This window comes from Amycolatopsis pithecellobii, assembly GCF_009707865.1.
GTDB lineage: Bacteria > Actinomycetota > Actinomycetes > Mycobacteriales > Pseudonocardiaceae > Amycolatopsis_E > Amycolatopsis_E pithecellobii.
Map to the genome: position 1 here is coordinate 114,286 of NZ_WMBA01000007.1, position 55,267 is coordinate 169,552.

The 55,267-nt window shown below is 68.5% G+C and carries 59 protein-coding genes and 1 pseudogene (1 of these 60 cut by a window edge); 41 read left to right on the forward strand and 19 right to left on the reverse strand.

Annotated elements, in window-relative coordinates; genetic code table 11:
* Positions 1–52: 52 nt before the first annotated feature.
* A complete protein-coding gene (locus tag GKO32_RS07125) occupies positions 53–343 on the forward strand; it encodes a hypothetical protein (protein WP_154755983.1) in 291 nt (96 codons plus the stop codon).
* Positions 344–408: 65 nt separating this feature from the next.
* Here the strand turns inward: GKO32_RS07125 and GKO32_RS07130 are convergent, their stop codons facing one another.
* A complete protein-coding gene (locus GKO32_RS07130; RefSeq protein WP_154755984.1) occupies positions 409–807 on the reverse strand; it encodes a TetR/AcrR family transcriptional regulator in 399 nt (132 codons plus the stop codon).
* A gap of 147 nt (positions 808–954) precedes the next feature.
* On the opposite strand from GKO32_RS07130, the gene GKO32_RS07135 reads away from it, so the two are divergent.
* Complete coding sequence (locus tag GKO32_RS07135; protein WP_154755985.1) at positions 955–1,914, forward strand: alpha/beta hydrolase family protein; 960 nt, start codon at positions 955–957, stop codon at positions 1,912–1,914.
* A 29-nt stretch (positions 1,915–1,943) separates the two neighbouring features.
* Here GKO32_RS07135 and GKO32_RS07140 read toward each other — a convergent pair whose 3' ends face one another.
* Both GKO32_RS07140 and GKO32_RS07145 read right to left on the reverse strand, forming a co-directional pair.
* Positions 1,944–2,093 carry a hypothetical protein gene (locus GKO32_RS07140; protein WP_154755986.1) on the reverse strand — a complete coding sequence of 50 codons (150 nt, stop codon included), beginning with the start codon at positions 2,091–2,093 and terminating at the stop codon, positions 1,944–1,946.
* 81 nt (positions 2,094–2,174) lie between these two features.
* Entirely contained in the window at positions 2,175–2,822 is a 648-nt protein-coding gene (locus GKO32_RS07145; protein WP_154755987.1) for a TetR/AcrR family transcriptional regulator, read from the reverse strand.
* Between the two features lie 99 nt (positions 2,823–2,921).
* On the opposite strand from GKO32_RS07145, the gene GKO32_RS07150 reads away from it, so the two are divergent.
* From GKO32_RS07150 to GKO32_RS07175, 6 genes are all read left to right on the forward strand, one after another.
* Positions 2,922–3,407, forward strand: coding sequence for a 2Fe-2S iron-sulfur cluster-binding protein (locus tag GKO32_RS07150; protein WP_312867614.1), 486 nt, complete (start codon positions 2,922–2,924; stop codon positions 3,405–3,407).
* On the forward strand, positions 3,404–4,402 hold the full coding sequence (locus GKO32_RS07155; protein WP_312867615.1) for an FAD binding domain-containing protein: 999 nt from the start codon (positions 3,404–3,406) through the stop codon (positions 4,400–4,402). Before GKO32_RS07150 ends, GKO32_RS07155 begins: the two co-directional genes overlap by 4 nt.
* Entirely contained in the window at positions 4,399–6,603 is a 2,205-nt protein-coding gene (locus GKO32_RS07160) for a xanthine dehydrogenase family protein molybdopterin-binding subunit (protein WP_154755988.1), read from the forward strand. Before GKO32_RS07155 ends, GKO32_RS07160 begins: the two co-directional genes overlap by 4 nt.
* Before the next feature lie 288 nt (positions 6,604–6,891).
* Positions 6,892–7,602, forward strand: coding sequence for a DUF1453 domain-containing protein (locus GKO32_RS07165; RefSeq protein ID WP_154755989.1), 711 nt, complete (start codon positions 6,892–6,894; stop codon positions 7,600–7,602).
* Between the two features lie 32 nt (positions 7,603–7,634).
* Complete coding sequence (locus tag GKO32_RS07170) at positions 7,635–8,819, forward strand: sensor histidine kinase (RefSeq protein ID WP_154755990.1); 1,185 nt, start codon at positions 7,635–7,637, stop codon at positions 8,817–8,819.
* Complete coding sequence (locus GKO32_RS07175) at positions 8,816–9,481, forward strand: response regulator (protein ID WP_154755991.1); 666 nt, start codon at positions 8,816–8,818, stop codon at positions 9,479–9,481. The genes GKO32_RS07170 and GKO32_RS07175 overlap by 4 nt, the downstream gene beginning before the upstream one ends.
* 42 nt (positions 9,482–9,523) lie before the next feature.
* Here the strand turns inward: GKO32_RS07175 and GKO32_RS07180 are convergent, their stop codons facing one another.
* A complete protein-coding gene (locus GKO32_RS07180; RefSeq protein WP_154755992.1) occupies positions 9,524–10,747 on the reverse strand; it encodes a cytochrome P450 in 1,224 nt (407 codons plus the stop codon).
* 248 nt (positions 10,748–10,995) lie between these two features.
* Between GKO32_RS07180 and GKO32_RS07185 the strand changes: the two genes are divergently transcribed.
* The gene (locus tag GKO32_RS07185; protein WP_154755993.1) at positions 10,996–11,601 is read left to right on the forward strand and encodes a hypothetical protein; all 606 of its coding nucleotides are present in this window, start codon (positions 10,996–10,998) and stop codon (positions 11,599–11,601) included.
* A 205-nt stretch (positions 11,602–11,806) separates the two neighbouring features.
* On the opposite strand, the gene GKO32_RS07190 is transcribed toward GKO32_RS07185, so the two are convergent.
* Together GKO32_RS07190 and GKO32_RS07195 are read right to left on the reverse strand one after the other, a co-directional pair.
* A complete protein-coding gene (locus GKO32_RS07190) occupies positions 11,807–12,262 on the reverse strand; it encodes a VOC family protein (protein ID WP_154755994.1) in 456 nt (151 codons plus the stop codon).
* A 306-nt stretch (positions 12,263–12,568) separates the two neighbouring features.
* Positions 12,569–13,177 carry a class I SAM-dependent methyltransferase gene (locus tag GKO32_RS07195; protein ID WP_154755995.1) on the reverse strand — a complete coding sequence of 203 codons (609 nt, stop codon included), beginning with the start codon at positions 13,175–13,177 and terminating at the stop codon, positions 12,569–12,571.
* A 277-nt stretch (positions 13,178–13,454) separates the two neighbouring features.
* Here GKO32_RS07195 and GKO32_RS07200 point away from each other — a divergent pair, with 277 nt between their 5' ends.
* The 5 genes from GKO32_RS07200 (at position 13,455) to GKO32_RS07220 (ending at position 19,112) form a co-directional block, all read left to right on the forward strand.
* A complete protein-coding gene (locus tag GKO32_RS07200; protein ID WP_312867616.1) occupies positions 13,455–14,591 on the forward strand; it encodes an acyl-CoA dehydrogenase family protein in 1,137 nt (378 codons plus the stop codon).
* 63 nt (positions 14,592–14,654) lie between these two features.
* Complete coding sequence (locus tag GKO32_RS07205; RefSeq protein WP_154755996.1) at positions 14,655–15,686, forward strand: SDR family oxidoreductase; 1,032 nt, start codon at positions 14,655–14,657, stop codon at positions 15,684–15,686.
* Positions 15,683–16,942: an aspartate aminotransferase family protein gene (locus GKO32_RS07210; protein WP_154755997.1), complete on the forward strand. Its 1,260-nt coding sequence runs from the start codon at positions 15,683–15,685 to the stop codon at positions 16,940–16,942. Before GKO32_RS07205 ends, GKO32_RS07210 begins: the two co-directional genes overlap by 4 nt.
* A complete protein-coding gene (locus GKO32_RS07215) occupies positions 16,939–17,412 on the forward strand; it encodes a type II toxin-antitoxin system RatA family toxin (protein WP_154755998.1) in 474 nt (157 codons plus the stop codon). The genes GKO32_RS07210 and GKO32_RS07215 overlap by 4 nt, the downstream gene beginning before the upstream one ends.
* Positions 17,409–19,112: an AMP-binding protein gene (locus tag GKO32_RS07220; protein ID WP_208024298.1), complete on the forward strand. Its 1,704-nt coding sequence runs from the start codon at positions 17,409–17,411 to the stop codon at positions 19,110–19,112. The genes GKO32_RS07215 and GKO32_RS07220 overlap by 4 nt, the downstream gene beginning before the upstream one ends.
* A gap of 184 nt (positions 19,113–19,296) precedes the next feature.
* On the opposite strand, the gene GKO32_RS07225 is transcribed toward GKO32_RS07220, so the two are convergent.
* Positions 19,297–19,581, reverse strand: a complete 285-nt coding sequence (locus GKO32_RS07225; RefSeq protein ID WP_154755999.1) for a hypothetical protein — start codon at positions 19,579–19,581, stop codon at positions 19,297–19,299.
* Positions 19,582–19,624: 43 nt separating this feature from the next.
* On the opposite strand from GKO32_RS07225, the gene GKO32_RS37925 reads away from it, so the two are divergent.
* The 5 genes and pseudogenes from GKO32_RS37925 to GKO32_RS07245 all read left to right on the forward strand — a co-directional run bounded on the left by GKO32_RS37925 (position 19,625) and on the right by GKO32_RS07245 (position 22,295).
* Positions 19,625–20,002, forward strand: coding sequence for an MmyB family transcriptional regulator (locus GKO32_RS37925; protein WP_246243291.1), 378 nt, complete (start codon positions 19,625–19,627; stop codon positions 20,000–20,002).
* The gene (locus GKO32_RS07230) at positions 19,969–20,802 is read left to right on the forward strand and encodes an SDR family oxidoreductase (RefSeq protein WP_154756000.1); all 834 of its coding nucleotides are present in this window, start codon (positions 19,969–19,971) and stop codon (positions 20,800–20,802) included. Before GKO32_RS37925 ends, GKO32_RS07230 begins: the two co-directional genes overlap by 34 nt.
* A 56-nt stretch (positions 20,803–20,858) precedes the next feature.
* Positions 20,859–20,951, forward strand: a pseudogene (locus GKO32_RS07235) (transposase); the annotation flags it as partial.
* A 106-nt stretch (positions 20,952–21,057) separates the two neighbouring features.
* Positions 21,058–21,948 carry a helix-turn-helix transcriptional regulator gene (locus GKO32_RS07240; protein WP_312867617.1) on the forward strand — a complete coding sequence of 297 codons (891 nt, stop codon included), beginning with the start codon at positions 21,058–21,060 and terminating at the stop codon, positions 21,946–21,948.
* 203 nt (positions 21,949–22,151) lie between these two features.
* Positions 22,152–22,295 (forward strand): VOC family protein, encoded by a 144-nt coding sequence (locus tag GKO32_RS07245; RefSeq protein ID WP_154756002.1) that lies wholly within the window; start codon positions 22,152–22,154, stop codon positions 22,293–22,295.
* A gap of 8 nt (positions 22,296–22,303) precedes the next feature.
* On the opposite strand, the gene GKO32_RS07250 is transcribed toward GKO32_RS07245, so the two are convergent.
* Positions 22,304–23,488, reverse strand: a complete 1,185-nt coding sequence (locus GKO32_RS07250; protein ID WP_154756003.1) for a CoA transferase — start codon at positions 23,486–23,488, stop codon at positions 22,304–22,306.
* 9 nt (positions 23,489–23,497) lie between these two features.
* On the opposite strand from GKO32_RS07250, the gene GKO32_RS07255 reads away from it, so the two are divergent.
* From GKO32_RS07255 to GKO32_RS07285, 7 genes are all read left to right on the forward strand, one after another.
* Positions 23,498–24,463: an enoyl-CoA hydratase/isomerase family protein gene (locus GKO32_RS07255; RefSeq protein ID WP_312867618.1), complete on the forward strand. Its 966-nt coding sequence runs from the start codon at positions 23,498–23,500 to the stop codon at positions 24,461–24,463.
* Entirely contained in the window at positions 24,450–25,709 is a 1,260-nt protein-coding gene (locus tag GKO32_RS07260; protein WP_154756004.1) for an amidohydrolase family protein, read from the forward strand. Before GKO32_RS07255 ends, GKO32_RS07260 begins: the two co-directional genes overlap by 14 nt.
* Positions 25,710–25,825: 116 nt before the next feature.
* Positions 25,826–26,572 carry an alpha/beta fold hydrolase gene (locus tag GKO32_RS07265; protein WP_208024299.1) on the forward strand — a complete coding sequence of 249 codons (747 nt, stop codon included), beginning with the start codon at positions 25,826–25,828 and terminating at the stop codon, positions 26,570–26,572.
* 7 nt (positions 26,573–26,579) lie between these two features.
* Positions 26,580–28,067, forward strand: coding sequence for a class I adenylate-forming enzyme family protein (locus GKO32_RS07270; protein WP_154756005.1), 1,488 nt, complete (start codon positions 26,580–26,582; stop codon positions 28,065–28,067).
* A gap of 107 nt (positions 28,068–28,174) precedes the next feature.
* Positions 28,175–29,350 (forward strand): acyl-CoA dehydrogenase family protein, encoded by a 1,176-nt coding sequence (locus GKO32_RS07275; protein ID WP_154756006.1) that lies wholly within the window; start codon positions 28,175–28,177, stop codon positions 29,348–29,350.
* 563 nt (positions 29,351–29,913) lie between these two features.
* Complete coding sequence (locus GKO32_RS07280; RefSeq protein ID WP_246243268.1) at positions 29,914–31,527, forward strand: long-chain-fatty-acid--CoA ligase; 1,614 nt, start codon at positions 29,914–29,916, stop codon at positions 31,525–31,527.
* Between the two features lie 33 nt (positions 31,528–31,560).
* Positions 31,561–32,391, forward strand: coding sequence for an SDR family oxidoreductase (locus tag GKO32_RS07285; RefSeq protein WP_154756008.1), 831 nt, complete (start codon positions 31,561–31,563; stop codon positions 32,389–32,391).
* Here the strand turns inward: GKO32_RS07285 and GKO32_RS07290 are convergent.
* On the reverse strand, positions 32,372–33,316 hold the full coding sequence (locus GKO32_RS07290) for a LysR family transcriptional regulator (RefSeq protein ID WP_246243269.1): 945 nt from the start codon (positions 33,314–33,316) through the stop codon (positions 32,372–32,374). The two genes, GKO32_RS07285 and GKO32_RS07290, sit on opposite strands and share 20 nt — an antisense overlap.
* An 85-nt stretch (positions 33,317–33,401) precedes the next feature.
* On the opposite strand from GKO32_RS07290, the gene GKO32_RS07295 reads away from it, so the two are divergent.
* Together GKO32_RS07295 and GKO32_RS07300 are read left to right on the forward strand one after the other, a co-directional pair.
* Positions 33,402–34,151: an SDR family NAD(P)-dependent oxidoreductase gene (locus tag GKO32_RS07295; RefSeq protein WP_154756009.1), complete on the forward strand. Its 750-nt coding sequence runs from the start codon at positions 33,402–33,404 to the stop codon at positions 34,149–34,151.
* A 34-nt stretch (positions 34,152–34,185) separates the two neighbouring features.
* Complete coding sequence (locus tag GKO32_RS07300) at positions 34,186–35,157, forward strand: NADPH:quinone oxidoreductase family protein (protein ID WP_154756010.1); 972 nt, start codon at positions 34,186–34,188, stop codon at positions 35,155–35,157.
* A 58-nt stretch (positions 35,158–35,215) separates the two neighbouring features.
* Here GKO32_RS07300 and GKO32_RS07305 read toward each other — a convergent pair whose 3' ends face one another.
* The 4 genes from GKO32_RS07305 to GKO32_RS07320 form a co-directional block, all read right to left on the reverse strand.
* Positions 35,216–35,983 (reverse strand): SDR family NAD(P)-dependent oxidoreductase, encoded by a 768-nt coding sequence (locus GKO32_RS07305; RefSeq protein WP_154756011.1) that lies wholly within the window; start codon positions 35,981–35,983, stop codon positions 35,216–35,218.
* Positions 35,984–36,109: 126 nt separating this feature from the next.
* A complete protein-coding gene (locus GKO32_RS07310) occupies positions 36,110–36,871 on the reverse strand; it encodes an SDR family oxidoreductase (RefSeq protein ID WP_208024300.1) in 762 nt (253 codons plus the stop codon).
* A 34-nt stretch (positions 36,872–36,905) separates the two neighbouring features.
* Positions 36,906–37,916 carry an alpha/beta hydrolase gene (locus GKO32_RS07315; RefSeq protein ID WP_166459420.1) on the reverse strand — a complete coding sequence of 337 codons (1,011 nt, stop codon included), beginning with the start codon at positions 37,914–37,916 and terminating at the stop codon, positions 36,906–36,908.
* Positions 37,917–37,945: 29 nt separating this feature from the next.
* Entirely contained in the window at positions 37,946–38,746 is an 801-nt protein-coding gene (locus GKO32_RS07320; protein ID WP_154756013.1) for an SDR family NAD(P)-dependent oxidoreductase, read from the reverse strand.
* 177 nt (positions 38,747–38,923) lie between these two features.
* On the opposite strand from GKO32_RS07320, the gene GKO32_RS07325 reads away from it, so the two are divergent.
* The 3 genes from GKO32_RS07325 (at position 38,924) to GKO32_RS07335 (ending at position 41,097) form a co-directional block, all read left to right on the forward strand.
* Complete coding sequence (locus GKO32_RS07325; protein ID WP_166459421.1) at positions 38,924–39,463, forward strand: nuclear transport factor 2 family protein; 540 nt, start codon at positions 38,924–38,926, stop codon at positions 39,461–39,463.
* Positions 39,460–40,425: a TIGR03619 family F420-dependent LLM class oxidoreductase gene (locus tag GKO32_RS07330; RefSeq protein ID WP_154756015.1), complete on the forward strand. Its 966-nt coding sequence runs from the start codon at positions 39,460–39,462 to the stop codon at positions 40,423–40,425. The genes GKO32_RS07325 and GKO32_RS07330 overlap by 4 nt, the downstream gene beginning before the upstream one ends.
* 522 nt (positions 40,426–40,947) lie before the next feature.
* Positions 40,948–41,097: a type 2 periplasmic-binding domain-containing protein gene (locus tag GKO32_RS07335; RefSeq protein ID WP_154756016.1), complete on the forward strand. Its 150-nt coding sequence runs from the start codon at positions 40,948–40,950 to the stop codon at positions 41,095–41,097.
* A gap of 341 nt (positions 41,098–41,438) precedes the next feature.
* On the opposite strand, the gene GKO32_RS07340 is transcribed toward GKO32_RS07335, so the two are convergent.
* On the reverse strand, positions 41,439–42,020 hold the full coding sequence (locus GKO32_RS07340; protein WP_246243271.1) for a TetR/AcrR family transcriptional regulator: 582 nt from the start codon (positions 42,018–42,020) through the stop codon (positions 41,439–41,441).
* 94 nt (positions 42,021–42,114) lie between these two features.
* Between GKO32_RS07340 and GKO32_RS07345 the strand changes: the two genes are divergently transcribed.
* Complete coding sequence (locus tag GKO32_RS07345) at positions 42,115–42,984, forward strand: SDR family oxidoreductase (RefSeq protein ID WP_154756018.1); 870 nt, start codon at positions 42,115–42,117, stop codon at positions 42,982–42,984.
* A 19-nt stretch (positions 42,985–43,003) separates the two neighbouring features.
* Here the strand turns inward: GKO32_RS07345 and GKO32_RS39680 are convergent, their stop codons facing one another.
* Positions 43,004–43,126, reverse strand: coding sequence for a hypothetical protein (locus GKO32_RS39680; RefSeq protein ID WP_281353771.1), 123 nt, complete (start codon positions 43,124–43,126; stop codon positions 43,004–43,006).
* A 168-nt stretch (positions 43,127–43,294) separates the two neighbouring features.
* Here GKO32_RS39680 and GKO32_RS07350 point away from each other — a divergent pair, with 168 nt between their 5' ends.
* From GKO32_RS07350 to GKO32_RS07380, 7 genes are all read left to right on the forward strand, one after another.
* Entirely contained in the window at positions 43,295–44,032 is a 738-nt protein-coding gene (locus tag GKO32_RS07350) for an SDR family NAD(P)-dependent oxidoreductase (RefSeq protein WP_166459422.1), read from the forward strand.
* A gap of 109 nt (positions 44,033–44,141) precedes the next feature.
* Positions 44,142–44,759, forward strand: a complete 618-nt coding sequence (locus tag GKO32_RS07355) for an isochorismatase family protein (protein WP_208024301.1) — start codon at positions 44,142–44,144, stop codon at positions 44,757–44,759.
* Positions 44,760–44,780: 21 nt separating this feature from the next.
* On the forward strand, positions 44,781–45,650 hold the full coding sequence (locus tag GKO32_RS07360) for a helix-turn-helix domain-containing protein (protein WP_154756020.1): 870 nt from the start codon (positions 44,781–44,783) through the stop codon (positions 45,648–45,650).
* A 32-nt stretch (positions 45,651–45,682) separates the two neighbouring features.
* A complete protein-coding gene (locus tag GKO32_RS07365; RefSeq protein ID WP_312867619.1) occupies positions 45,683–47,698 on the forward strand; it encodes an ATP-binding protein in 2,016 nt (671 codons plus the stop codon).
* A gap of 409 nt (positions 47,699–48,107) precedes the next feature.
* Positions 48,108–49,052 carry an NADP-dependent oxidoreductase gene (locus tag GKO32_RS07370; RefSeq protein ID WP_154756022.1) on the forward strand — a complete coding sequence of 315 codons (945 nt, stop codon included), beginning with the start codon at positions 48,108–48,110 and terminating at the stop codon, positions 49,050–49,052.
* Between the two features lie 29 nt (positions 49,053–49,081).
* A complete protein-coding gene (locus GKO32_RS07375) occupies positions 49,082–50,032 on the forward strand; it encodes an alpha/beta hydrolase (RefSeq protein ID WP_154756023.1) in 951 nt (316 codons plus the stop codon).
* 111 nt (positions 50,033–50,143) lie between these two features.
* The gene (locus tag GKO32_RS07380; protein ID WP_154756024.1) at positions 50,144–51,208 is read left to right on the forward strand and encodes an alkene reductase; all 1,065 of its coding nucleotides are present in this window, start codon (positions 50,144–50,146) and stop codon (positions 51,206–51,208) included.
* Positions 51,209–51,253: 45 nt separating this feature from the next.
* Here the strand turns inward: GKO32_RS07380 and GKO32_RS07385 are convergent, their stop codons facing one another.
* On the reverse strand, positions 51,254–52,303 hold the full coding sequence (locus tag GKO32_RS07385) for an SDR family oxidoreductase (protein WP_154756025.1): 1,050 nt from the start codon (positions 52,301–52,303) through the stop codon (positions 51,254–51,256).
* Positions 52,304–52,330: 27 nt separating this feature from the next.
* Positions 52,331–53,080, reverse strand: coding sequence for an SDR family NAD(P)-dependent oxidoreductase (locus GKO32_RS07390; RefSeq protein WP_154756026.1), 750 nt, complete (start codon positions 53,078–53,080; stop codon positions 52,331–52,333).
* A gap of 90 nt (positions 53,081–53,170) precedes the next feature.
* On the opposite strand from GKO32_RS07390, the gene GKO32_RS39685 reads away from it, so the two are divergent.
* Positions 53,171–53,779 (forward strand): TetR/AcrR family transcriptional regulator, encoded by a 609-nt coding sequence (locus tag GKO32_RS39685; RefSeq protein WP_312867620.1) that lies wholly within the window; start codon positions 53,171–53,173, stop codon positions 53,777–53,779.
* On the opposite strand, the gene GKO32_RS07400 is transcribed toward GKO32_RS39685, so the two are convergent.
* Both GKO32_RS07400 and GKO32_RS07405 read right to left on the reverse strand, forming a co-directional pair.
* Positions 53,780–54,364, reverse strand: coding sequence for a VOC family protein (locus tag GKO32_RS07400; RefSeq protein WP_246243272.1), 585 nt, complete (start codon positions 54,362–54,364; stop codon positions 53,780–53,782).
* Positions 54,365–54,463: 99 nt separating this feature from the next.
* Positions 54,464–54,952: a MarR family winged helix-turn-helix transcriptional regulator gene (locus GKO32_RS07405; RefSeq protein ID WP_312867621.1), complete on the reverse strand. Its 489-nt coding sequence runs from the start codon at positions 54,950–54,952 to the stop codon at positions 54,464–54,466.
* Between the two features lie 88 nt (positions 54,953–55,040).
* Between GKO32_RS07405 and GKO32_RS07410 the strand changes: the two genes are divergently transcribed.
* Positions 55,041–55,267, forward strand: partial view of a DoxX family protein gene (locus GKO32_RS07410; RefSeq protein WP_154756028.1) — the 5' portion only. The gene runs 145 nt beyond the window's last position; only the first 227 of its 372 coding nucleotides appear in the window; its start codon is at positions 55,041–55,043; its stop codon lies beyond the right edge, outside the window.

Genomic DNA, 55,267 nt, shown 5'->3' on the forward strand with positions numbered 1-55,267 from the left:
TTGTGAGCCAGCACGCCCGCGGTGTCGCAGAGCCCGGCTCGACCGGCTCGGCTTGCTGGGCGACCTCGAAGACATCGCCGGCGCGGGCCATCAGGGCTGCGGCCCCGTGCGCGAGTCGGTCGAGGCGTTCGGCGAGGGTGGCGGCGCTCAGCGCCTGCTGATACCAGTCGCGGCTGTGCAGGTCGATCGGCTGGGAGTCGCCGACGATCGCGACGTCGACGACCCGCTTGAGCAGGTCGGCCTTGGTGCCGAAGCGGACGTAGATGGTGCGGTGCCCGACGGTAACTGGGCTGCTGCCGCTCAGTTCGCTGCTTCCGCGATTACCGGCGGTGTGGCTCGCTGAGTTGGACGAGCTGTCACCGCGGTGAAGGGGGCACTAGCCAATTCGGCGACCCGCTGTCGATCTTGCTACGGCAAAGGGTCCGTTTGTGAGAGGTCGTAGCGCGGGTCGGTGTCGCGTCCGATGTACAGGTTGCCGATGCCGCGCATCAGCTCGTAGGGCCTCGTGCCGGTCCTGATGTCGCCGGCGCCGACAAGCTGCGCGCACACGGGCTCCAGGCGGTCGAGGAAGTAGCTGAGCAGCGCGGCGAAGCCGTGGGGACGGTAGACCGCGGTGACGAGATCGGCCCGGGTCGGAAAGTGGCGGTAGATCGTCCCCAGCCCGACACCCGCTTTGGCCGCGATCTGGCGTATCGGCGCGTCGACGCCGGAGGTGACGACGACCTCGGCGGCGGCGAGCAGCGTCTGCCGGTTGCGTACCGCGTCGGCCCGCTTGGTTCGGGGCGGCGCCTTCCCGGCGGACACCATGCTTCCTTCCAACGCGCCTTGACAAGCGGAACATCGTTCCGAATAATAAGTGGAACCATGTTCCGTCTCACGTTAGCTGAGGCCGGACGGGTTTGACCACTCACCTGCGCCGCCGGTAGCGGCACGGGCTCCAGAAGGGAACCTCCTATGAGTGCATCCACCGACACCGCCGCCTTCGGCTCGCCCGCTCCCGTCCTGTCGTACAGCCCGGTGGTTCTGTCCGTGCCCGGACGGCCCGTGGACCTCCAGGTCCGCGTCTCGGCGCCCGCGACCGGGGCCGGCCTGCCCGTCATCCTGTTCTCTCACGGCCACGGCGGCTCCAACAACCTCTCCTCGCTGAACGGGTACGCGCCCATCGCCAATCTCTGGGCGGCAGCCGGGTTCGTCGTCATCCAGCCCACCCACCTCAGCTCCAGCACACTGAGCCGTCAGCTCGCCGGCACCCCCGGAGCCCCCTTCTTCTGGCGCTCGCGTGCCGAGGACATGAGCGACATACTCGACCGGCTCGACGAGATCGAGAAGACTGTGCCGCAGCTGGCCGGGCGCATCGACCACAACAAGATCGCGGTGGCCGGGCACTCCCTCGGCGGCCACACCGCCGGCCTCCTGCTGGGCGCCCGCAGCGCCGACCCCGACACCGGGGAGGAAGTGAACCTGATCGAGCCCCGGATCAAGGCGGGCGTGCTGCTGGCCGCACCGGGCAGGGGCGGCGACATCCTCACCGGACCGATGGCCGAGGCCGTGCCGTTCTTCCACACCACCGACTTCTCCACAATGACCACCCCCACCCTGGTCGTCGCCGGCGACAAGGACGACTCGAAGCACTTCACCGACGTCGGCCCCGACTGGCACGCCGACCCCTACCACCTCGCCCCCGCACCCAAGACCCTGCTCACCTTGTTCGGCGCCGAGCACCTACTCGGCGGCATCTCCGGGTACGACGCCGAGGAGACCACCGACGAGAACTCCGAGCGGGTCGCCGCCGTCGCCCGCCTCACCTCGGCCTACCTGCGCACCCAGCTACAGCCCGGCGACCACGCCTGGCAGGCGGCGTGCCAGGCGCTGATGACCGGGGCCGACCCGGCCGGACGAGTCGAATCCAAATAGGCCGCCGCAGCGAAAGGCCACAGCAGTGTTCAGATCCTCCTGCCACGGAGGAAGATCCTGGCCCTTCCCGGCTTGCGGTACGGGGTGATCACCTCCGGGTTGAGGTCAGCACGGCGAAGGCTGTCGTCGCCGACGTCGGGTTCACCGCGGAACACCGGCTGGAGCGCTACCTCCGTCACGCCACGGCGGCCGCACTGACCTACGGCGATGCCGACTTCCACCTCGACCGGCTCGCCAGCCGGCTGGGGCTGTAGAAAGGGTCAGTCCCGCGTGGCGTGCAGGCCGGCGAGCAGGATCCGCAGGATGCGCTTGAGGGTCGGCAGGAATGGCAGGCAGGCAAAGGCGAGTTCCGGGTGCTGGGCGTAGACCTCGGCCATGGTCGGTGACGGCTTGGACGCCGGGTAGAACGTGCCCGCGAACGCCATCGCCGCGCCGACCAGTTCGAAACTCTCGTCGTCGGTCAGCGTCGGGTCGGCTGCGGCGACGGCCTTGCCCAGTTCGGTGAGCGCGTCCAGCGCGGTGCGCTTGAAGTCGCTTGCCGCGGGCACGGCCACGTTGTGCTCCAGGTTGATCTGCATCTGGCTGAGCAGATCGCACAGCAGCGTGCGCGCGGCGAGCGTCTCGGCGAGCGCGTCCACGACGCCGTCGCCCGCGGCCAAGCGCCGCAGCACCTCGGCCGCCCACTCCCGCCAGCACTCGGCGGTAAGCGCGAGGTAGATCTCCTCGCGGGTGCCGAAATAGCGCACCACATTGGACTTCGCCAGCCCGACGGCATCGGCGATGGCGCCGAGGGTCACGTTGCGAACCCCGGACGCGGTGGCCAGGTCGCGCGCCGCCGACAGGATGGCGTCGCGGCGCTCCTGTTTGTGTTCCGGGCTCCTGGCCCGCAGAAACTTTGCCTGGGACATCTCCTCGACATCATAGGGGCGAACTTAAAAGACTGCCGTTCTCTTGTTAAGAGGATGCTGTTCTGTTAGCTTGGGCGACATGATGACGGGAGGACGGACGTGACCGAGATCCGCCTGTGGGTGAACGGGTCCGCCGAGGCGCTGGACGTGGAGCCGCGGGTCAGCCTGCTGGACGCGCTGCGCGAACACCTCGGCCTGACCGGTACGAAGAAGGGATGCGACCAGGGCGCGTGCGGCGCATGCACCGTGCTGGCTGACGGGGTGCGGATCAACTCGTGCCTGGCGCTCGCCGTGCAGTACGCCGATCGCGAGATCACCACGATCGAGGGCGTCGACCATCCGCTGCAGGAGGCGTTCGTGAAGCACGACGGCTTCCAGTGCGGCTACTGCACATGCGGCCAGATCTGCTCCGCGGTGGGCATGCTGGCCGAGCACAAGGAGGGCATGCCCAGCGCGGTCACCGAGGATCCGGACGGACCGGGGGAGCTGTCCGAGGACGAGATCCGGGAACGCATGAGCGGCAACCTGTGCCGCTGCGGCGCCTACAACGGGATCGTCGGCGCGATCCAGGAGGTGGCCGGGTGAGATCGTTCGCCTACGTGGTCGCGCCGGACATGCCCACGGCGTTGCGGGTGATCGCCGATGAGCCGAACGCGAAGTTCCTCGGCGGCGGCACGAACCTCGTCGACCTGATGCGCCGCGACATCGAGCGCCCGGACACCGTCGTCGACATCACCCGCCTGCCGTTGACCGAGATCGACGAACTCCCGGACGGCTCCGTCCGGGTCGGCGCGCTCGTGCGCAACAGCACGCTGGCGGCGCATCCGCTCGTGCGCGCCCGGTATCCCGTGCTGTCCCAGGCGATCCTGCACGGAGCGTCCGCGCAGCTGCGGAACATGGCCACGGTCGGCGGAAACCTGGTGCAGCGCACCCGATGCCCGTACTTCGAGGACCTGGCGTCACCGTGCAACCGGCGGGAGCCGGGCAGCGGCTGCGGCGCGCTCGGCGGGTTGACCCGTGACCACGCGATCCTCGGCGTGAGCGAACACTGCATCGCCACGCATCCCTCGGACATGGCCGTCGCGCTCGTCGCGCTGGACGCCGTGGTGGAGTTGGAGAGCGCGCGTGGCGTGCGACGGGTCCCGGTGACCGAATTCCACCGGCTGCCCGGCGACCAGCCGCATCTCGAAACGGTCCTGGCCGCCGACGAACTGATCACCGCGATCGAACTCCCCGCGCTGCCGGTGGCGGCGACCTCGCGCTACCGCAAGATCCGCGACCGCGCCTCCTACGCCTTCGCCCTCGTCTCCGTCGCCGGGGCGCTGCGGGTGACCGACGGCCACGTCGACGCGGCCCGGCTGGCGCTCGGCGGGGTGGCGCCCACACCGTGGCGGGCGTACGCGGCCGAGCGGGTGCTGCTCGGCGCACCGGCCACGGAGGAGTCGTTTCACCGTGCCGCCGACGTGGAACTGGCCCCGGCGACCGCCCAGCCGCACAACGGTTTCAAGATCGAGCTGGCGCGCCGCACGATGGTGGCGACGCTGCGCCGCCTGCTGCCGAGCACGGAGGAATCAGCATGACCGGCACCCTGGACCCAGTGGTGGGCAAGCCGATCGACCGGGTCGACGGCAACGCCAAGACCACCGGCGGCGCCCGTTTCACCGCCGAGTACCCCTACCCCAACCTCGCCCACGCCGCGCTGGTCCACTCGACGATCGCGCGCGGCCGCATCGTGTCCGTCGACACGACGGCCGCGACCGCCGTGCCAGGCGTGATCGCCGTGCTCACCCACCACAACGCGCCCCCGATGAAGCCCGCGTCGAAGGCGAGCAGGCTGAACCTGAGCACGCTCGTGTCCGGCACGTCGGTCAACTTCCTCAACACCGACCAGGTCCACTGGAACGGCCAACCGGTCGCGGTGGTGGTCGCCGAGAGCGGCGAAGCGGCCCGTGCGGCGGCCCGGCTGGTCCGCGTCGGCTACCGGCCGTCGGAGTCCGTTGTGGACTTCGCGACGGCCCAGCGCGATGCCAAGCCGCAGCCGGGCAACGCCCTGATGCCCAGCGGCGCGAAGAAGGGTGACGCCGAGGCCGCGCTGGCGGCCGCGGCGGTGTCGGTGGACCTGCGGTTCACCACGCCGCCGTTGAACCACAACGCGATCGAGCCGCACGCGACGACAGCGGCCTGGGACGGCGATCGGCTCACAGTGCACGAGACGACGCAGAGCATCGACTGGCTGCGCAGCCACCTGGCACTCCGGTTCGCCGTGCCACGCGCCAACATCCGGATCGTCGCGCCGTACGTGGGCGGCGGCTTCGGCGGCAAGGGCTCGGTCTGGCCTGGCACCCTGCTTGCCGTGCTCGCCGCGCGTGCCACCGGGCGGCCGGTGCGGCTGTCGCTGACCCGGGAAGCGGTCTACCGCACGGTCGGCGGCCGCACCCCGTCGGTGCAACGGGTCGCCCTCGGCGCCGACTCGAACGGCAAGCTGTCCGCGCTCGTGCACACCAGCGTGAGCTACGTCGGCCGGGTCGGTGGCACGGGGGAACCGGTGACGTCCCAGTCCCGCCACCTGTACGCCGCCGACACCATGCTGCTGCGCCAGGACATCGTCGAGATGGACCTGATCCCGAACACCTTCATGCGCGCACCCGGCGAGGCCATCGGGACGTTCGGGCTGGAGGCGGCGGTGGACGAACTGGCCTACCGGCTGGGCCTCGACCCGATCGAGTTGCGGATGCGCAACGAGCCGGCCGTCAGCCCGGTGGACGGCCACAAGTTCTCCCACCGCCTGTTGCGCGAGGTCTACGCCCTCGGCGCGGACCGCTTCGGCTGGGCGAACCGGTCACCTCGGCCGGGTTCGATGCGCGACGGCCGCTGGCTGGTCGGCATGGGCGTGGCCACGGCGTACCACCCGGCCATGCGGTTCACCGCCGACGTGACGGTGCGGCTGTCCGCGGACGGCAGCGTCCTGGTCAGGTGCGGCTTCCACGAGATGGGCATGGGCGCGGCCACGGCACAGGCGCAGATCGCGGCTGACGCGCTCGGCGTGCCGTTCGAGGCCGTGCGCGTGGCCTACGGCGACTCGGATCTGCCCGCGGCCCCGATGGCCGGCGGTTCGATCCAGACCGCCACCGCGGCAGGCAGTGTGCTGGCCGCGTCCGAGAAGCTGAAGCGGCGCCTGCGCTCGCTCGCCCGGCGGCACGGCACCGACGGCGTGCACCACGCCGAGACCCTCGTTAGGGCCGGCCTACCGGCCATCGAGGCAGCCGTCGGCTCGGGCACCCGGCTGGGCCGGCTCGCAAGCCAGGCACGGCTGATGAGCACGATCATGCGGGACCGGCGCTGGGCGAGGGCCGCGTGCGGCGCGCAGTTCTGCGAGGTGCGTGTCGATCCCGACACCGGCGAGGTGCGGGTGACGCGGTGGACCGGGGTGTTCGACATCGGCCGGGTGGTCAACCCGAAGACGGCCGCCAGCCAGATGCGCGGCGGCATCGTGATGGGCATCGGTATGGCGCTGGCCGAGGAGACTCTCGTCGACCCGCGCACCGGCCGGATCATGAACCCCGGTCTCGCCGGCTACCACCTCCCCGTGCACGCCGACATCCCGCCGATCGACGTGGCGTTCCTCGACGATCCCGACCCGACCATGCCGCTGGGCATCGTCGGCGCGGGCGAGGTGAGCATCACGGGCGTGGCCGCGGCCGTGGCCAACGCCGTCCATCACGCGACCGGCAGGCGCATCCACGATCTGCCGATCACGCTGGACAAGGTGATGTCGGCGTAGTCGCGAACTCTGGTGTCGGCTGCGCCGAGGGTGATCGTGATCTTCATCGGCGCGGGTTTCAACCCCAGGCTGGCCGCCGCATCGTCGCTGGCCACCTTCGTCATCGGCTCGGTGCATTTCAACCTGGGACCCGACGCACAGGATCCAGCGACGACGAGTTCGTCTGACAGTCCTGGGTGGAGAGGTATCTCCACCCAGGATACGGTCGCTGACCGAAGACAGGGACGGCCTGAATTCCTAGCGTTGTGCACGTTCAGACGAGGTGTCGACAGCTGGGAGGTGGGACTGGTGAGTGGTCCTGTTGAGGTCATCCTGATCATCGCCGCGATCGGTTATGTGCTGACTCGCCGGCTGATCGGGGAGCCGGCGGAGGGGCGGCGCATCTTGCTCCTCCCGGTCGTGCTCACCGGGGTTGGCGTCCTGGATCTGGCCAAGGCCACGTTGTCGCCGGTGTCGATCGGCTTCCTGGTCGGCACGACCGCGATCAGCCTCGCGCTCGGCCTGTTGCGCGGGGCCAGTATCCGGGTGTTCGAGCAGAACGGCGTGGTCTTCTTGCGCTACACGGCGACCACCGTGGTGCTCTGGGCGGTCAACCTCGGGATCAAGCTCCTCGGGAGCGTGACACTCGGCCTGGTGGACCCGATGGCGGAGCACGCGGCCGGCACCGGGCTGATGTTCACGCTCGGCGTGGGCATGGTGGTGGAGGGATTGGCGGTGCTGGCCAAAGCGATGCGATCCGGCGGCCGGATCGTGTGGCAGAAGGGCCGGAACGGGCAGCCGCACGCTACGTCCTCCCTGCTGGACGGATTGCAGCAGAAGGTGCGGGCCACGGACTGGTCGCAGCAGGGCCGTCGTCGCCGGGGTGGTGGTCTCGCGTCCGTCATCGAGGACGTGCGTGCCCTCGACTTCCGGCAGCCGAACAACGGCACCAGCCCCTACGATGGGCCGCAGCGCAGCGCCGACCTGCCGATCTTCGACCGGCGCACCCGCGAACGGTGACGGCGACCGGCCGTCGAGGACAATTCGAGCCGATGAACACCGAAAGCGATGACACGGCTTGGGTCGTGGCTCCTGCGACCGCGGGGTTGACGCCGCGGTTCGCCGATGAGTTGATCCGCCCGTTCGTCGTCGCGACCGTCTCGGTGATCACCCTGATTGAGCTGTCGGCGCGTCCGCCGGGCCGGTTCTCCGGCCTGATCTGGGCACTGACCGCGGTGGTGATCGTCGTGGGTGTCGCTTCTTTCTGCCCCTGGCATCGGCTCCGGGATTCGGCGCAGTTCGCGCTGGCGTCCGTGCTCGCGGTCGCCGGCGCGCTGCTGTTCGCGCTGGCGCCGACGACCGCGGCCGTGGCGTTCGTGTTCGTCGCCTCCGCGACCGCCGGCGAAAAGCTGGCGTCCCGGCAGACGGCGTTCACGATCGTCGGCGCCACGACCGTGATCACGATGGTCGCGACCTGGGCAGCAGGCTCACTGCTGCGCGTGCCGGGCGAGCCTGTGTGGTGGCTGTCGCTGGCCGTGGGTCTGCCGCTGTACATCGGCATCGCCCGCAGGGAGCGGAAAGACGCGCTCGCCGTCGCCGAGTTCGCCGCCCAGCAGAGCCGGCGCGCCGCGGCGTCCGAGGCTCGGGAGGCAGCGCTGGAGGAGCGCGGCCGGATCGCCCGGGAGATCCACGACGTGCTCGGCCACTCGCTATCCGGCATCGCCATGCAACTGGACATGACAGACGCCCTGCTCGCCGGAGGCCGGGCTGCGGAAGCCGGCGAGGCCGTGCGCCGGGCGCGCGCCCTGGCGGTGTCCGGGATGGGAGAGACCCGGCGGGCGATCCACGCGCTGCGCGACGACACGTTGCCGCTGCCGGAGACCCTGTCCCGGCTGGCCGACAGCAGCAGCGCCAGCTGCGCGGTCGAGGGTGAGCCGGGCGAAGTACCGGTCGAGGTGGCCCAAGCCGTCATCCGTACCGCGCAGGAGGCGATCACCAACGCGCATCGGCACGCACCCGGCGCCAAGGTGAGCCTGCTACTGGAGTACCAAGACCAGCTGGTTCGGCTCACCGTCACCGACACCGGCGCGCCCGCCGCGCACCGCAACGAATCGGGCAGTGGGATGGGTCTGGTCGGGATGCGCGAACGCGCCTCTCTGCTCGGTGGCACATTGCGCGCCGGCCCGCTCGAACCGCCCGAGCAGGGGTGGACCGTGAGATTGGAGTTGCCGCGATGACCCCGATCCGGCTGCTGATCGTCGACGACCAGGCCGCGGTCCGGGACGCGCTCGCCGTCATGCTCGACCTCGATCCCGACATCACCGTGGTGGGCACCGCCGGAAACGGCAAGGAGGCCATCGCCGCGGTGGACGAGCACGGCCCGGAGGTCGTGCTGATGGATCTGCACATGCCGGTGATGGGCGGTGTGGAGGCCACCACGGTGCTGCAGCAATCCCGGCCGGAACTGCCCGTCGTGGTGTTGACCACCTTCGAGGACGACGAGTCCGTGCTTGCCGCCTTGCGCGCCGGCGCTCGCGGCTACCTGACCAAGGATGCCAATCGCGGCACCATCGTCCAGGCCGTGCGCAGCGCCCACGCCGGCCATGCGGTGCTCAACCCCGACGTACAAATGCGCCTGCTCAACCTGGCCACGCGTACCGGCTCGCCGCAACCACAGGAACCGGACGCCGCCGCGCAGCTGACCGCACGGGAGCGGGAGATCCTGGATTTGATCGGCCAAGGACTGCGAAACGGTGAGATCGCCCGGCGGTTGTACATCAGCGAAGCCACCGTGAAGACCCACGTCAACAACCTCTTTGCGAAAGCGGGTCTGCACTCCCGCGCCGACGCCGTGCGGCTCGCCCTCAGCCGCAACGGCGCGACTCGGCCCGAGGAATAGCCGGGGACCCGCCGGTTCGGCGGACCCTCATTCCGTGGTCCGTCAGCTCGCCCAGGTGACCGGCAGTTCGGTGATTCCACCGGTCAAGTGGTCGCTGCGAACGGGAAGGTCGTGGACGCGGGCGGCCAGTTGCACGGTCGGAAACCGGCTGAACAATGCGGTGAACACGGCCCGTAGTTCGGTGCGGGCGAGGCTGGCGCCGATGCAGAAGTGCGCGCCGTGGCCGAACGCCAAGTGGTTGTTGGGCGCGCGGGAGGGGTCGAACACATCGGGATCGGCGAACATCGCCGGGTCACGGTTCGCCGCGCTGGGGGCCAGCAGCACCGCGTCGCCCTGCCGGATGAGCACTCCGCCGATCTCGATATCGGCGTGGGCGTAGCGCAACACCCCGAGGTCCGCGGGCGCGGCCATGCGCAGGATTTCCTCGACGATCCCCGTAATCTGGCCCGCGGGGTCGGCGAGGAACGCGACCTGGCGAGCCGGGTTCGCCAACAGCAGCAGCACCCCGAGATCGATCCGGTTGACGGTGGTCTCGTGACCGGCGAACAGCAGCCCAGCAGCCAGCCCAGCCAGTTTTTCGTCGGTGAATGACGGGTCGTCAGCTTGCGCACGGACCAGGTCGGACAGTACGTCCTGCGCGGGATGAACCCTTTTGGCGGCGGCCAACCGGCCCATATAGGCGTGGAAGTCGGCCATCGCCGTCGCCGCGTCTCCGGAGGAGTTCATCCGACTGGCCCGATGAGACAGGTCGCGAAAGTACTCGCGGTCGGTGACCGGAACCCCGAGCAGTTCGCTGATCACCAGGGCGGGCAACGGAAACGACAGGTGTGCGTGCAGGTCGACCGGCTGGTGTGGGGCACGGCCTCGCGCCGCGGCCATCTCGTCAAGGCATTGCCCCACCAACTCGGCGACACGGTCGTCCAGGGCACGCATCCGCTTCGCCGAGAAGGCCGGCCGCAGCAACGCCCGCATGCGCGCGTGATCCGCGTGCTCGGTGTCGTAGTCGCCGTCCGGGCCGCCCATGATCGCGGTGTCGCTGAGGGTGGGCGCGGTGGCGGCATCCGGATGTGAGCGGCCGAGCTGCGGGTCGGCGAACAGGGTGCGGGCCTGCTCATAGCCGGTGACCAGCCAGGCCAGGTCGCCGGCGGGTGTGCGCACTCGTGCCACTGGCGCCCGCTGGCGCAACTCCCCGAAAGCCGGGGCGGGGTCGAGCATGGTGGACCGGCTGAACGGGAGTTGCGGAAGCTCGGTGGGTTTGGCGGTCATCAGCGTTCCTTTCCGGTAATGGCCACCCTGGAAAACGGGGCCGTCATCTCGAGTGAGGGTAAGGAGGCCGACCGGCTCCGGTCCTGGTCCCAGCGCCGTATTTCGGGTGGAGACTCACCTCCACCCGAAATACGGCGAGGACCGCAGGACATCACGGTCGGGTACTTCTAACGTGATTGTCAGACGCACGCCGAACCGAAATTCCGGATTCTCTGGAACGAATATTCATTCGAAAGGAATGGCACTCGATGAGTTACCTCCGAGGCTTCGCGCCGTGGATCGCCTTCTCCCTGGTGTCATCGTTCGGCTGGCAGTGGGCAGCACTGGTCGCGCTGGGCATCAGCGGGGCTTCCCTGGTGATCAACCGTCGTGCCGGAACGAAGCTCGACGGGCAGATCCTGGATATCGGCATGATCACCTACTTCGCCGCTCTCACCGCGTTGGCCTTCGCCGCACCGCACTCGCCGCTGCAGAGCTACGACACCCCGATCTCCACGGCCTGGTTGGGGCTGATCGCGCTGACCAGCCTGGCGATCGGCCAGCCCTTCACGCTCGGCATCGCGCGCCGCAGGGTCGCGCCGGAAGTCGCCAATTCGCCGCAGTTCCGCCACATCAACATGGTCATCACCGCGATCTGGACGATCAGCTTCATATTCATCTCGGCGGCCGGGTTCGCCTGCGTCGCGCTGCACGGCGGCATCGTTGCGCAGATCGCCTACCAGGTCGTCGGATTCGGCCTACCTGCGTACTTCACCCGCCGGTACACCGCGCGGATCCGGAACCGCCGCGCCGCCCAACCCGACGCCGATGAGAGGTTTCGGGTTGGACTCCAATCAGGATCGATGCTCAAGTGAAATGGTTGCCGCGCGATGCGGTCACCAGTCGATCAGTCCGGCGAACGCTTCCTCGGTCAGCACGGCGCCATCGCGTTCGCCTTTGGGGTAGTCGGTGAGGCGGGCGAGGATGGAATCGGGGTGGCCTTGACGCCGGCTGGGTCGACGAAGGCGAACATCGGTGCCAGGCGGACGGCGGAAACACCCGCAGGCGCTCGCACGGGGATCAGGCTGAGGTGGCGGGTCGATCGGCGAAGACACCGTGCAGCATCCCGGTGGCCTGCCCGATCTCGATGAGGTACCCATCCGGGTCGCGGAGGTAGCATCGCAACTCGGCCTTGCGGTCCTTGGGTTCCGTGAGAAAGTGTGCGCCTTTCGCGCGGGCGTCGGCATAAAATCGGGCGATGTCGGCGACGCGGATGTTGAGGAAGGCCGACACCGGGTCCCCGGGCTGGGGCGGGGTCAGCACGATATCTGGTTTGTCCGGTGTGGGGCCGCCTCCGGGATTCATGATGATCCAGCTGTTGGCGATCCGGACGGCGGCGGGGTTCTCCTCGAGCACGACTTGCCCACCGAAGATGTCCGCGTAGAACTCTCGCGACACCTTCACATCACGCACGGTCAGGAAATGCGTCACAACCAGCCCGTGCCGTGGTGCCGGGAAATCGTCACGGTCCGACATTGGTGTCTCCTTACGATCGTCTGGTCACAAGCCGCCGACCCGTGCGGCCCGCCCGGTGTAGCAAATGATGTGCTTCTCCGTATCGGAGGTCGCCAGGATCAACGACACACCGGTAGGGCCACCTCGCCTGGCACAGGTGAACCCGTGGGCTGACGGTGTCGGGGCGGCGCGGGTGCGTAGCTTCCGCATCCGTAACGCCTCACGCCCCGGCTGTGCTCGTCCTCGAACTCGCCCAGTTCGGGCGGACAGTCCCCGGATCTCGGCGAGCGCTGCGGGTCCGAAATGACGTTGGCTGGGCCGCTGCCATCAGCCGGTCTTGCGTGCGGCACCGACGAAAAGGAAGCCGCCGAGGTGTCGTTCGAACCGGCCGGTGCCGTGCAGTCCGTGCCGCGCCAGCTCTTCGGCGAATTCGTCGGCCTCGAAGCGGTTGTCCCGCGGATGCACGGTGAGTGTGCGCATCGCCCGGGTGTTCAGCATCCACCGGGGCACCTCCTCGAACAACAGCAGGCCGCCCGGTCGCAGGGTCCGGGCGATCTCGCGCACCCCGGTCTGCCACTCCGGAGCGTGGTGGATGATCCCGAAGTCCACCACGGCATCGAAGCCGCCGTCCGGCTGCTCGATCTCGCATACGTCGCCGACGGACACCGAGCACGCCGCGTCCGGGCGCCGGTACAGCCGCCGTCGCGCGGACTCGACCATCGTCGGGTCGAGATCGAACGCGGTGACCCGGCCGGCGTCGAGCCGGTCGAGCAGCACCTCCACGCCGACACCCCGGCCGCAACCGACCTCCAGCACGTGTTGCCCGGACAGCGCACCGCCGGCCAGCCGCCGGAACCAGGACGCCTCCCGGTGATGCTGATGTGCGGCCCGCACCGCATTGTTCATCGCCGCACGCTCGACCCAGTTCAATAGCATCCCGGACTCCTGTTCACGCCGTCACGGAGCACGACCGGTACCGCGCACGCGCCCGGATCGGGCGGTAGTACACCGGGTCCGGCTCGCCGATTTCAACCGTCCGCCGGCCGCTCCACGGTTTATTGTCCGAGTGTTCGATCCAACGTCGGGATTTTGTCACCCCTGATGCATATTAAATCTCCTGATCGCCCTATTGCTATATCTGATCGCCGCCGTGGCCCGGCCGGTTTATGCTCGTTTCCAGTGTCAGGAATCATTTTTCGGACCGGAGCTAAATGTGGATCGGTTTCTGTGCTGCGAACGGCAGGTCGTCGATGACCTTTTGCCGGGCATGGACGAGTGTCTGGCCGATATCCCGCTGTCCGAATTGGAACGGCAGGAAAACCCGGGCCTCGACGTGTTCCGCAGGTGTGGTGGGCCTGCGCTGCTGGTCCCCGAGCAGTTCGCCGGGCTGGGGGCGGATCCCGTGCAGGCGGTGCGGGTGCAGCGAGCCATCGGCGCGCGGTCGCCGTCGCTGGCGGTGGCCACGACGATGCACCACTTCTCGGTCGCGAGTCTCGTGGAGACCGGCAAGCGGAGCACGGGTTTCGAGTGGATGCTGCTGGAGGCGATCGCTCGAGATCGGTTGTTGGTGGCGTCCGGGTTCGCGGAAGGCCGTACCGGCCAAGGGATTCTGGCCCCCACGATGCGGGCGCAGGAACGCGGTGGACGGATCGTGCTGAACGGTTCCAAGCGGCCGTGCAGTCTGGCCCGGTCGATGGATCTGCTCACCGCGTCGGTGCTGCTGCCCGCGGAGAACGGGACGGGCGAAGGGTTCGCGATCGCGCTCGTTCCGAAAGGCACGCCCGGGCTCTCGGTGAAGCCTTTCTGGAACAGTTTCGTGCTCGTCGGCACGCAAAGCGACGAAGTGGTACTCGACAACGTCGAGGTGCCGCCGAATCTCGTCGTTCGTATCGACGTCACCCCCGAACGACCGCTCGACGATCTGCAGACGACCGGATTTCTCTGGTTCGAGCTTTTGATGTCGGCCTCATATCTGGGGGTGGCGAGCGCCCTGGTGGAACGAATGCTGGCCTCCTCCCGCGCGGACGCGGGCCTACGCGCGAGCGTGCTCGTCGACGTGGAAAGCGCCATGGCCGCTCTTGAGAGTGTCGCGCTCGGGATGACCACCGGCCTGCTCGGCGAGGCGGCGCTGGCGCGGGCGCTGGTGTGCCGCTACGCCACACAGGACGCGGTCGCTCGCGCGGTCACCCGCTGCGTGGAGGGGCTGGGCGGGATGGCCTACATCGGCGCCGACGACGTGGCCTACCTGGCGGCGGCCTCCGCGGCGCTGGCCTTCCACCCGCCCGCACGGGACGGCATGGCGCGGGCATTGTGCGAGTACTACGACGGAAGCCCGATGCGCGTGCCCTGATCCGCAACCCGTCGCGCCGTCCCAGTCCGTGCCGGCCCCGTCGCCGGCGTCCCGAGGAGGTCCGTGTTGGCTCACCGCGCGATCCTGCTGACCGGCGCCGGCGGTGTCGTCGGCGCCGCACTGCTGCCCCGGTTGTCGCGCCACCGGGTCATCTGCCTGGCCCACCGGAATCCGCCAGCGGCGGCGGAGAGCGTCACCGGCGACCTCACGCGCCCCGGACTGGGGCTCGACGCGGACACCCGGCGGGACCTGGCTCGCGCCGTCGACACGGTAGTCCACTGTGCCGCGGCGACGGACTTCACCACCGCGGCGACGGCGACGCGGGAGCTGAACGTGGGGGGCACCGGGCAGTTGTTGGAGTTCGCTGCCGACGCCGGCGCGGCGGTGCATTACGTCAGCAGCGCGTTCGTCGCCCGCAGCGACTCGATCCGGACCCAGGTCCACGACGCCGCGGCCGATCCGCAGCCGTACCTGGAGTCCAAACAGGACGCCGAGCAACTGGTCCGTGAGAGCGGGGTGCCGGGCACGATCCTGCGGCCCTCGGTGGTCATCGGCGACGCCGCCACCGGGGTGACCGCACGCTTCCAGAGCCTCTACGTGCTGGCCGCGTCGATCGTGCGGAACACGTTGCCGCTCCTGCCATTGCGGCCGGACGACACCGTGGATCTCGTCCCTAGGGACGCCCTCGCCGAAGCGGTGGCCGCCGTGGTCGAGCACGACGTCCGCGGCGAATACTGGATCACCGCCGGACAGGCGGCGCCGACCGCCCGCCGCGTGGTCGAGCTGACCGTCGACGCAAGCACCCGGGCCGGCCTCGACGTGCGCGCGCCCCGGCTGGTGGATCCGGAGATGGTCGACCGGCTGCTGCGACCGGCCTTCCTCGAGTATCTACCGCCGGCGACCCGCCGCCGGTTCGACGACCTGCTCGCGATGACCGCACTGGTCGCCGGCGCGGCAGCCTTCCCGGCGACGCTCGCCGAACTCCCGGGCTGCGCGCCCATCGAGGCATCGGCGCTCGAGTCCGCCTACAGCCGATCCATCGGCTACTTCATCCGCACGATGGGCTGGGCAGCTTCCAGGGGGAGCGCCGCATGACGGCAGCAGTCGATCGGCAGCACGTACTGGCGACGTATCGCAGGCACCTCAGCGTCGGCCGTGCTCGCCTGGCCGCTCTGACCGGCGGGGCGATGGAGATCCGCTCCGCCGGGAGCCGGGTCTACGACGCCGACGGTGTGGAGTACCTGGATTGCGGCGGCTACGGGGTTTTCCTCGTCGGGCACTGCCATCCGCGCGTCGTCGACGCGGTTGTCGCACAGATCCGCACACATCCGTTGTCGACGCGACTGCTGCTGGAACCCGCCGCCGCCACCGCCGCGGACGCGCTCGCCTCGGTGGCCCCGCCCGGTCTGGCGCGGGTTCACTTCGTGAACTCCGGCGCCGAAGCGACCGAGACCGCGATCAAGCTCGCCCGCCTGCACGGCAAAACCCGGCTCGTCTCGGCCGCGAACGGATTCCACGGCAAAACGGCGGGCGCGCTGAGCCTGACCGCGAGCAGCCTCTATCAGGACCCGTTCCGGCCGTTGCTGCCCGGCGTCACTCATGTGCCCTACGGTGATGCGGCCGCACTGGACGCGGTGCTGACGGAGGTGCCGGGGCAGGCGTGTGTGGTTGTCGAACCTGTGCAGGGCGAGGGCGGGGTGGTACTCCCGCCGCCCGGGTACCTGCGACAGGTCGCCCGGCTGTGCCGCACCCATGGCGCCCTCCTGGTGCTCGACGAGATCCAGACTGGTCTCGGCCGGCTTGGCCACTGGTGGGGCGCCGATCGCGACGGTGCGGTGCCGGACATGCTGCTGGCCGGGAAGAACCTCAGCGGGGGAGTGATCCCCGTCGCGGCCGTGCTGGCCACCGACGAGGTCTATGCCCCGCTCAACAAGGATCCGTTCCTGCACTCCTCGACCTTCGCCGCGGCGCCCGTGGCGATGGCGGCGGCCACGGCCACCGTCAGCACCATCGCCGACGAAGGTCTGGTGCCGCGCGCGGGTGAGCTGGGGCGGCGGTTGCTGCCGGAGCTACGCACCGTGTTGGACGAGCACGGCCCGGGGCTGGCCGTCGACGTGCGTGGCGCCGGACTGCTGATCGGGATCGAGTTACGCGACGAGTCGGTTGCCGGAGACTTCGTGCTCGAACTGATCAACCAGCGGGTGCTGGTCAACCACTCGCTCAACGCCCATCGCGTCATCCGGCTGACCCCGCCGGCGGTGTTCGGCGACGCCGACGTCGACTGGCTGCTGACCGCCTTCGCCACCGCCGCCCGCACCGTCGCCGCGCTTGCAGAGGAGCACCAGAGATGAGACGCATCAGGCTGGAAGCCCTTGTCCCGAAAGCAGATGCGGCTGTCGTGTTCGAGCGGATCCGCGATTTTCCCCGCTACGCCGACCACACCGACGCGGTCCGTGAGGTGCGAGTCGAGCGGATCGACGGGGACGTGCTGACTTCCACCTGGTCGGTCAACTTCCGCAACGGCCTGCTCTGCTGGCGCGAACGCGACCACATCGACGGCGACGCGATGCATATCGCCTTTGCCCAGATCGACGGGGATTTCGATCGTTTCGACGGTAGCTGGCAGCTCGCTCAGGTCGGCGAGGACGTCACGGTGGTCTTCGTGGCCGCGTTCGACCTGGGCATGCCCAGCCTCGCCGCCATCATCGATCCGATCGCGGAGCGCGCGCTGCGGGAGCACACGGAAGCCGTGCTGCGCGGACTGCTCGGCGAGGAGATCGTGTTCCGGCCCCACCGGCAACCAGAGGAGATCCGATCGTGACCACTGACGAGCAGATGCCCGCAGCACCGGCCCGGCCGGCCTTTCTGACCCAGTACGCTCCGACCCGCTTTCGGCGTGCCATCACGCCGTTCTCCCGCGTGCCCGTGACGGCTCGTATGGGTGAGAGCTGGCATGTCGCGGCCGAACGGGCCGGCTCCCGGCGCGTGCTCGTTGACCGGCCTGCCGACATCGACCTGGACGGCCCGACCGACCGGAGCTACGCCGAGTGGGCGGCAATGGTCGACCAGGCCGCGGGCTGGCTGCGCGAGGCCGGTGTGCGGCCGTGGGACCGGGTGGCGATCCTGAAGGCCAACCACCTGGACGTGGCCCTGCTGGGCTGCGCCGCGGCGCGGCTGGGCGCAATCCCCGCCATGCTCGCCTGGACGCACTCGCCCGAGGTCGCGCGGGCCCTGCTTTCCCGGCTGGAGAAGCCGTTCCTGGTCACCGACCGGACACAACTGACCGCCTGCCGGCTCGACGCGGCGACCTGCGCCACCCTGACCGCACGCACGATCTCCATCGACGCCAGTGAGGGCCGCCCCGACGTGGTCGCGCTGGACGACCTCCGCGGTGCCGCCGCGGCGCCGGTGCAGCTGCGGGCGGCCGAGGAACCCATGGTGATCACGCACACCTCCGGCACCACCGGCATCCCGAAGCTGGTCATGCACTCCGCGCAGACGATCCACTCGCTTGCGCTCGTCGAGGCCGAGCGGTGGCCGCTGCTCGCGCTGCGCGCCGCCGACACCATGGCCTACTGCGACCCGTTCTGCCACCAGCGGATGGCCACCGCGCTGGCCGCCATGGCGACCGCGACCCCGCGGATGCTGATGTTGTCGCAGCCCCAGTCACCCAGGCTGAAACAGCTACTCCTGGACAACCCGCCCACCGTGGTGGAAACCCTGCCCAACATCTACCTCGCCTGGGAAGGCCTCGCGCGCGACGACACGCGCCCGTTCCACAACGTCCGCGTGTACATCAACTCTTTCGACGCGATCCACACGCGGACGATCCGGACGTTCCTCGACGCCACGGACCGGCGCCTGCCCATCTGGGTGCAGTCATGGAGCCAGAGCGAAGCCGGGGCCATCGTCATCCGGCCCTACCTGCGCTCCTCCGTACGACGACGCGGCCACCGGCCGGCCCCCACTCAGCTGCTCGGCTGGCCCGTACCGTTCCTCAGCCGGATCCGCGCCGTCGACCCCGACACCGGCGCGAAGGTGCCCCGCGGCCACCTCGGACTGATCGAAATCGCCCAGCCCGGCCGGTCCCTGGCCTACGTCGGGGAACAGGAACGACACGACCTCAAACGCGACGGATGGTGGTGGAACACCGGCGACCTCGGCGTGATCAATCGCTTCGGCGCGGTCCGCTTGGTGGACCGGGAAATCGACCGGATCCCCGGCGCCAGCGCGCTCGAACTGGAAGACGTCCTGCTGGACCGGCTGCCCCGTACAACCGAGGTCGTCATCCTCGCCGTCGATGGAATGCCACCCGTCCCGGTCATCAGCACCGCGAACAACGACCCGCTCGAGGACGCTGAGTGGGCGACGGCAGTCGCCGACCTGCCGCCGCTGGCCAAACCCGTCCACCTGAGCTGGGCCGATTTCCCGCGTACGGCCACCTGGAAAATCCGCCGCATCGCACTGCGCGAACAGCTGTTCTCCGGCACCAGCGCCATCGGTGCCGGCCGCTGGACCTGACGGTCGCCGGTGCCGCAGGATCGTGCCCGGGGTGACCAACCGGTGTAGCCGTAGCCCCGTGGGCAGCAGTATATGAACGGGATCACATCGCGGTGAAATTGATTGGCCAGGCCAATGTGACAATGTGACAATGTGCCGATAAGGATATGTCGCCCATGCTTTCGGGGCATTTACGTGCAGCCGTTCAGGGCATTACGTGAGCCAACCGGCCGCTGGCTCTGCTCTTTTGGGCGCCGCTGGTCGGCCACGTGTTGAGCCTGAAATTTTTGGTTGGAAAATGGTGGCGTCTCGCCATCTGGTTATCAAGCCAACGTGGGCCGGCAAGAATCTCGGCCACCTCGCCGGCGACCTGTTGGCGTTGCTGCTGAACCGCCTTCAGGCGGTCCGTCAGCCGGGCGCGTGTTTCGCCGCGATCGTCGTGAGGGTGCCAGGCCCAGCCGTGCGGATGCCAGTCGTTCCGCCAGCTCACCGCCGAGCTCACCCCCATCGCCGGCCCCGACTTCACCCACCGGCTGAAACGCCACGTGGTACCGCAACGTGGCACTCTCCGACTCGACCACCCGGCCGGGCACCAACTTCAATTGCACCGCGAGACGCTCGAACTTCCCGCCGACGCCCAACAGATTGTCGTCTTCCACCCCGCGAACGAACAAACGACCCAAGCCGTCGACCAACTCCGCCGCGCCGAGCTTCGGACCCGACGGCTCGTTCATTCACCAGGCGAGGGTGGGTCTCACAGTACCTGTATCACCAAGGTCTCCCAGACGTCCAGGACGCCTGCCAACCTGTTTGAGTCGGCTCCCAGCTACACAGAGGAGAACAAAAGCGTCGACAACACGCGCGACCGTGTCAACACATGCTTCCACAACAAAAGGGACGAAGACAAATAGTGGACAACCAATTCACCACTCACACAGAACTTTTCGATCTGAGTGGGAAGTACGCACTTGTCACTGGCGGCACCAGGGGCATTGGGATGATGATAGCGCGCGGCCTTCTGCAGGCGGGCGCCCGCGTCGTTATCAGCTCACGCAAGGCGGACACGTGCGCGGAGGCACAGGATCTGCTGTCCGAATTCGGCGACGTTCAAGCAATTCCCGCCGACCTGTCCAGGCACGACGAGTGTCAGCGCCTCGCTGATCTTGTCAAGGCCGACTCGGAACGCCTGGACATCCTCGTCAACAACGCGGGAGCGATGTGGCGCGAGCCGCTGGAGACGTTCCCGGACGAGGCCTGGGACGAAGTGATCGACCTCAACCTCAAGTCGCCGTTCTGGCTGGTGCAGGCGCTGCTCCCGGCACTTCGCAGGGCGGGCACCGCCGATGATCCCGCACGGATCATCAACATCGGCAGTATCGCCGCCATCCACGTCGCCGCGTCGCCCAACTACTCGTACGCCAGCAGCAAAGCGGGTCTCCATCAACTCACCAGAGTGCTTGCCAGAGAGCTGGGCCCCGAGCACGTCACGGTGAACGCGGTCGCACCGGGACCGTTCCCGTCGCAGATGATGGCGTCCACGCTCGATGCCATCGGCGACCAAATCGCGGCGAAGGCCCCTCTGCGCCGGCTCGGCCGCGACGACGACATGGCAGGTGTCGCCGTGTTCCTCGCTAGCCAGGCCGCGTCTTACGTCACGGGCACCATCATCCCGGTCGACGGCGGCATCGCGACGACCGCAACAGGTACGTAAGCGTCGACGCGAGGCTTTGCCGGCAGCCGACGGACCCTGGCTGAGGAGGCGGGCGTGACCCGGGCGGGGTGCTGATCGTCGACGACACCGGCTTCCTCAAGAAGGGCAACAGGTCGGTGGGAGTCCGGCGCCAGTACTCCGCCATGGCACCCGCGCCGCGGTCGCCCCGGATACGGACGGGGTCGGCTGGGTGCGTAGCCGTCGGGGTACCGGCAGAACCTCCCTTCGTCCGCGGCCGGGTCCTATGGTGAAGGGGTGGCCATGATCGATCTGCGCACTGAGATCAAGGAGTTCCTGAGCTCGCGTCGCGCGCGGATCACGCCCGAGCGGGCCGGCCTGCCCGCTTACGGCGGCAACCGCCGGGTCAAAGGTCTGCGTCGCGAAGAGGTGGCTCTACTGGCGGGGGTATCGGTCGACTACTACGTGCGTATGGAGCGCGGCAGCCTCGCCGGTGCCTCCGATGGGGTGCTCGAGGCGTTGGCTTCTGCCTTGCAACTGGACGAGGCCGAGCGCGATCACCTGTTCCACCTTGCACGGCAGTCCCGGGCGCCGAGCGGTCCACGCCGCCGGCGGCCCGCTGTGGCGGTGCGTCCGTCCCTGCAGCAGGTGCTCGAGGCTATCTCCGATGCGCCGGCTTGGATTTGCAACGGACGTTATGACGTGCTGGCCATGAATCAACTTGCCCGTGCGCTGTATTCGCCGGTGCTGGCCGACCCGCGGCGGCCGGCGAACACCGCGCGGTTTGTGTATCTGAATCCCGAGGCGGCCAAAGCTTTCTTCGTCGACTATGACCGAATTGCCGGTGATGTGGCCGCGAAGCTACGGATGGAAGCCGGCCGCAATCCGCATGACGAGGAGCTGATTGCCCTCGTCGGCGAACTGTCAACGCGCAGTGAGCTGTTTCGGCAGCGGTGGGCATCTCAGGACGTTCGGCTGCACCGGTCCGGGCGCAAGCGTGTGCACCACCCGGTAGTGGGCGAGCTCGACCTGGACGTCGAGTCGATGGATCTGCCTGCCGAACCCGGCCTGATCCTGAACATTTACACCGCGCCCGCCGGCACGGCGACCGCGGACGGTCTAGCACTATTGGCGTCGTGGGCGGCTAGCCAGGCGCGGCTGGCGACCGAGATTCAAGCACTCAGCTGATATGCGGGCCGTCGAAAAGGACGGCATCCAGGACGTTCAGAGGCTGCTCATGACGATGTCAGGGCCGCTGGCCCTCCTCCCGAGCCTCCGTCGTTTGTTGCAAATATCGGTTTGCGTCGCCTTGCCCGAGTCGCGGGCCCGCAAACTCGCTCTGCCGCCAGTGGTTGTGGATCGTGAACCCGACCGGCTCAGCGTCGCAGAAGGTGGCCGATGTATCGGCGACGGTGCGAGCTCTGGAGGACGCGGGCGCCACGGTGATCAGCTCGCCCACACCGGGGCCGCACGAGTTTCGCGCGGTGCTCGCCGACCCCTGCGGCGATGCCTTCATCGTGTACGGCCCGCCATAAGGACCGGATCAGATCGCGTGGACAGTCGCCGGCGCTCCCTCGATGGGAGATGAGGCAGCTCGCGCGACTCGGACCATGGGTAAGTCGATGACGCGGCAGCCGGTCCTCAGGGATGCGATGACGGCGAGGGCGCCGAGGGTGCCGGTGAGTGGGTCGGCGATGGCGTCGCCGGCGAAGACCGGGCCGTCGTCGTCCCAGGCGAGCAGGCCGCCGCCGGCAGCGGCGTCGTCGCCGAAGGCGATCCGCTCGTGGTCGGGGCCGTGGCCCGTGATGCGCAGCCAGGCGCGAGGACGGCCGTCGGCCATGATCGTCGCGGCGTCCACTCCGAGTGCTCGTAGTGCGCGGGGGCGGCTTGCCTCGATCACCACGTCGGCGTCGGTGAGGGTGCGTCGGAGTTCGTCGCGGCCGGCCGGCGTGGTGAAGGCGATGGTGCGTCGCTCGTGGCCGGCGTGCAGGAGGTCGTAGAAGGCCGGCTCGGTGACGTCGGGTCGCTCCGCGGCCTCGACATCGATGACTTCGAGCCCGCACTCGTGCAGCAGGTGCGCGCAGAGCGGCCCGGCCCACAACGCACCGAGGTTGACCACCCGCGGACGGTGCCGGGCGACCCTGCCCGGCACCGTCCGTTGGAGCGTCCACGGCGAGCCGAACGTCTGCGGCACGGGCGGTACGACTGCGACGGCGAGGCCGAGCAAGACGCCCCGCTCGACGACCTCCGCGGTCGTCCGCTGCGCCGCCCATCGCATCACGTCTGCCCACGGGTCGGCGCCGGCGAGTTCGGTGAGTGCTGGCACGAGGTCGAGGTCGCTGTCACGGGGGAGGTTCAGCGCGAACCAGCCGTCTGCTGCCGGAACGAGCCGGGCCGCGCCGCCGGTGGAGATCGAGCCGTTACGGCGCAGGCCGAGCAGGGCCGCTCGTTGCCCCAGCCGCGACACTGTCTCGACCTCGCAGCCCACCAGCGCAGACAGGGCAAGCCCAGCGGCTCGGGCGAGGGTTGCGGGCACTCCTACCGGCCGTAGCGGCGGCCCGTCGGCGCGGCCACATAGTTCGGCGAGGCCGGAGTCGGTCCAGTCCTGATCCGTCGTCGTCAGGCTGCTGCTTTCGAGGTGTCCCTCGATGCGGCCGGCGTGCAGGCCAAGGGAATCGAGCAACTGCTGTGCCCGCGCCGCCGCCGGCCAACCGTCCATGCGTGCCATGATGGCACGGTGTCCGACCTCGACCTCGATCTCGACCTGGACGTCACCGGCCGGCCTGGGACACCGGTTGTCGTGATCGACACCGACCGCGGCTCACCGCTGGGTTCCGGCCTGGCGATCACCGTTGCCGTTGCCCGCGAAAAGCCGGTGCCGGTCGAGGTGGCCGATGTCGTCATCGCCGCGCCCGGCCTGTGCGCCGGCGCTGTGGAGACCGAGGATCCCGATGCCGAAGCGGCGTTGTTGGTCCGGGCCATCGACGCCTCTCCGATCGCTTCGTTGACGCTCGCCTGGCTGCTGCGAGCGCCGGCCGGCCCGACAACGGCCGCACTGGCCGCCGAATCGGCCGCGTACTCCACGCTGCTCGGCGGCACCGACTTCCGCGCCTGGCTGGCCGACCGCCCCACACCACGCCCCAGCGACGATGGCGACCGAGTCCGGCTCGAGCGCATCAGCAACCCGCAGGGTGACGTCCTGCGAATCACGCTCACTCGCGCCGCACGCCGCAACGCGGTAGACCGGCGGCTACGCGCCGAGCTCGTCGACGCACTACAGGTCGCGGCACACGACCCGTACCTCCTGGTCGAGATCGACGCCGAAGGTCCCGCGTTCAGCGCCGGCGGTGATCTCGACGAGTTCGGCACCGCGACCGACCTCGCGCTCGCCCACATCATCCGCACGGGCGCCGGCGCCGGACGCCTGCTGGACGAGCTTCGCGATCGGGTCACTGTCCACCTGCACGGCACCTGCATCGGCGCAGGCATCGAACTGCCCGCCTTTGCCGGCCGGGTCACCGCGACACCGGACACCACCTTCGGACTGCCCGAGGTCTCGATGGGCCTGATCCCCGGCGCCGGTGGCACCGTCAGCATCCCCCGCCGCATCGGCCGCGGCCGCACGCTGTGGTGGGCCATCACGGGAAGTCGCCTGGACGCAGCGACCGCGCTGCGCTGGGGGCTCGTCGATGAGTTCCGCTGACACCCACCTGATCCGCAACGCACTGCTCGACGGGCACCGCACCGACTGCCGCATCACCGGCACCACGATCACCGCTCTCGGCGACTCCCTCGAGCCGCGCGAGGACGAGACGGTCCTCGACGCGCACGGCGCCACCCTGCTGCCCGGCCTGGCCGACCACCACCTCCACCTGTTCGCCACCGCGGCCGCCGCCGCATCGCTCAACCTCGACGGTGCTACGACGCTTCCACCTCCCGACCCCGGCACCACCGGCTGGGTCAGAGCCATCGGTGCCGGCACCGAACTACGCCGCACCGACCTCGACGCCGCATGGCCCCACCGTCCCGCCCGGGTGCAACACCGCAGCGGCGCGCTGTGGACGCTCAACACCGCCGCCGTCGATCTGCTCAGCGCCGGGCTGAGCCCGGACGAACGCCGCACCGGCCAACTGTGGCGCGCCGACACCCGACTACGTGCGCTGCTCGACAACGCCGGCGCCCGCGCCGCAGTCGACCTCGCCGCCCTCGGCTGTCGCCTGGCCTCCTACGGGATTACCCACGTCACCGACGCGACACCCGACCTCGACGCCGCCGCGCTCCAGACCCTTTCGGCCGGTATCCCGCAACATCTGCTCTCGTTATCGGCCGCCGGCACCGGACCACGTAAGATCGTCCTGCCGGACCACCAGTACCCGCACCCGGACGACCTCGCGCGTCGCATCGACGCGTCGCACGCCACCGGACGACCGGTCGCCGTGCACGTCGTCAGCTCCGCCACTCTCGCGATCGCGATCGCCGCCCTGGACACCGTCGGCGTCCTGCCCGGCGACCGGATCGAACACGCGGCAGTCTGCGACAACTCCGCGGCCGACCGGCTCGCCGAACTCGGCATCGTCGTCGTCACCCAACCCTCGGTCTATGCCCGCCACGCGGCGACCTTCGAGCGCGACAGCGATCCCACCGACCGGCCCTGGCTGTGGCGCTACGAAGAACTACTCAGCCGAGGTGTCCGCGTCATCGCCAGCAGCGACGCGCCCTACGGCGACCCCAACCCCTGGTTCACCATCCGATATGCGAGCCAACGAGAACCATCGCTGACACCCGTCACCGTCCTCGGTTCGTACCTCACCGAACCCACCGACCCGGCCGGACCACCTCGCACCATCACCGTCGGCGCCCCCGCCGACCTCTGCCTGCACACCACCGACACCAGCACGGGCACCGTGACCGTCACCGCCACGTTTGCCGCAGGTATCCGGGTCCACTAAGACGCATCTCGCTGGTCCCACCTTGTGGTAGGCAGACGATCTCAACTGTACTAAGCTGTCGACGTAAGTACGGATGGTGGTATCGTCCACGGCGCCGCTGTCAATGGCGACACGGGATGGAGGCGTTTTTGGCAACATATGTGCTTGTGCATGGCGGCGGACATGGCGGCTGGTGCTGGGGTCGCGTCGCAAAGCAGTTGCGCGCGGCGGGCCACGAGGTTTACACGCCGACTTTGACCGGACTGGGCGAGCGCGCGCATCTGGTCAGCGCCGCAACAAATCTCGACACGCATATCGATGACGTCGTCGGCGTGCTGCAATTCGAAGACATCACCAACGCAATTCTCGTTGGCCATTCCTATGCCGGCATGGTGATCACCGGCGCCGCCGACCGCGCGCTGACGCGGGTCGGCCATTTGGTTTTTCTGGAGGCCTGCCGGCCACGCAACGGCGAGTCCCTCTACGACACCGGGCCCGACGTTATCGACTGGGCCAGATCCTCGTCGCGCATCGTGAACGGTGTCGAGCTGGTGTTGTGGCCGAGCGAAGAGGTCGTCAAGGCGTTCGGCATTACCGCGCCCGACGAAGTGGCCTGGACGCTGGAGCGGCTGACGCCGCATCCGTGGAAAACCATGGAGCAGGCCTTGCGCATGGCGAATGAGGAGGCCGTGCGGAAACTTCCGTACACCAATATCAACGCCCCTGGGATGGTGATGGAAGGGCGTACACCAGAATCGCGACGGCGCGCGTTGGAGGGTGAGCGTGTTTGGGAGATCGATGCCGGTCACGACCTTATGCTCACCTCTCCGGAAAAGACAGCCGAATTGCTGTTGCAGCTCGCCGATCCAGCGGACGAAAGGTAACTAAAGCATGTCCAATATCGGGGTGTTGCTCGATATGGTGGCCCGGCACGCCCCAGACCGCGTCGTAGTGGGGAGGATGGCCGACGGTCTCACGGCGCGGCGGCTTTCGACGATGGCGGACGGCGGAGCTCGCTTGCTGGCGCATGAAGACGCGCGGGCACTCATCTATCTCGGGACCAACGGGCCCGCCTTCACCGCCGCGCTTTTTGCCGCCGCACGGGCGGGAGTTCCGTTGGTGCCCTTGAACTACCGGTTGAGCAAGAGCCAGCTGAGTCGTCTGATAGCGGAGCACGTGGGAGCAATCGCCATCGCGGACCCCGAGTTCGTTGATGCGCTTGGGGCGACGTGTTCTCACGTGTACAGCCAAGAATCCTGGTTGCAGACGATCGAGTCGTACCCCGGTGATGAGGCGCCGGACGCGAGCGGCGATGTCGCCGTCGTCATCTATACGAGCGGCTCCACGTCGGCGCCCAAGGGCGTTCTTCTCCGGCACTCGAATCTCTTCAGCTACGTGGTGGGGACTGTCCAATTCGGCGCTGAGGATCTCGGTGAGTGCAGCCTCGTCAGCGTCCCGCCCTACCACATCGCCGCCGTGGCCAACGCCATCACCAACCTGTACGCCGGCAGGCGGTACCTCGTCCTCCAGCGGTTCGACCCGGAGGACTGGCTGGAGACGACGCGGCGGGAGCAGGTAACTCACGCGATGGTGGTCCCCACCATGCTGGCTCGCATCCTCGAGGCGGCGGACTCCTCGGTTCCGACGCTCCGATCAGTCGCGTACGGGGGAGCCCAGATGCCGCTGTCGCTGATCACGACTGCCCTCAAGGCATGGCCCCACGTGGACTTCTCGAATGCCTATGGCTTGACCGAGACCAGTTCGACCATTTCCGTCCTGGGTCCTCAAGACCACCGTCTTGCCCTGGATGCGACAGAGGCAACCGTCCGAGCACGATTGGGATCCGTAGGCCGGCCGCTTCCCGGCGTCGAGGTCATCATCAGGAAGGCCGACGGCGAACTCGCCGGTCCGAATGAGCCAGGGCGGATACTGGTACGCGGCCCCCAGGTGTCCGGTGAATACGCCGGGGCGGCTGCGCTGCTCGATGCGGATGGCTTCTTCGACACCAGGGACGAGGGATACCTGGACGACGAGGGATATCTCTTCGTCCTCGGGCGACGGGACGACACGATCATTCGCGGTGCGGAGAACTTGTCACCGTTCGAGATCGAAGAGGTGCTGTTGACCCATCCGAGCGTGCGGGATGTCGTGGTGGTCGGGGTACCCGATGTCGAATGGGGTCAGCGCATCGAAGCCGTTGTGGTGCCGGAGCCCGGCGAGTCCGTGGAACCTGAACTGCTCCGAAGCTTCGTGCGAACCGAGTTACGAAGTTCCAAGACCCCTGATCGAATTCACGTCTGGGAAACGCTCCCGCGGACGGAAGTCGGAAAGTTGTCGCGCCGAGAGATCGCCGCTCAGTTGAAGGCACCGGGAGCCTGACCCTCGACCTGCTTTACCAGCACCGGGTCGACCCGAATGTGCCCATCGAGGACATCACCAGACAGTACTATGGACAGTACCAAAGTATCACCATGTAAGGGGGACCGATGCCTGCCTCTCGTCTATTGCCCTCCGATGACGCGCTCGAACTGATCAAGTTGACGCGCGAGTTGGTGGCCAAGGAGCTTCAGCCACAAGCCGCACAGGCTGAGGCCGAAGCATCTTTCCCGCGCGAGCTGTTCCGCACCCTCGGGCGTGCCGGCCTACTTGGCCTGCCGTATCCGGAGGAGTACGGCGGCGCTGGACTGAGCTACGAGGTCTATCTGCAGGTGATCGAGGAGATCGCGTACGGCTGGGCATCGATGGGCGTGGGCGTCAGCGTGCACACCCTGAGCTGCTTCGGCCTTGCCACTGCCGGCACCGAGGAACAGCGTCAGAAGTGGCTGCCTGACATGCTTGGCGGCGAACTGCTCGGCGCCTACTGTCTCTCCGAGCCGCACGCAGGCTCCGACCCCGCCGCGATGACCACCAAAGCCGTCCTCGACGGCGACCACTACGTGATCAACGGCGCCAAGGCGTGGACCACTCACGGCGGCAAAGCCGACTTCTACAAGGTCATGGCCCGGACCTCGGCGAACCGCAATGGCATCTCCTGTTTCCTCGTGCCCGCCGACACGCCCGGCCTCTCCGCGGACGCACCCGAGCGGAAGATGGGGCTGATGGGATCAGCCACGGCGACAATGCGATTCGACGACGTGCGCGTCCCGGTCGAACGCCGACTCGGTGCCGAGGGAGACGGCCTCAAAATCGCGCTGGCCGGCCTGGATGCCGGGCGCCTTGGCATCGCCGCTGTCGCCACTGGCCTGGCGCAGGCCGCTCTCGACACGGCGATCGCCTACGCTCAGGAGCGCGAGACCTTCGGCAGGAAGATCATCGACCACCAAGGGCTCGCCTTCCTTCTGGCTGACATGGAGGCGGCCGTCCAGGCCTCACGTGCCACCTATCTGGCCGCCGCCCGACTCAAGGACGCTGGACAGGCCTACTCCCGCGTAGCCAGCGTCGCCAAGCTGACCGCGACCGACAACGCCATGAAGGTCACTACCGACGCCGTGCAGGTGCTCGGCGGTTACGGCTACACCCGTGACTTCCCCGTTGAACGATTCATGCGCGAGGCAAAAGTGATGCAAATCTTCGAAGGCACCAACCAGATTCAGCGCGTGGTCATCAGTCGAGACCTCACGAAGAGCACCGCCGGCATTCTGACCATCGTCCCCCAGAACTAAGTGTGGTGTCCGGTGGGTTGGGAGCGCGAGAGGTCAGTCGTCCGCTCCCAGGGCAAGGCGTGGGATCTCAGCGGCAAACGCGGCATGCACCGGCCGAAACACACCAGCCTCTAGGCCTTCAGCGATGAGCTGTCGGATCCGGTAAACGTCAGCCGCGGGCCCGAAATTGGCCATGTCATCCATGAACTCGCGCGACAGCGGACGGAGTCGCTCCGAGACAGCGGCTAGGTATTCAGCGACCACGACGCCCGGAAGGGACATGGGTTCGCATGCTCGAAGTGGTCATGCAAGGACTGTCAGTGGTATCAGACGTGCTCCTGACCTTGGAAACGAGGACGGAGTCATGCCGATCCAGGAATCCATCGACCGGTCACCGTTCCTGGTGGTGACCCGGGCCAGGCCGTCCCGCGCCCCGCTGACGAAAAGTGTCAACTCTTGACCTGCTTGTAGGTCGCCCAGCCCGCCTAGTCTGGGATCAGTGCGCTTTTAGTGCGCATAAGTGTTGACACTTGAGGTAGTGTCCGTGGTGAACAGCGAGCCGGAGGCGGTCCATGAGAACAACGATGTCGGAACAGCCGCTCAGTGTTGTCACCATTCTCGAGCGGGCCGAACGGCACCACGGCCACAAGGTGATCACCACGGCCGTCGGGTCGGCGAGGGAGCGGATCGGTTACGCGGGCTGGGCCGGCCGGGTTCGCCGGGTCGTGTCGGTGCTGGATGGTCTGGGTGTCAGTGCTGGGGGCCGGGTGGCGACGTTCGGATCGAGCACCGCCCGCCACCTCGAGGTGTATTACGCCGCACCGTGCTCGGGCCGGGTCATCCATGCGCTCAACCCGCGGCTGGAAGCCGACGAGCTGTCGTATCTGATGAACCATTCTTCGGACGAGGTTGTCTTCGCCGACCGCGCTCTGCTGCCTCGCCTGGTTCCGGCGCTGGCAACGGCGTCCAGCGTCAAGCACCTGGTGCTCTTCGACGGGGCCGAGCCTGGCGATCCGGAGATCGGCGACCTGGGTTGGATCGATGTCCACGGATACGACTCCCTGGTGGACTCGGCTCCCACCGGTGAACTGTCCATAGTGGACGAACGGAATGCGGCGGCAGTCTGCTACACCAGTGGCACCACGGGAAACCCGAAGGCCGTGGTGTACAGCCATCGGTCGATCGTCCTGCAGCAGATGTCGCTGATGGCACGGGACTCGATCGGGATCGGCGAGGACGACGTGGTGATGCCCGTCGTTCCCATGTTCCACGCCAACACTTGGGGGCTGGTCCATGCCCCGCTCGCGACCGGTGCCGCACTCGTCCTGCCGGGCGCCGACCTGTCCGGTCCGGCACTGGCCGAGTTGATCGTCCAGGAGAGAGTGACGGTCACCGCCGGCGTGCCGACCATCTGGACCGCGGTGCTGCCGAACCTGTCCGGCCGGGACGCCTCGTCGCTGCGGGTCGTGATGACCGGTGGCGCCCCGGTTCCGACAGCGCTCAGTGAGGGCTACCGGCGGACCACGGGCGTTGCGCTCACCAACGCTTGGGGGATGACCGAGACCTCCGCGAGCGGGCCGGTGAGCACGCTGCGCCGCGAAGAGCGGACTCGCTCCGAGCAGGAGCAGGCACGGCTGCGCACCTCGGCGGGGCGCACGACGTTCGGCATCGACGCTCGCATCGCCGACGACGCCGGGAAAGTGCTCCCCTGGGACGGAAAGAGCACCGGCGAGCTGCAGTGCCGGGGCCCCTGGGTGACGACCGGGTACTACAACGATCCGCGGGGCCGCGACGGGTTCACCGCCGATGGCTGGCTCCGCACGGGCGATGTGGCCACCATTGACCCGGACGGGCGGGTCTGGCTCGTGGACCGCGCCAAAGACATGATCAAGTCCGGTGGCGAATGGATCGGGTCGGCCGAGATCGAAAACGAGCTCCTCACCCACCCGCAGATCTCGGAGGCCGCGGTCATCGGCGTCGCGTCGGCCACCTGGTCGGAGCGGCCACTGGCGTGTGTCGTGCTCAAACCCGGGGCCACCGCGGACGCCGACGAACTGAGCAGTTTCCTCGGCGAGTCGCTGCCGAAATGGAAGATCCCGGACCGCATCGTTTTCGTCGACGAAATTCCCAGAACCAATGTCGGCAAATATTCGAAGCGCGAGCTGCGCGAGATGTTCGCCGGAGTGGTTCTGCCGTGACCACATGCATTCGAACCCCACGGAAGGTGACCCATGGCTGACCCGACAGATCTGCTTTCGCCCACGCTGTTGTCCGGAAAGACCGCGTTTGTCACCGGCGGTGGCAGCGGCATCAACCTGGGAATCGCCGCCACGTTCGCGCGGCTCGGCGCCGCGGTCGCGATCTGCGGACGGTCGCAGGAACGTCTCGACGGGGCCGCCGAAAAACTACGGGCGCTCGGGGCGAAAGTGTGTGCCGTGGCCGCCGACGTTCGCGACCCCGCCGCCGTGACCGACGCGTTCGCCAGGAGCGCCGACGAGCTGGGACCGGCGTCGGTCGTGGTCTCCGGGGCCGCCGGCAACTTCGTCGCGCCGGCCGAGAAGATCAGCCCGAACGGCTTCCGCACCGTGGTCGATATCGACCTGCTCGGCAGCTGGCACACCGCCAGTGCCGCGTTTCAGCAGCTGCGCGAAACCCGGGGCACGCTGCTGTTCATCTCGGCCGCGCAGGCGTCCGTGCCTTTCGCCTACCAGGCGCACGTCGGTGCCGCGAAGGCCGGTGTCGACCACCTGATGCGAAACCTCGCCCTGGAGTGGAGCCGCTACGGCATCCGCTGCAACTCCATCGCCCCCGGACCGATCGCCGACACCGAAGGGATGCGCCGCCTCGAACAGGCCGCCGACAAGGACACCTGGCTCAAGATGATCCCCCTCGGCCGCTACGGCGCCGCCGAGGAGATCGGCGTGATGGCCTCGGTGCTCGCCTCACCCCTCGGCGGTTTCGTCACCGGCGCCCACATCGTCGTCGACGGCGGACAAGGACTCATGGGCTCCTCCACCTTCAACGACGCCGTCGCGGCAACGCTCAACGCTTCGCCGCGCTGACGCCGATGCCCGACCAATCCTGCCGCTTCAGCTGGTCCAACAAGGCGGTCTCCGCCCGGCCCGCCGCACGGCGCAAGCCCGCGATCACCGGCTCCGACAGGGCCGGGCGGAGCGGGCGAGTCAGGTGTTCGAAACCGTCGGGGATCGCGGAGGACGGCGCGATGGTGACGCCGAGGCCTTCCGAAGCGAGCCGCACCGCGGTCGAGATCTGCGAGGCCCGGCCGACCGTCCGCGGGGCGAGACCGTGGTCGGCGAGCAGGCGCGCCAGGTACTCGTCGAGCTTGCTGGTGCGGCGGAAGCGCACCCACCCTTCGGCCGCGAGATCTTCGAGGATGAGCGACTTGCGCCGGCGAAGAAGTGGGTGGCCTTGCGGTAGCACGGCAACGTACGACTCCTTGCCCAGCGGATGGATGTCGAAGGTGCATCCCGGCGGGATCTCGTGCACCAGGAGCAGGTCGAGCGTGCCCTGCCGCGCGAGCCGTTCCATGTCCGTGGGGTCGGGTTCCTCGTGAATGGTGACCTGCAGATGGGGATGACGGCGGCGCAGCTCGCCGAGCGCGCGCGGAAGCTGGCGGGCCCCGAGTCCCATGTGGACGGCGATGATCAGCTCGCCCGTCAGGTCGCCGTCGGCGGCGCGGGCCGCGATGAACGCGCGCCGGGAGGCGGTGGCGGCAACCTCTGCCTCCACCAGGAAGGCCCGCCCGGCCACGGTCGGCGTCATGCCCTGCGGGGTCCGCGTGAACAGGCGCACCCCGACCTGCTTTTCCAAGGTGCCGATCTGCTGGGACAGCGACGGCTGCGTCAATCCCAGCCGCTCGGCCGCCGCCGTGATGCTGCCCTCCTCGGCCACAGTCAGCGCGTACTCGTACTGCCGCAGGTTCATCCGGAGCCGCCTCGCCACATAGAAGTGTTCTATGTGGATCATAGTAGCCAACTCTTTGCGCCTATGCCTGGCGATGCGTAGCTTGTGGACTGCAAGTGCCAGTTCACGCCGGGAAAAAGGAGAAAGAATGCGTCTCGCCGACAAGGTAGCTCTGGTCACGGGTGGCGGAGCGGGCCTCGGCCTGGCGATAGCCGAGAGATTCGCAGCCGAAGGCGCCCACGTCTACATCACGGGCCGCCGGAAGGAAGTTCTCGACGACGCAACGGCTTCCATCGAGGGCCGGGTCACGGCGGTCGCCGCGGACTCCACGTCGTCGAGTGATCTCGACGGCCTGGCCGAGACCATCAGAAGGGAAAGCGGGCGTCTCGATGTGCTCGTCGCGAATGCGGGCATGATCGAGCGGGCGGATTTCGGCGAGGTGACCGAGGATCATTTCGACCGTACGTTCGATATCAATGCGCGCGGCACGATGTTCACCGTCCAGACGGCGCTGCCACTCATGCCGGCCGGCGGCTCGATCATCCTGGTGGGCTCGATCCAGGGGTTCAAGGGACTCCCCGGGTCCACCACCTACAGCGCGGCGAAGGCGGCCGTGCGCTCCTACGCGCGTGTGTGGGCGGCCGAGTTCGGCGGCCGGGGGCTGCGGGTCAACGTGCTGACCCCCGGCCCGTTCGACACAGCCATCATCGACGGGCAGGCTGAGTACTTCGGGCAGGACCCGGCAGCGCTGCGCGCCCAGATGGCCACGCACGTTCCCATGGGCCGCCTCGGACGCCCTGAGGAGCTCGCCGGCGCGGCACTGTTCCTAGCCTCGGATGACAGCAGTTTCATGACCGGTGCAGAGCTCTGCATAGATGGCGGTATGGCTCAGGTGTAGCCGCCGCCGGCAACCAGCGATTTCGGAGGAACACATGCGACGCGTGGTCTGCGAGGCGTTCGGCGATCCCCTTGCCCTGCGGGTGGTGGAGGAGCCGACACCGTGGCCGGGGCCCGGTGAGGTGCTCATCGAGCCGGCGGCCGTCAGCGCCAGCTTCGTGGACGGGCTCGTCGTTCGCGGCGCCTACCAGGTCCGGCCGCCGTTGCCGTTCACGCCGGGCACCTGCGTGGCCGGGCGGGTGGCCGCGGTGGGCGACGGCGTCGAGACCCCGCCCGTCGGGACCACGGTGGCGGCGGTGCTCAGCCATTTCGGCGGCTACACCTCCCACATCGTGGTGCCTGCCGAGGTCGCCGTCCCGGTGCCCGGCGCCGTGTCCGTCGATGTCGCCGCGGCCATGGAGAGCTACCTGACACTGGCCTTCGCGACCACGCATCGCATCACGATCGAGGCAGGCGACCACGTCGTCGTCCTCGGCGCGAGCGGGGGCATCGGGTCAGCCGCGGTCGATACGGCACGCAGTCTCGGCGCCCACGTCATCGCGGTGGCCTCGACTGAGGACAAACGCGCCGCGGCCAAGGAGACCGGGGCCGACGTGGTCCTCGGCTACGACAATCTCAAGGACGACATCCGCACCGCCACCGACGGCGGCGCGGATGTGGTCATCGACCCGGTCGGCGGGCCGGCGGCGGAAAGCGCGCTCCGTGCGCTGGCGCCGGGCGGACGCTTCTGCGTGCTCGGCTTCGCGTCCGGCGACATCCCGCGGTTGCCGTCCAACATCGTCTTGCTGCGCAACCGTTCCGTCATCGGCATCGACTGGGGACACTGGTCACGCGAAGCCGGGGGAACCCCCGGCAACGCGAAGCTGCTCGCCGATGTCCTCGCCAACGTGGCGCGTGGCCGGCTGCATCCCGGACAGCCCTCGACCGCGCCACTCACCGACGCCGGCCGGGTGCTCCAGCTGTTCGGCGAACGCCGCGCGGTCGGCAGGTACGTGCTGCATCCCTGATCCGGCAAGTGGCCGCGAAGATCGACGAACCGTCGTCTCGACCTTCGCGGCCAGGGAATCAGCTCCGAAGGCCGCCTGACGCGGTGAGGCGTTCACCGGTGACCCACCCGGCGTCGTCGGAGGCGAAGAACACCGCGACCTTCGCCAGGTCTTCCGGCTGGCCCAGGCGCCCCAGCGGCGTGTTCTCGATCATCACTTTCTCGGCGTCGCTTCCGATGAAGTCCACAGCACGGATGCCCTCGGTCTCCACGGCGCCCGGCGCGAGAGTGTTGACCCTGATCCCGCGCGGGCCGAGCTCGGCTGCCAGCACCCGGGTGAGAGCGTCGACAGCGCCCTTGGTGGCGGCGTAGACGGACATCCCGGGGAACGCGCGAGCGCTGTCGAGCGACCCGACATTGATGATCGAACCGCCGTCGGGCCCGAAATGCTTGAGCGCCTCCTGGATCGTGAGGATGGGCCCGAGCACGTTGACCGACAGCTGGTGCGAAATGTGTTCCTGCGTCGCGGCTTCGATCGGCTCCGTATGCCACACCCCGGCGTTGTTGACCACGACGTCCAGCCGGCCGTAGGTGCGCACGGCCTCGTCGAAAACGCGTTCGACATCCCCGGAAACGGAGACGTCACCCTGCGCCGCGACCGCTGTCCCTCCACCGTCGCGGATGTCACTGACCACCTTCTGCGCCCTCACGGCGTCAGAGGCGTAGTTCACCACCACCGAGGCCCCGGCGGCGGCGAACTCTTTCGCGATGCCTGCCCCGATTCCCTTGGCAGCGCCGGTCACGAGCGCGACCTTTCCTTGCAACCTGTTCGAAGTGCTACCAGTCATGACTTCCGTTTCTCTCGTCCCGGCACCGGAACGTGCCCGGTGCCGCGAGAGCGAGAGTAGATATTCGAAGGCATAGGCGCAAAGTGACTCTGTTTATGTTCCACATAGGCAGAACCTATGCAGCACCTACAGCGACCAGCCTCCGTCGACGAGCTGCGCTGTCCCGGTGATGAACGAGCTTTCGTCACTCGCGAGGAACACGGCGAGGGCCGCCACTTCGCCGGTTTCGCCCAGCCGCCCCATCGGATGAGTGTCCGTCAGCTGCTGCAGTGCCTCCTCCGCCGAGGAGCCGCCAGCTTCGGCAAAGGCGCCGGACTCGAGCCGGGCCAGCAGCGAAGGGGAGAGGATCGGCCCGGGCGCGATGCAGTTGCACCGGATGTTCTGTCGCACGAAATCCAAGGCGATCGCCCGGGTCAGCGCCGCGATGGCGCCCTTCGTCGCCGTGTAGGCGTACCTGTTGACGCCGCCCCGGGCCAGCCCGTGGGTGGAGGCCACGTTGATGATCGACCCGCCCCCCGATTCGAGCATGCCGGGCAGGAACGCCCGCACGGTCCGGTGCACGGACTTCGCGTTCACCGCGAAGGACATGTCCCAGTCGTCGTCCGAGCAGTCCAGGACCGAACCGTGGTGCACGATGGCAGCGACGTTGAACAGCACGTCCACCGGCCCCACGGACCCGGCGATTTCCTTGATGGCGTTGGGGTTCGTGACGTCGAGAACCGCTGTGGTCACGCCATCGAGGCCGTCGAGCCCGGCCAGCGCCTCCGCGTCGACGTCGGTGGCGATCACGGTGGCGCCCTCCCGGGCGAACGCTTCGGCCGATGCGCGACCGATGCCGAGCGCCGCCCCGGTGATGAACGCCTTCTTGCCTTGCAGTCGTCGACTCACGTGTGCTTACCCTCGGTTCTCGTCGATGCCGGCGTCAGTGTGCTTCGCTTGCGGGCGCCCAGGTTCGCGCACGGGCGGCGAGCCAGTCCGTCGCCGCGGCGAACCAGACGTCCGAGTTGAGCTGCAGGTTCAGGTCGTGGCCCGAGTCGCGGAGCACGAACACCTCGAGCTGCGCTTCCGGCGCGTAGTACTTGGCCTCGGCGGCGCGCACCGACTCCGCGGTGGAACAGTCGACCGCGTCGGGTCCACACCAGACGATGTCGTGGTCACCGACGGCCACGAGGGTAGGCACGGCGACGCCGCGGGTTGTGTCGTCGGTCTGCCACCGTTCCAGGTGGGCCATCTCGCTGAACGACACCGTCTCCTTCAACTCCTCGTCGAGCGCGATGACAGCGGGATCGGCATTCTCGGCCAGGTAGAGCATCTCCGCGCGGGTACCGGGTTTGCTGGTCTTGTATCCGTCGTCGAGGTGCGCGAACTTCGGCTCCTGCGAAGCCGCGTACGCGGCGATGTTCCCGCCCATCGCGGCGGCGCCGGCCGGGCTGGTGGTGTGCAGGGCGGACGTGAGGATCAGGGCGTCGACATCGCCGTGGACCGCGGCCGCGCGGGACGCCACGAGCGTTCCGTAGGAGTGGCCGGCGAGGACGACCCGCTCGAAGGGCCGGCCGAGGCTCCCGTCGCGCAGCGCGGTCACGAGCTGGTGGATCACGAAGGCGTTGGAGTCCAGGTCGACCCGCGTGCTGTGCGGTCGCGTACTGCGCCCGTTTCCGATGCGGTCGACGTTCAGCGTCGCGTACCCCCGGGAAACCATGTGGTCGACGTAGGAATAGCGCTCCGGCTGGTACGGGAAGTCCCAGTAGGTGCCGTTGTAGATTGCTCCGTGCAGGAGAACCTGGACGACGGTGGGTGCGCCATCGGCCGGCACGCACAGTTCGGCGTAGACCTCGTGTTCCGTTGGTTCTCCCGGCGCCAGGCTCACCGGAATGTGCAGTTCTCGCATTTCGATGCCGAGTTCTTGCTTGTGTCCCAGGTCCGGCGTCGCCATGTGAACTCCCGAATAGTCGGCCGAATCATTTACCATTTCAGTGAAACCCCGCCGTCGACGACGAGGTCCGCGCCCGTGATGTAGCGGGCTTCGTCGCTGGCGAGGAATACGGCTGCCCAGGCGATGTCCCAGCCCGTGCCCCCCAGTCCCAAAGGCACCTCGGCCGCACGCGTCCGCCACATCTGTTCGGTATCGCCGGAGTAGAGACCGTTTTCGCGGGCGACTTTTTCGATGAGCGGGGTCTGCATCATGCCCGGGAGAATCGCGTTGACGCGGATTCCCAGCGGAGCGACCTCCACGGCGGTGGTCCTGGTCAGGTGCAGCACGGCCGCTTTCGACGCGTAATACGCGGAATAAGGCATGCCCATGTAGCGAATTCCGGAGATCGACGCGATATTCACGATCGCGCCGCTGTGCTGCTGGGCCATGACCGGAATCACGTGCTTCATCGTGAGGAAAGCGGACTTGACGTTCACGCTCATGACCCGGTCCCACACGGACTCGTCGAGATCCTGCACCGAACCGAACTCGGCGATGCCGACGTTGTTGTGCAGGATGTCGATGGTGCCGGTCGCCCGCTCGCATTCGGCGACCACGCGAGCGACGTCCTCGGCTTTGGTCGCATCCGCGGCCGCGGCGTAGGCCTTGATGCCTTCCGCGCGGGCGAGGGACGCCGTCTCCTCGGCGGCGTCGCGGTTCACGTCCACGCAGAACACCGCGGCGCCCTCACGTGCGAAAGCGACCGCTGCCGCCTTGCCGTTGCCCCAGCCCGGACCTACCGAGCCCGCTCCGAAGACCAGTGCGGCCTTGCCTGCCAGACGTTCCGCCATTGGAACTCCCTCCGAGCCGCGTACGCGGCGCCTCGATCGGGGGAGGCTATCACGGTCGACGAATTAGTGTCAGCACTTTTACGCTCCTTGCGTCTTCAGTTGCCCCACTACATGGGTTTGCACCCATAATATGTTGACACTTATACTGGCTGGGCGTTGATCGAACGGAGGTGCGCCGTGAGCGAGCCGGGGGATGCGCTGGCCGAGGTCCTTGCCCAGCTGGCCATCAGGGACGCCCTGTACCGGTTCTGCCGTGGCGTCGACCGGGGTGACGCGGACGCCATGTTCAGTGCGTTCCATCCCGACGCGACCGACAGCCATGGCCCAGGCGGCCCGGAGCACATCGTCCCGATGCTGGTGCAACGCTTCGACGAGACTCCGCGCGTGGGCCAGCATCACATCACCAACGTCCACGCCGTCGTCGATGGCGACGTCGCCGCGGTGGAGAGCTACTTCCTCCTGTTCAACGCGCAGTCCGAGGAGCGCGGCGGAGAACACGAGCTCGTCGGCGGGCGCTACCTGGACCGGTTCGAGCGCCGGAACGGCGAGTGGCGGATCGCCGCCCGGGAGATCGTCGTAGACGTGGCGCGTTCACCCCTTTTCGGATCGGATCTGGCCGGCGCGCTGCCGTACGTCACGGGTGGCCGTCGCGAAAAGGATCCGTCGGCCGCGCTGTTCACGCAGGTGCGAAACCAAGCGAGAGTCGAGGAAAAGTGAAGTTCGGAATCGCTGTGCTGCTGAAGTCGCCGGTCGCGAGCCGCGACGCGCTTCAGCGGATCGCTCAGACCGCGGAGTCTCTCGGCTACGACTGGGTCGGGCTCAACGACAGGGTGGTCCACCCCGCGCAGGTCGAGTCGCGCTACCCGTATACCGAGTCCGGCGAGGTCGGCCCGCACTGGCTGAAGAAGGACGGTGAGGTGATCGCGAACTCGCTCGAGACGCTGACGTCGTTGTCTTTCCTCGCCGGCTGCACCGAGAAGATCGGCCTGGCGACGATGGTGCTCGTCCTGCCGTACCGCCCGCCCGTGCTGGCCGCGAAAATGCTGGCGACCGCTGACATCCTCTCGGGCGGACGGGTGATCGCGGGAGTCGGCCCGGGCTGGCTGAAAGAGGAGTACGACGCGCTCCAGAACCCGCACTATGCGGCTCGGGGCAAGGTCCTCGACGAATACCTCGCGGCTTTCCGAGTCCTGTTCGGCGAGGACGAACCGCATTTCGCCGGGGATTTCGTCGACTTCGGCGGCATCGCTTTCGAGCCGAAGCCGGTGCACAGGAAGATCCCGGTCTGGATCGGCGGTGAGAGCAAGCGTTCCATCCGCCGGGTGGCGAAGTACGCCGACGGGTGGTGCCCCGCGACCACGTCGCCGCGGGTACCACTGGACACTGTGGACGGGTTCACGACCGCCATGGACTCGCTACGACGAGCATGCGACGACGAAGGCCGGGACCTCAGCGACATCGACGTCGTGCTGTGGCCGGGGCGCTTTCCCCGCGACGGATCCGCGGACACCCGGGTGCCGTTCTACGGTGACACCGCCTCCGCGATCGACGACATCGGCAGCTACGCCGACCACGGGATGACCGGTCTCACGCTGCACCTGCAGAGCAACGATCTCGACGAGACGCTGGAGCAGATGCAACGCTACGCCGAAGATGTGCTCCCGCATTTCCGGGGATGACTCGCGGGCTGCCCGATACACGTCCCGGGCCTGCCGGGACGCCGGGGTGGTCCAGTCCATGGGCGCGATCGGCAGCTCCGCCGACAACGCCGCCGCATAGCCGTGCGACGGCACCAGCCTGGTGCTGCTGGTCTGCGCGCTGCTGATCGGACAGCTCCTGCGCCGCCTGCCGGGACGCGCTGGACACGTTGCTGGCGGAGGAGAATGTCAGCCGCACGGCCGAACAGCTGCGGATCGGGCAGCCGCGTCGCGGAGTCGCTGTGTGAACCGCTCGCGACGATCCGCACGAGGCCGAGCTGGTGCTCAACTCCGGATCGGCGTTCGAACCCGCGTCTTCGCGCCGAGGCTTCACCATCGCCGCAAGCGGTTATGTCGCGGTCATCCTGCTGCGCCCGCTGATCGAGCGGCTGACCACGATTGCGCCGGAGGCGAGCGTGCGGGTTACCCCGGTCGACGGCGGCATCCTGGAGAACGTCCGCGCGGGCTGGCCGACCTCGCGATCTACGGCTCGCGACGCTGCTGATGGACGAGGCCCGGTTCCGGAGCCTGCGGCCGCCGACCCCGATCGCCGCGATCCGCGAGCTGCTGATCTGGTCACCGCGGCGGGGCGTCGGCGCGGGCCACGATTGGCTGCGCGCGCAGCTCCACCACAGCGCGATACTCCTCGCCTGAGTCGCTGTTCATCAATCAGATCGACGTGGCGTATCGGATCGGGGCAATGGACGCGCCCGGCCGCGTGGCGCAGGCTGGGTGCCACGACGGGGCGAGGGCGGCCCCAGGGGGAAAGGGTCGCGCCGGATGCTCGAACCGTTCCCGGCACTGTCGCGGCGCGGTATCTCGACCCGGCAGCTTCCGCCGGACTACGCCAAAAGCCCAGTTCGACGGCGCCACCGCCAGCGCCGAGCGTTGTTTCCAGGGGCCGAAAGCCTGTCCTTTGTGGCTACGGCGGGCGGCTTCCGCGCCGAAGGTCGCTCGGTAGCCGGGCTGCTCCGTGTCGGTGCCGTTGAATTGCCTCAGGAGTGGGAGCGGGGTGGCTGAACGAGTCCGGCGACGGCGCTCACTACAGCGGCCCGGCGGCTGGCGGGGTCGTGGCAGCCGAATTCTGGTTGTAGTGCCTTCAGGGACCAGGCGGCGCTGTCCCAGCTGATCACCACTCCGATCACCATGGCCATGAGTTCCGCCGGAGGGATGTCGGAGCGAAGTTTTCCCGCTTCCTGAGCGGCTGCGATCGCGACGGCCCTGCTGCGGTATCCCGTGACCTCGGGCTCGAAGGACTGTTCTCGTTCCAGCCCTGCCCACAGGTAGAGCCGCCGGACGTGGGGCCATTTTTCCAGACGGTCGAACAGGTCGCCGGCGTAGCCGATGAGGTGATCGTCGCCGAAGGTGATCGATGCCGCGAGCTCCAGGAAGGTTTCGCCGACGACCTGGTCGAACAGTTCTTCCTTGGTGCCGAAATGCATGTAGATCGACCGCTTGTTGGCCGCGGCGTTCTCGGCGATGCGGTCGACCCGGGCACCGGCCAGACCGTACCGGGCGAACTCGTCGACCGCCGCCTTCTTGAGTCGCCGCTTGGTGTCGGTGGCGTCGGGTGGCATCCATCGATCGTACATAACTAACCAGTGGTTTACATTCGGCCCTGCCTCCGGTATGAATATATCCAGTTAGTTACAGACGAAGGGGACACCTCAAATGCGCACCTGGTTCATCACCGGCACGTCCTCCGGCTTCGGCCGGCAGCTCACCGAACAACTGCTCGCACGAGGCGATCGCGTCGCCGCCACCGCGCGACGCACCGAGACCCTCGACGACCTGGCCTCCCACTACGGCGAACAGCTCTGGCGTGCTCGCCTGGACGTCACCGATACGACCGCGCTGCGCGACGTCGTAAACCGTGCGTTCACCGATCTCGGCCGCATCGACGTCGTGGTATCCAACGCCGGCTACGGGCTTTTCGGGGCGCCCGAGGAACTCACCGACGAGCAGATCGACCGGCAGATCGCGACCAACCTCACGGCGTCGATCCAGCTCGCCCGAGCCGCCACCCCGCACCTACGCAACCAGGGCGGCGGACGCTATATCCAGATCGCCAGCGTCGGCGGGCAGATCGCCTTCCCCGCCATGAGCCTGTATCACGCCACCAAGTGGGGAATCGAGGGATTCTGGGAGTCCTCCGCCCGCGAGCTCGCGCCGTTCGGTATCGGCGTCACGATCGTCGAACCCGGCATGTCCCGCACCAACTTCGGCGCAGGCAGCGCCGTCCTCGCCGCGGCACTGCCCGAATACGCCGACGGCCCGTCCGGGCAGCTGCGACGCGTGCTCTCCGGCGAACTGCCACCGCTGCCCACACCTGGCGACCCCGCGAAGATCGCGGCGGCCGTCATCGCATCCGCCGATCAGGCCGAGGCGCCGCTCCGCCTGACGTTGGGCTCCGACGCCTACGAGCTGGCGACCACAGCCCTGCGCGACCGCCTCGAAGCCCTGGAGTCCGGGCGAAGCCTCGCCTACTCCACCGACGCAGACGACGTTGTCCACGCACCTACCCTCACCACCTCCCGCTGACGGAATCTCAATGAAGTTGTCAAGCCGCCGGCGTGGCCGGCTGGGCGGGAGTGAACAGTGGGTTGTCACGCAGCAGCGCCCGCGGCACGTCGACTCGGCGGGCGTCGATCCCTGCCCAGACCCGGGTCCGCTGCCTGCTCAAGCACGTCTCCTCGAACTCGGCGATCTTCCGTTGGCCCGCGGAACACCCCGCCGTCACCTCCGTAAACAGCGACCGAAACGCGCATCTCAATCAGCCGAACCACCAAGGGCAAGCGTCATCAACCACATCCGGCCCTCCCGGGCCGCCCAACAACTTACGGAGTCCGTCATGGTCGATTTCACCGGCAAGACCGTCCTGATCACCGGCGCATCCGGCGCGCTGGGCACCACGCTGTCCGTCCAGTTCGCGCAGGCCGGCGCGAACGTCGTCGCCGCGTCCCGCAGCCGCTACCACGAGGTCGCCGAGAAGGCCGGCGGCAACAGCGTCGGCGTCCGCCTCGACGTCACCAGCGAGACCGAGTGGACTGACGCGATCGCCCGGACCGAGGAGCGCTTCGGGCCACTGGACATCCTGATCAACAACGCCGCCTACTTGCGCATCGGCACCACTGAGAGCATCCCTCTCGACGAGTTTCGGCGCGTCATCGACACCAACCTCACCGGTGCGCTGCTCGGTATCCGCGCCGCGGCCCCGTCGATGCGCAAGGCCGGAGGTGGCGCGATCGTCAACGTCAACTCCATCGCCGGGCTCACCGCCGCGCCCGAACTCGTCGCCTACAGCAGCAGCAAATGGGCACTGCGCGGCCTCATGCGCGCGGCCGCGAAAGGCCTGGCCCGCGACAACATCCGGGTCAACTCGGTCCACCCGGGCATCATCGAAACACCCCTGGCCTACGACCCCGACGGCAAGCCGATCGTCCCCGTCGACAACCTCGCCGTCCCGCGCAACGCCGCCCCCGAAGAGATCGCCGACTTCATCCTTTTCGCCGCCTCCGACCAAGCCCGCTTCGCCACCGGCTCGGAAATCCTCGCCGACGGCGGCTACCTGCTCGGCGCCATCGCCTGACGACACCTTCCGTGGGACAAGTTGGCCCAGGCTGACCGAGCCCGGGGCCACGATCCTGGTCCATGTGGATCAAGGAAATGAAAAACACCGAGGGGAAGAAGCTGAATTGATGAACATGCGTTCGAATCACGTCCGCTTCACCCCGGATGACACGTTCATGCTTCTCATCGACCACCAGGAGGGCACGCTGGATTTCGTGCGCAACGTGCCGCGCGCCGGCGTCGTGCTCAATGCCCGTGCCCTGGCGCGGGTGGCGAAGGTGCTGGATATGCCCGTCGTGCTGACCTCCAGTCAGGAGGATCAGATGCAGGGGCCGCTGATCGAGGACCTGAGAGAAATCCTGCCGGAACAGTACGAGAAGCGGGTGCGCCGTAGTGGCGTCGCGAACGCCTGGGACGACCCGGAGTTCCGTGCCGCTGCCCTCGGCGCCGCGGGGGAGCGCCGCAACGTGATCCTCGCCGGGGTCACCAACGATGTCTGCACCGTTGCGCCCGCCATCAGCATGACCGAGGCCGGATTCACGGTGAAGGTCGTCCAGGATGCCGGCGGGTCGCCTCATCGCACCGCGGAGGAGGTCGCTGTGCGCGCATGGGAACGCGTTGGCGCACTGACCACAACGGCCGCGTCGCTGATCGCGGAGCTCGCCGTCGACTGGAGCACCGAACGCGGCGGGCGACTGGCCCAGGTCACCTCCGAGGAAGTCCTTGCCCACCTCGGCACTTTCTGAACCCTGTAGCAGACTCGTGACATGGCTTTGCACGATTTCGGCGTTGCGGTGCGCTGGTTGCGCGAAACCACGGAGCCGGCCGCCGTCGGATTGCCGGCCGGCGGAGCGTCACCTGGTGGGCGGCGGGCTCGCGGGTTGCGGCGGGAAGAGCTCGCCGAGCTGGTCGGGGTGTCGGCGGACTACGTGCGGCGGTTGGAGCAGGGACGCCGTCACCCTTCGGCCAGTGTGGTGAGCGCCATCGCGCGTGCGTTGCGGGTGGGGCGGGCGGAGTACGAACGGCTCTGCGCGCTGGCCGGGTATGCCGCGGTGGACGGGCAGGTGCCGCGCGAGGCCGGGGCGGCGGCGATGCGGCTGCTGGACCGGTTCGGCGACACCCCCGCGTTCCTGTCCGACGCGGCCTGGAACGTGGTCGCCGTCAACGGTGCGTGGATGGCGCTGGAATGCGGGGCGCCGGCCGGGCACGCCCGGGACTGGAACGTCGCGTGGCGCACGTTCCGCAACGCACTCGGCGGAATCAGCCGGACCGAGGAGCGCAAGGCCGGTTTCCAGGCGATGCTCGTCGCCCGGCTGCGCAGCACCTACACGCGCTATCCGGCTGACGCGTCGCTCGCCGAGCTCGTCGACGAGCTGAGGAGCACGAGCCGTCCGTTCGACACCTTGTGGCGCACGCCGAAAACAGTTGCGGCGTATGAGAATCGTGCCGTGTTTCGTCATCCGGACGGTGGCGAGATCAAGCTCGACGGCAATCTTCTCGAGGTGCCAGGTGACGATCTGATGGCGGTGGTCCTCACGGCGGCCCCGGGCTCGGCCGACGCGGCGCGGCTTGGTGAGATCGTGAGCGTCGCCGGCAAGCCGGCCGTCGTCAAAGTGGGACCAGCCGGCCCACCCTGACCGACCGGTGTCCGCGGAGAAGGGAGCGTGCAGTGAGTGCTACGGGACTGGCTGCCCGCCTGGCGGCGGCACGAGCCGGCGCACTGGTGGGCAGGGAGCCGGAGCGGGCGGTGCTCGACCGGATGCTGTCGGGTGCGGTAAACGCACCACTCGTGGCCTACCTTCATGGTCCTGGTGGCATCGGCAAGTCTTCGCTGTTGCGCTATGCGGCCGCGCAGGCGGAGCGTGCCGGCCGCCGCGTGGTGCAGGTCGACGCCCGGTTTCTCGACGCCGATCCGCGCCGGATCGAGGAGGCCGCCGGCCTGGCGTGCGTCGAGCCCGGTGCGGTGCTGCTCATCGACACCTTCGAACACTGCCAGGGACTGGAGCCGTGGCTGCGCGACACGTTCCTGCTGCGGCTCGCCGAGGGTGCGGTTGTCGTGCTGGCGAGCAGGGTCGCTCCCGATGCCGAATGGTTGCTGGATCCCGGCTGGGCGCAGCTGTTCACGCACCTGGTTGTGCGACCGCTCGACGCTGCCGAGTCCGATGCCCTGCTCGCCGCGCGCGGGGTCCCGGAGGATCAGCGCGGCGCTTTCGTCGCCTTCGCCGGGGGGAGCCCGCTGGCCCTCTCCCTCGCCGCGTCCGCATCCGATGCGGCGGCGCCGGGCGCACCGTGGGAGCCCACCGGCGACGTGCTGACGACCCTGGTCGAGCGGTTGGTGGGAGACCTGCCCAGCCCGGCTCACCGGCGCGCCCTCGAGGTGGTTGCGCAGGCCTATGTGACGCGCGAGCCGCTGCTGCGCGCGGTGCTGGGTGATGAGGACACCGCGACGGTGTTCTCCTGGCTCCGTCAGCTGCCTTACATCGAGGCCACCCCTGAGGGACTGCATCCGCACGACGCGGTACGGGCGACACTCGAGGCCGATCTGCGCTGGCGGGATCCCGAGCGTTACGACGACGTCCGCGTCCGCATCTCCGTTGCCTGTCTGCAGGCGGTGCGCGCCGCCTCCGAGGACGACGTCCTGATGCGCGTCGCGGAGTGGATGTTCCTCTTCCGCACCCAGGGCAGCTCGGACAATCCCTACGAGTGGCGAGCACACCCCCAGGTCGAGGACACCCCGCTCCGGCCCGGCGACGTGCCCGACGTGCTGCGCATGGCCGAGGAGACGGAGGGCCGGGTGTCCGCGGCCGCGGTCGCGCACTGGGTGCGCCGCCAGCCGGAGGCCTTCCGCGTTTACCGCTACGCCGGCTCTGCCACGCCGGTGGCGTTCATGGCCATCCTGCGGCTGGAGGCACCGCTGCCCGATGACCGGGCCGAGGATCCGGTCATCGCGGCGCTCTGGGACTACGTGGAGGCAGCCGCTCCCCTGGCGAAGGGTGAGCATCTGGGTATCCGCCGCTTCGCGGTACAGCCCGGCTGGCATCAGCGGCCCTCGCCGCTGATGGACCTCGTCAGCAGGCGCACCATCGCCGAGGAGATGAGGACCAGGGGACGCGCGGTGACCTTCACCGTCTTCGAGGACGGCGAGCGGTGGCGGCGTTACCTCGCCGAGGCGGGGCTGCTGGAGGTCGTGGCGGTGGACGTCGGCGAGCGCAAGCAGCACGTCTTCGGCAGGGACTGGCGGCGGCAGCCCGTGGAGCAGTGGGTGGAGCACCGGGCGCGCACCACGGTCGCGCCCGTAGCCGGGTGGACCCCAGTTCCGGCAGCCGGTGGCTCGGGTGATGAGCTGCCGCGTGCAGTGTTCGAGGAGGGCGTGCTCGAGGCGCTGCGCACCTGGCACGCTCCCCGCGAGTTCGCGACCAGTGTCCTGCTGCAGTCGCGCCTCGTGCCGCACGGTTCGGCCGACCCGGTGGCGGACCTGCGCGGCGCCATCACGGCCGCCCTCGACGCATTGCAGGTCGACCCGGCCGGTGTGAAGGCGCACGAGGCCCTCACCGCCACCTACATCTCGGCTTCCCGCACCCACAAGGCAACAGCACGCCGGCTCGGGGTGCCCTACGGCACGTACCGGCGCCGCCTCGCACTGGCCAAGGAACGCCTCATCGAGCAGCTGCTGCAGCAGCACTGAACCTGCTCAGCGGGTTCGGCGTGGGCAGTGTTGGGCCCGGGTGAGCACCGCTGGACGTGGAGACCGGGCAGCGGTGCCGGGCAGGGTCGGGGGTAGGAAAACGGTGCCGCCCACGAACCTCGAGGATCGCCATGAGTATCCCGTCCTTCGCGCAGTGGGAGGACCAGCAGCAGCTCGAGTGGCCGGAGGGCGACCTCGTCCTCGGCCCTCCCCGGTGACCGCGCCGGCGTCTTCGAATCTTTCTTCGACGTTCTGCAGCGCGGAGTCCTGTCCGCCCGTGCTGCTCGCCGCCGACAGCGGCGCACCGCGGTGAGCGACCTCACTTGCTTCGAATTCGAAGCGGCAGTACTGTGAACCGCAGTTGCTTCGAGTTCGAAGCAAAAGACGACAAGCGAAGGTGGGAAATCCGATGAAGGCAGTGCGTTTCCACGAGTACGGCGACCCCAGCGTCCTGCGTTACGAGGACGTCGAGCAGCCGGTCCCCGGCGCCGGGCAGGTCCGGATCCGCGTCGCCGCGACGTCGTTCAACTCCGTCGACGGCAACATCCGCGGCGGCTTCATGCAGGGACCCATCCCAGTGGAGCTGCCGCACACACCCGGCATCGACGTCGCGGGCACGGTCGACGCGCTGGGCGCGGGTGTGGACGGCTTCGCGGCCGGTGACGACGTCGTCGGTTTCCTGCCGATGGACAAGAACGGCGCCGCCGCCGAGTACGTTCTCGCGCCGGCCGAGCTCCTGACATCGGCGCCCAAGAATGTCCCGCTGGCCGACGCCGCGGCGCTGCCATTGGTGGGCCTGACCGCATATCAGGCGCTGTTCGAGCACGGAAAGCTGACGGCGGGGCAGCGAGTGCTGATCAACGGCGCCGGCGGCGCGGTCGGGGGCTACGCCGTGCAGCTGGCGAAGAACGCGCGTGCCCACGTGATCGCCACGGCGAGCCCGCGCAGTGCCGACTCGGTCAAAACGGCCGGTGCCGACGAGGTCGTCGACCACACCACCACCGGCGTGACCGCGGCCGTGACCGAGCCGGTCGACGTGGTGCTCAACCTGGCCCCGGTCGACCCGGCCGAACTCGCCGCGCTGGTCACCCTGGTCCGCCCGGGCGGTGTGGTGGTGAACACGACGGTGTGGATGCCCGCACCCAGCGACGAGGAGCGCGGCGTGCTGGGCATCGACCTGTTCGTCCGCAGCGATGCCGGACAGCTGGCGAAGCTGGTCGGGCAGGTCGACCACGGCGAGCTGCGCGTCGAGGTCGCCGAGCGGGTGCCGCTGGCCGAGCTGCCGGCGCTGCACGCACGAGCCGCCGAGGGCGCGGTGCACGGCAAGGTCGTCGTCGTCCCGCCCACCGCCTGATACCCACTCGATCCCGGAAGGCAGGAACCATGTCACTCAGCTTGGATCCCGAAATCGCCGCGGCGCTGGCCCCGATGGCCGGCGCGATGGCGGAAGCCACACCACCGGCGGTGGGCGATATCACGGGCCGCCGCGCCATGTGGGAGCCGATCATCGGTGCCGCCAGCACGGCCCAGCCGATCCCATCCGACGTGACGACCAACGAGTACCACGCGACCGCCGACGACGGCGCGCAGATCCAGATGCGCTGGTACACCAAGAAAGGCGCGACACCGGGCCCGGCCGTGCTGTTCTTCCACGGCGGCGGATACATCTTCGGCCACATCGACCACTTCGACGGTCCGGTCGCCCGCTATGTCTCCGCCAGCGGCGTGCCGATGCTGTCGGTCGAATACCGCCGCGCCCCCGAGCACCCCTACCCGGCGCCGCTCGAAGACGCCTACGCCGCGCTGCTGTGGCTGCACAAGCACGCCGCCGAACTGGGCGTCGACCCCGAGCGGATCGCGGTGATGGGTGACAGCGCCGGAGGCGGGATGGCCGCGGCCGTGTCGATCCTCGCCCGCGACCGCGGCGGCCCCAAGATCGCGCGCCAGATCCTGCTCATGCCGATGCTCGACGATCGCACCACCACTCCCGACCCGCATATCGCGCCGTACGTGCTGTGGTCCTACGACGACAGCCTCACCGCGTGGCCGGCCCTGCTCGGCGACGCCGCAGGCGGCCCCGACGTTCCCGCCACGGCGGCCCCGGCCCGGCTCGAAGACGCCAGCGACCTCCCGGCGGCCTACATCGAGGTCGGCCAGCTCGACGTCTTCCGGGACGAAGACACCGCCTATGCGACCAAGCTCAGCCGCGCCGGGGTGCCGGTGGAGTTCCACCTCCATCCCGGAGCCCCGCACGAGTTCGACTCCATCGCCTTCGGCTCCGACGTCGCCCGGCGCGCCATCGCCGACCGCGTCCGGGTGCTCAAGTCGATCTGAGCTTTTCCCGCAACGAAAGACCGAGATCATGACACTCAGCTTCGACCCCGACCTCGTCACCGGATGTCCATCTGACCCGGTTCACCAGACCGCACAGAAAAGGAAAAGCTGATGACTCTCTGGAACCCCATCACCCTCGGCGCCATCGAGCTGCCGCACCGGCTCGCCATGGCGCCGATGACCCGCGACCGCTCCAGGCCGGACGGCGTCCCCACCGACCTCAACCGCGAGTACTACCGTCAGCGCGCGTCGATGGCCTTCATCATCACCGAAGGCACCCAGCCCTCCGCCGACGGGCAGGGCTACCTGCTGACCCCCGGCATCTACACCGAAGCGCATATCGCCGGCTGGCAAGAGGTCACCAGCGCCGTGCACGCCGAAGGTGGGCGCATCGTCGTCCAGCTCATGCACGTGGGCCGCATCTCCCACCCCGACAACACCCCGCACGGCCGCCGGCCGGTCGCCCCATCGGCCATCCAGCCCAAGGGCGCGATGTTCACCGCTTCGGGGCTGCAGGACATGCCGACCCCCCGGGCACTGGCCGCCGACGAGATCGCCGGCGTGGTCGACGAGTTCCGCCACGCGGCGTCGGCCGCCATCACCGCCGGTTTCGACGGGGTCGAAATCCACGGCGCCAACGGCTATCTGCTCCACCAGTTCCTCTCCAGCAACGCCAACCGGCGCGCCGACCGATACGGCGGCTCCGTCGACAACCGCATCCGGTTCACGACCGAGGTCGTGTCGGCCGTGGCCGACGAGATCGGTGCCGAGCGCACAGGTCTGCGCATCTCGCCGGGCAACCCGTACAACGACATGGTCGAGCACGACACTCGCGACCTGTACCCCGCGCTGGTCAGGGCGCTGGCGCCGGTGGACCTCGCCTACCTGCATGTGATCCAGGGCGGCGACGAAGAACTGTTGCGAGAGCTGCGACAGGAATGGCCGACGGCCCTGGTGCTCAATCGTGCGGGCGCCGACCTCGACACGCGGGTCGCCGATCTCGACGCCGGGCTGGCCGACGTCATCACGGTCGGCACGATGGCGCTGGCGAATCCCGACCTCGCGGCCCGCCTTCGCTCGGGCGCGCCGCTGAACCAGGCCGACCCGGCCACCTTCTACGGCGGCGACCACCGCGGCTACACCGATTACCCCACCCTCGCCGCGGCTGCGAGCTGACCTGGGCCGGCCCCTTTCCCGCCTCGCGGTGATCGAAGCGGACAGCTAGCGACGCGGGCGGACCAGGCCGTGGTCGATCAGGCTCTGCCCCGTAGCGCGCAGGATCTCAGCGGGCGGGCGCATGGTCCAGTCCAGTTCGTCGATCGCCTTGCGGCTGGACAATGGCTCGGTGCGGCCGACGAAGGCGAGGGCCAGGCGGATCGTCGGATCGAAGTGTGCGACGATCCACATCGCCCAGTACGGCAGGCGTCGGGTCGGCACCCGGAATCCTCGGGGGCCGAACTCGGCGGCCAAAATGGCAGCCATATCGTGCATCCAGGTTTCCGGGCCGGCGCAGATGTAGCGGTTGCCCGCCGCCTTCGGGCTTTCCATGGCGAGCCGGTGAGCGACCGCGAGGTCCCGGACATCGACGAGACTGAAGCTGAGCTGCGGCACCGCCGGCATCGAATGGTTCAGCAACCGGTGGACGACCTCGACGGATGTGCTCACTTCGGGGCGTTGCAGGGGGCCGAGGACGACTCCGGGATTCACGACGACCAGCTCGAGTCGGCGCTCTTCGGGGAGGTCATCGACGAACTGCCAGGCGGCTTGCTCGGCGAGGGCTTTGCTTTTCCCATAAGGCGCGCTGTGTTCGACAACCGCCCAGTCGTCCTCCGTATACGGGGCGGCTCTCTGTCCGGTACGGCCCGCGCTGATCGCCAATGACGACGAGGTGAGGACCACTCGGCGGACGGTGCCGCTCGCGGCTGCGGCGCGTAGTACCCGCAGCGTGCCCTCGACTGCGGGGCGGATGATCTCGTTCTCGTCGCGGGGAACGGTGGGCGGGTTCGGTGAGGCCGTGTGCAGTACGAGGGTGCAGCCGGCGACCGCTTCGGCCCAGCCGTCGTCGGTGTCCAGCTCGGCGGCCACGAAATCGAGGCGCCCACCAAGCTCGGAAGCCAGGCGGGTGAGATGGGCGACCTTCTCGGTCCGCGCCAGGTCGCGAACCGTGCCGCGGACGGGGTAGCCGTGCCGGAGCAGTTCCTCGATGACATGCCCGGCGATGAAGCCGGAAGCGCCGGTGACCAGGACCGTGCCGGTCTGGTTGGAGCTCATGGATTCCTCCAGTGAAATCGGACCGGATCAGATCTGGTTTTCGCCGCCGTCGACGGAGAGGTTGCCGCCGATCAGGTAGCTACTGTCCGCCGAGGACAGGAAGGCCACGGCGGCCGCGACCTCCTCCGGACGTCCCATCCGGCCCATCGGGACCCGGGCGCCCTCACCGGCCTTGTAGGCGGCCGAGTTCTGCTCGCCGACGAGCTCGGTGACGCCTGAGGTGTCGATCGGGCCCGGTGAGATCGCATTGACCCGGATGCCCCGGCCCTTGAGCTCGTTGGCCCAGGTCCGCGTGAATGAGCGGAGGGCGGCCTTGGACGCCGCATACGCCCCGAATGCCGGTGTGCCGCGCTCGGCGGCGGTCGAAGCGTTCACGATCACTGAGGCGCCGTGGTTAAGCAGCGGCAGAGCCTTCTGCACGGTCAACAGCGTGCCCTTGACGTTGACCTCGAAGACGCGGTCGAAGTCCTCCTCGGTGAGCTGCTCGAGTGTCGCGAACGAAGCAGTGGCCGCGTTGGCGAACAGCACGTCCAGACCCTGCCCGTGGTCGCGGACCGTGCTGTACAACCGGTCCAGATCGGCCGGGTCGGTGATGTCGCCGGGCACCGCGGTGACGTCGGATCCGATGGCCTCGGCAGCCTCGTCCAGCTCGGCCTCGCGGCGCCCGGTGATGAACACGTGCGCTCCCTCGGCGACCAGCCGGGCCGCGGTGGCACGGCCGATTCCCCGCGTGCCGCCGCCGGTGACCACGGCTGTCTTGCCTTCGAGCCTTCTCATATCCCAAGCCCCTAGTTTAGTTCTGTTCGGAACAGAACAGAACTGTAGCAGTTCCAGTCCGGCTGGTACAGAAGTGCTAGAATGCTGGACGTGGAAGGCATCGAGCGGGCGCCTGTCGGCCGGCCGCGAGGGTTCGACGCCGACAAAGCCCTGGAGCGGGCCATGATGGTCTTCTGGAAAGAGGGTTATGACGGGGTCAGCCTGAGCGAGCTGGCTCGCGCCATGGGGATCACGAAAACCAGCTTGTACGCGGCCTACGGCAACAAGGAAGACCTGTTCCGCAAGGCCCTCGAGCGCTATGCCGAAGGCCCCGCCTCCTACGCCGCCCGGGCCTTGGGCGAGCCCACCGCCAAGGCGGTGGCCACGGCCTATCTCACCGGTTCTGTCCGAGCCACCACCCAGTCCGGCTGCCCCGCCGGATGCCTTGGCGTGCAGGGCTTCATGGCTGCCGGCCACCTCGGCGAGACCGGTCGCGACGCCCTGCGCGCCTGGCGTGACGAGGACCGGGCACGCCTGCGCGACCGGTTCCGGCGAGCGGTCGGCGAAGGCGACCTGCCGCCGGACGCTGATCCGGAGGCGCTGGCGCACTACCTGATGACCATGGCGAACGGTATCGCGGTTCAGGCCGCCGCCGGCGCCGGCCGCGACGAGCTCCAGCGGTCGGTTGACGTTGCGCTGCGTGCCTTCCTGTCCGTCTAGTTACGCCGACGGATTGAGCGGATGCCAGAGGACTCGGTCACGTCCGGCCATGTAGTCCTTGCCGTTCGGGAAGGAAACGAATTCCAGGATCATGCCCCACGGCGACAGGAAATGGGCGAACTTGGAGCCGTCGCCCGCTTCGACGCCGGCGCCGTCCTTGGCGCCGCCGAGGATGCGGATACCGCGCCGTTCCAGGTCGGCCAGTGCGGCGTCCATGTCGTCGACGTAGAACGCCAGATGTACGGCGCCCCAGTCGCTCATCCGCGGCATCGAGCGGGTCTGATCGGGGGCCTCGAACTCGAAGATCTCGAAGTTCGAGCCGTGCCCGCAACGCAGCAGCGCCGCGCGCGGAATCCATGCCCGGGGGTGCGTGTCCAGATTGTCGGCGAACCATGTGCCGTCGTCGTCCCGGAACGGGCCGAGATCGTAGAAGTATTCGCAGCCCAGCACCTCGACGAAGAACTTGATCGCCTCCTCGAGGTCCGGCACGGTGAACCCGACGTGCTCCGTGCCGCGCAGCCCTGGAACCGGGCGCGCGTGCTCGTCGACCCGGATTCTCCGTTCGTCCATGGCGGACCGATCCATGCTGCTCTCCTTCGTTGGCGAGGTTCAACAGGCCGCGCGAGGCTAATCCGCGTCAGCCGGGTGTGACCACAATTCCGTCCCGGTCAGCGGGACGACCGTCTAATAAGGACGGACGCCGGGGTACGGGCCGTCCGGGTCGATCGTGCGCATGATGCGGCCGCAGATGTCGTGCAGCTGCCGGGGTTGCGCCTTGGTCAGCGGATCGAAGACCAGGCGGCGGACCTCGGCGACGTGGCCGGGCGCCGTCGCGACGACCTTGTCCAGGCCCTCGTCCGTGAGGATGGCGAGGGTGTAGCGGCCGTCCTCCGGGTCGGGGGAGCGGCGCACCCAGCCACGCTTCTCCAGGCGGCCGATGGCCTGCGACAGGCGGGGGAGCGAGCCCTCGGAGATGGCCGCGAGCAGGCTCATCCTCAGCCGGCGCTCCGGCCTCAGGGAGAGCGCGGCCATGATCATGTATTCGAAGAGGTTGATGCCGGCGTCGCGCTGGAGCTGGGTGTCGAGCTCGCCCGGGAGGCGCATCAGCACGGAGAACAGGGTCACCCAGGTCTGTTGCTCGTCCTGGGTCAGCCAGCGGGGTTCGTCGGTCACCTCGGAAGCATAGCAAGCACTTGCATGTTTAACTCATCGTCGCTACGGTCAACTTAACTATTTAAGTCATCTCTCGAGATGGGAAATCATGAACATCGCTCTGTGGGTCATCGCGGCGCTGGTCGCTGCGGCCTTCCTGTTCTCAGGGTTCTTCAAGCTCGCCCTGCCGCACGAGAAGTATGTCGCCGCGCAGGACTGGGCCGAGAACGTGCCGCGCTGGGCTCCCAACGTCATCGGCACGCTGGAGGTGCTGGGCGCGATCGGCGTGATCCTGCCCGCCGTGCTCGACGTCGCGCCGGCGCTGGTTCCGCTCGC

Excerpts from the sequence above, each read along its gene's own strand:
- GKO32_RS07130 (WP_154755984.1), bottom strand. The coding sequence starts at position 807 with ATGGTGTCCGCCGGGAAGGCGCCGCCCCGAACCAAGCGGGCCGACGCG.
- GKO32_RS07135 (WP_154755985.1), top strand. The coding sequence starts at position 955 with ATGAGTGCATCCACCGACACCGCCGCCTTCGGCTCGCCCGCTCCCGTC.
- GKO32_RS07145 (WP_154755987.1), bottom strand. The coding sequence starts at position 2,822 with ATGTCCCAGGCAAAGTTTCTGCGGGCCAGGAGCCCGGAACACAAACAG.
- GKO32_RS07160 (WP_154755988.1), top strand. The coding sequence starts at position 4,399 with ATGACCGGCACCCTGGACCCAGTGGTGGGCAAGCCGATCGACCGGGTC.
- GKO32_RS07170 (WP_154755990.1), top strand. The coding sequence starts at position 7,635 with ATGAACACCGAAAGCGATGACACGGCTTGGGTCGTGGCTCCTGCGACC.
- GKO32_RS07175 (WP_154755991.1), top strand. The coding sequence starts at position 8,816 with ATGACCCCGATCCGGCTGCTGATCGTCGACGACCAGGCCGCGGTCCGG.
- GKO32_RS07180 (WP_154755992.1), bottom strand. The coding sequence starts at position 10,747 with ATGACCGCCAAACCCACCGAGCTTCCGCAACTCCCGTTCAGCCGGTCC.
- GKO32_RS07185 (WP_154755993.1), top strand. The coding sequence starts at position 10,996 with ATGAGTTACCTCCGAGGCTTCGCGCCGTGGATCGCCTTCTCCCTGGTG.
- GKO32_RS07190 (WP_154755994.1), bottom strand. The coding sequence starts at position 12,262 with ATGTCGGACCGTGACGATTTCCCGGCACCACGGCACGGGCTGGTTGTG.
- GKO32_RS07195 (WP_154755995.1), bottom strand. The coding sequence starts at position 13,177 with ATGCTATTGAACTGGGTCGAGCGTGCGGCGATGAACAATGCGGTGCGG.
- GKO32_RS07210 (WP_154755997.1), top strand. The coding sequence starts at position 15,683 with ATGACGGCAGCAGTCGATCGGCAGCACGTACTGGCGACGTATCGCAGG.
- GKO32_RS07215 (WP_154755998.1), top strand. The coding sequence starts at position 16,939 with ATGAGACGCATCAGGCTGGAAGCCCTTGTCCCGAAAGCAGATGCGGCT.
- GKO32_RS07230 (WP_154756000.1), top strand. The coding sequence starts at position 19,969 with ATGCTTCCACAACAAAAGGGACGAAGACAAATAGTGGACAACCAATTC.
- GKO32_RS07250 (WP_154756003.1), bottom strand. The coding sequence starts at position 23,488 with ATGGCACGCATGGACGGTTGGCCGGCGGCGGCGCGGGCACAGCAGTTG.
- GKO32_RS07260 (WP_154756004.1), top strand. The coding sequence starts at position 24,450 with ATGAGTTCCGCTGACACCCACCTGATCCGCAACGCACTGCTCGACGGG.
- GKO32_RS07265 (WP_208024299.1), top strand. The coding sequence starts at position 25,826 with ATGGAGGCGTTTTTGGCAACATATGTGCTTGTGCATGGCGGCGGACAT.
- GKO32_RS07270 (WP_154756005.1), top strand. The coding sequence starts at position 26,580 with ATGTCCAATATCGGGGTGTTGCTCGATATGGTGGCCCGGCACGCCCCA.
- GKO32_RS07275 (WP_154756006.1), top strand. The coding sequence starts at position 28,175 with ATGCCTGCCTCTCGTCTATTGCCCTCCGATGACGCGCTCGAACTGATC.
- GKO32_RS07280 (WP_246243268.1), top strand. The coding sequence starts at position 29,914 with ATGTCGGAACAGCCGCTCAGTGTTGTCACCATTCTCGAGCGGGCCGAA.
- GKO32_RS07285 (WP_154756008.1), top strand. The coding sequence starts at position 31,561 with ATGGCTGACCCGACAGATCTGCTTTCGCCCACGCTGTTGTCCGGAAAG.
- GKO32_RS07290 (WP_246243269.1), bottom strand. The coding sequence starts at position 33,316 with ATGATCCACATAGAACACTTCTATGTGGCGAGGCGGCTCCGGATGAAC.
- GKO32_RS07295 (WP_154756009.1), top strand. The coding sequence starts at position 33,402 with ATGCGTCTCGCCGACAAGGTAGCTCTGGTCACGGGTGGCGGAGCGGGC.
- GKO32_RS07300 (WP_154756010.1), top strand. The coding sequence starts at position 34,186 with ATGCGACGCGTGGTCTGCGAGGCGTTCGGCGATCCCCTTGCCCTGCGG.
- GKO32_RS07305 (WP_154756011.1), bottom strand. The coding sequence starts at position 35,983 with ATGACTGGTAGCACTTCGAACAGGTTGCAAGGAAAGGTCGCGCTCGTG.
- GKO32_RS07315 (WP_166459420.1), bottom strand. The coding sequence starts at position 37,916 with ATGGCGACGCCGGACCTGGGACACAAGCAAGAACTCGGCATCGAAATG.
- GKO32_RS07320 (WP_154756013.1), bottom strand. The coding sequence starts at position 38,746 with ATGGCGGAACGTCTGGCAGGCAAGGCCGCACTGGTCTTCGGAGCGGGC.
- GKO32_RS07335 (WP_154756016.1), top strand. The coding sequence starts at position 40,948 with ATGGACGAGGCCCGGTTCCGGAGCCTGCGGCCGCCGACCCCGATCGCC.
- GKO32_RS07340 (WP_246243271.1), bottom strand. The coding sequence starts at position 42,020 with ATGCCACCCGACGCCACCGACACCAAGCGGCGACTCAAGAAGGCGGCG.
- GKO32_RS07345 (WP_154756018.1), top strand. The coding sequence starts at position 42,115 with ATGCGCACCTGGTTCATCACCGGCACGTCCTCCGGCTTCGGCCGGCAG.
- GKO32_RS07350 (WP_166459422.1), top strand. The coding sequence starts at position 43,295 with ATGGTCGATTTCACCGGCAAGACCGTCCTGATCACCGGCGCATCCGGC.
- GKO32_RS07355 (WP_208024301.1), top strand. The coding sequence starts at position 44,142 with ATGAACATGCGTTCGAATCACGTCCGCTTCACCCCGGATGACACGTTC.
- GKO32_RS07360 (WP_154756020.1), top strand. The coding sequence starts at position 44,781 with ATGGCTTTGCACGATTTCGGCGTTGCGGTGCGCTGGTTGCGCGAAACC.
- GKO32_RS07370 (WP_154756022.1), top strand. The coding sequence starts at position 48,108 with ATGAAGGCAGTGCGTTTCCACGAGTACGGCGACCCCAGCGTCCTGCGT.
- GKO32_RS07375 (WP_154756023.1), top strand. The coding sequence starts at position 49,082 with ATGTCACTCAGCTTGGATCCCGAAATCGCCGCGGCGCTGGCCCCGATG.
- GKO32_RS07380 (WP_154756024.1), top strand. The coding sequence starts at position 50,144 with ATGACTCTCTGGAACCCCATCACCCTCGGCGCCATCGAGCTGCCGCAC.
- GKO32_RS07385 (WP_154756025.1), bottom strand. The coding sequence starts at position 52,303 with ATGAGCTCCAACCAGACCGGCACGGTCCTGGTCACCGGCGCTTCCGGC.
- GKO32_RS07390 (WP_154756026.1), bottom strand. The coding sequence starts at position 53,080 with ATGAGAAGGCTCGAAGGCAAGACAGCCGTGGTCACCGGCGGCGGCACG.
- GKO32_RS07400 (WP_246243272.1), bottom strand. The coding sequence starts at position 54,364 with ATGGATCGGTCCGCCATGGACGAACGGAGAATCCGGGTCGACGAGCAC.